This is a genomic window from Streptomyces sp. CHD11 (genome assembly GCF_018638295.1).
Classification (GTDB): Bacteria; Actinomycetota; Actinomycetes; order Streptomycetales; family Streptomycetaceae; genus Streptomyces.
The window spans coordinates 57348-115018 of the sequence record NZ_JABTTS010000020.1; the positions used below are offsets into that span (position 1 = coordinate 57348).

Annotated in this window: 44 protein-coding genes and 2 pseudogenes (1 of these 46 only partly in view); 25 read left to right on the forward strand and 21 right to left on the reverse strand. The window is 72.3% G+C overall.

Features of this window, described 5'->3' with window-relative positions; translation table 11 throughout:
- From HTV45_RS20300 to HTV45_RS20320, 5 genes are all read left to right on the forward strand, one after another.
- Positions 1-418: the 3' end of an alpha/beta fold hydrolase gene (locus tag HTV45_RS20300; protein ID WP_215207232.1), read on the forward strand. 605 nt of this gene lie to the left of the window's left edge; only the last 418 of its 1023 coding nucleotides appear in the window; its start codon lies off the left edge, out of view; it ends in the stop codon at positions 416-418.
- Positions 419-444: 26 nt separating this feature from the next.
- A complete protein-coding gene (locus tag HTV45_RS20305; RefSeq protein ID WP_215207233.1) occupies positions 445-1929 on the forward strand; it encodes an exo-alpha-sialidase in 1485 nt (494 codons plus the stop codon).
- A gap of 87 nt (positions 1930-2016) precedes the next feature.
- Positions 2017-2976 (forward strand): dihydrodipicolinate synthase family protein, encoded by a 960-nt coding sequence (locus HTV45_RS20310; RefSeq protein ID WP_215207234.1) that lies wholly within the window; start codon positions 2017-2019, stop codon positions 2974-2976.
- On the forward strand, positions 2973-3968 hold the full coding sequence (locus HTV45_RS20315) for an ROK family protein (protein WP_215207235.1): 996 nt from the start codon (positions 2973-2975) through the stop codon (positions 3966-3968). The genes HTV45_RS20310 and HTV45_RS20315 overlap by 4 nt, the downstream gene beginning before the upstream one ends.
- On the forward strand, positions 3941-4615 hold the full coding sequence (locus tag HTV45_RS20320; RefSeq protein WP_215207236.1) for an N-acetylmannosamine-6-phosphate 2-epimerase: 675 nt from the start codon (positions 3941-3943) through the stop codon (positions 4613-4615). The genes HTV45_RS20315 and HTV45_RS20320 overlap by 28 nt, the downstream gene beginning before the upstream one ends.
- 240 nt (positions 4616-4855) lie before the next feature.
- Here HTV45_RS20320 and HTV45_RS20325 read toward each other — a convergent pair.
- Positions 4856-5566 (reverse strand): annotated as a pseudogene (locus HTV45_RS20325) (zinc-binding dehydrogenase); the annotation flags it as partial.
- A 271-nt stretch (positions 5567-5837) separates the two neighbouring features.
- On the opposite strand from HTV45_RS20325, the gene HTV45_RS34860 reads away from it, so the two are divergent.
- Complete coding sequence (locus HTV45_RS34860; protein WP_215207237.1) at positions 5838-6521, forward strand: response regulator transcription factor; 684 nt, start codon at positions 5838-5840, stop codon at positions 6519-6521.
- Positions 6522-6611: 90 nt separating this feature from the next.
- Here HTV45_RS34860 and HTV45_RS35055 read toward each other — a convergent pair whose 3' ends face one another.
- The 3 genes from HTV45_RS35055 to HTV45_RS20345 form a co-directional block, all read right to left on the reverse strand.
- Positions 6612-8048 (reverse strand): cell wall metabolism sensor histidine kinase WalK, encoded by a 1437-nt coding sequence (locus HTV45_RS35055; protein ID WP_215207238.1) that lies wholly within the window; start codon positions 8046-8048, stop codon positions 6612-6614.
- On the reverse strand, positions 8045-8770 hold the full coding sequence (locus HTV45_RS20340) for a response regulator transcription factor (protein WP_215207283.1): 726 nt from the start codon (positions 8768-8770) through the stop codon (positions 8045-8047). Before HTV45_RS20340 ends, HTV45_RS35055 begins: the two co-directional genes overlap by 4 nt.
- Before the next feature lie 91 nt (positions 8771-8861).
- On the reverse strand, positions 8862-11120 hold the full coding sequence (locus tag HTV45_RS20345) for an MMPL family transporter (RefSeq protein ID WP_251692452.1): 2259 nt from the start codon (positions 11118-11120) through the stop codon (positions 8862-8864).
- Between the two features lie 913 nt (positions 11121-12033).
- Between HTV45_RS20345 and HTV45_RS20350 the strand changes: the two genes are divergently transcribed.
- From HTV45_RS20350 to HTV45_RS34400, 9 genes are all read left to right on the forward strand, one after another.
- Positions 12034-13191, forward strand: a complete 1158-nt coding sequence (locus HTV45_RS20350) for a tartrate dehydrogenase (RefSeq protein ID WP_215207239.1) — start codon at positions 12034-12036, stop codon at positions 13189-13191.
- 518 nt (positions 13192-13709) lie between these two features.
- The gene (locus HTV45_RS20355; RefSeq protein WP_215207240.1) at positions 13710-14984 is read left to right on the forward strand and encodes an MFS transporter; all 1275 of its coding nucleotides are present in this window, start codon (positions 13710-13712) and stop codon (positions 14982-14984) included.
- Positions 14985-15032: 48 nt separating this feature from the next.
- Positions 15033-16019 (forward strand): NAD(P)-dependent oxidoreductase, encoded by a 987-nt coding sequence (locus HTV45_RS20360; protein ID WP_215207241.1) that lies wholly within the window; start codon positions 15033-15035, stop codon positions 16017-16019.
- 44 nt (positions 16020-16063) lie between these two features.
- A complete protein-coding gene (locus tag HTV45_RS20365; RefSeq protein WP_215207242.1) occupies positions 16064-17446 on the forward strand; it encodes an acyclic terpene utilization AtuA family protein in 1383 nt (460 codons plus the stop codon).
- The gene (locus tag HTV45_RS20370) at positions 17439-17768 is read left to right on the forward strand and encodes a DUF4387 domain-containing protein (RefSeq protein ID WP_215207243.1); all 330 of its coding nucleotides are present in this window, start codon (positions 17439-17441) and stop codon (positions 17766-17768) included. The genes HTV45_RS20365 and HTV45_RS20370 overlap by 8 nt, the downstream gene beginning before the upstream one ends.
- 236 nt (positions 17769-18004) lie before the next feature.
- A complete protein-coding gene (locus HTV45_RS20375; protein WP_215207244.1) occupies positions 18005-19831 on the forward strand; it encodes a gamma-glutamyltransferase family protein in 1827 nt (608 codons plus the stop codon).
- 100 nt (positions 19832-19931) lie between these two features.
- Positions 19932-20780 (forward strand): inositol monophosphatase family protein, encoded by an 849-nt coding sequence (locus HTV45_RS20380; protein ID WP_215207245.1) that lies wholly within the window; start codon positions 19932-19934, stop codon positions 20778-20780.
- Positions 20781-20880: 100 nt separating this feature from the next.
- Positions 20881-22290, forward strand: a complete 1410-nt coding sequence (locus tag HTV45_RS20385) for an NAD(P)/FAD-dependent oxidoreductase (RefSeq protein ID WP_215207246.1) — start codon at positions 20881-20883, stop codon at positions 22288-22290.
- Positions 22291-22320: 30 nt separating this feature from the next.
- Positions 22321-22536, forward strand: coding sequence for a macro domain-containing protein (locus HTV45_RS34400; RefSeq protein WP_215207285.1), 216 nt, complete (start codon positions 22321-22323; stop codon positions 22534-22536).
- Positions 22537-22557: 21 nt separating this feature from the next.
- Here HTV45_RS34400 and HTV45_RS20395 read toward each other — a convergent pair whose 3' ends face one another.
- Both HTV45_RS20395 and HTV45_RS20400 read right to left on the reverse strand, forming a co-directional pair.
- Positions 22558-23628 (reverse strand): SPFH domain-containing protein, encoded by a 1071-nt coding sequence (locus tag HTV45_RS20395; RefSeq protein WP_215207247.1) that lies wholly within the window; start codon positions 23626-23628, stop codon positions 22558-22560.
- Between the two features lie 4 nt (positions 23629-23632).
- A complete protein-coding gene (locus tag HTV45_RS20400) occupies positions 23633-24064 on the reverse strand; it encodes an NfeD family protein (protein WP_215207248.1) in 432 nt (143 codons plus the stop codon).
- A 374-nt stretch (positions 24065-24438) separates the two neighbouring features.
- Between HTV45_RS20400 and HTV45_RS20405 the strand changes: the two genes are divergently transcribed.
- Genes HTV45_RS20405 through HTV45_RS20420 form a run of 4 tightly spaced genes read left to right on the forward strand, consistent with a single transcriptional unit; the run spans position 24439 to position 31307 of the window.
- Positions 24439-28350: a glycoside hydrolase family 2 TIM barrel-domain containing protein gene (locus HTV45_RS20405; RefSeq protein WP_215207249.1), complete on the forward strand. Its 3912-nt coding sequence runs from the start codon at positions 24439-24441 to the stop codon at positions 28348-28350.
- Between the two features lie 48 nt (positions 28351-28398).
- Positions 28399-29265 (forward strand): DUF72 domain-containing protein, encoded by an 867-nt coding sequence (locus HTV45_RS20410; RefSeq protein WP_215207250.1) that lies wholly within the window; start codon positions 28399-28401, stop codon positions 29263-29265.
- Between the two features lie 56 nt (positions 29266-29321).
- A complete protein-coding gene (locus tag HTV45_RS20415; RefSeq protein ID WP_285899664.1) occupies positions 29322-30803 on the forward strand; it encodes an AlkA N-terminal domain-containing protein in 1482 nt (493 codons plus the stop codon).
- A 21-nt stretch (positions 30804-30824) separates the two neighbouring features.
- Positions 30825-31307: a methylated-DNA--[protein]-cysteine S-methyltransferase gene (locus HTV45_RS20420; protein WP_215207251.1), complete on the forward strand. Its 483-nt coding sequence runs from the start codon at positions 30825-30827 to the stop codon at positions 31305-31307.
- A 41-nt stretch (positions 31308-31348) separates the two neighbouring features.
- Here HTV45_RS20420 and HTV45_RS20425 read toward each other — a convergent pair whose 3' ends face one another.
- The 3 genes from HTV45_RS20425 to HTV45_RS20435 all read right to left on the reverse strand — a co-directional run bounded on the left by HTV45_RS20425 (position 31349) and on the right by HTV45_RS20435 (position 33872).
- The gene (locus HTV45_RS20425; RefSeq protein ID WP_215207252.1) at positions 31349-32074 is read right to left on the reverse strand and encodes a Sir2 family NAD-dependent protein deacetylase; all 726 of its coding nucleotides are present in this window, start codon (positions 32072-32074) and stop codon (positions 31349-31351) included.
- Positions 32075-32130: 56 nt separating this feature from the next.
- A complete protein-coding gene (locus HTV45_RS20430) occupies positions 32131-32634 on the reverse strand; it encodes an NUDIX hydrolase (protein ID WP_215207253.1) in 504 nt (167 codons plus the stop codon).
- A gap of 155 nt (positions 32635-32789) precedes the next feature.
- On the reverse strand, positions 32790-33872 hold the full coding sequence (locus HTV45_RS20435) for an ADP-ribosylglycohydrolase family protein (protein ID WP_215207254.1): 1083 nt from the start codon (positions 33870-33872) through the stop codon (positions 32790-32792).
- A 145-nt stretch (positions 33873-34017) separates the two neighbouring features.
- Between HTV45_RS20435 and HTV45_RS20440 the strand changes: the two genes are divergently transcribed.
- Positions 34018-35193 carry a glycerate kinase gene (locus HTV45_RS20440; protein WP_308309718.1) on the forward strand — a complete coding sequence of 392 codons (1176 nt, stop codon included), beginning with the start codon at positions 34018-34020 and terminating at the stop codon, positions 35191-35193.
- 207 nt (positions 35194-35400) lie between these two features.
- Here the strand turns inward: HTV45_RS20440 and pssA are convergent, their stop codons facing one another.
- The 9 genes from pssA to HTV45_RS20485 form a co-directional block, all read right to left on the reverse strand.
- Positions 35401-36219 carry a CDP-diacylglycerol--serine O-phosphatidyltransferase gene (pssA, locus tag HTV45_RS20445; protein WP_215207288.1) on the reverse strand — a complete coding sequence of 273 codons (819 nt, stop codon included), beginning with the start codon at positions 36217-36219 and terminating at the stop codon, positions 35401-35403.
- A gap of 22 nt (positions 36220-36241) precedes the next feature.
- Positions 36242-36898, reverse strand: a complete 657-nt coding sequence (locus HTV45_RS20450) for a phosphatidylserine decarboxylase (protein WP_215207255.1) — start codon at positions 36896-36898, stop codon at positions 36242-36244.
- Positions 36899-37068: 170 nt separating this feature from the next.
- Positions 37069-38274, reverse strand: a complete 1206-nt coding sequence (locus HTV45_RS20455) for an acyl-CoA dehydrogenase family protein (protein ID WP_215207256.1) — start codon at positions 38272-38274, stop codon at positions 37069-37071.
- A gap of 3 nt (positions 38275-38277) precedes the next feature.
- Positions 38278-38790, reverse strand: coding sequence for a MaoC family dehydratase (locus HTV45_RS20460; RefSeq protein WP_215207257.1), 513 nt, complete (start codon positions 38788-38790; stop codon positions 38278-38280).
- A gap of 5 nt (positions 38791-38795) precedes the next feature.
- Positions 38796-39758 (reverse strand): CoA ester lyase, encoded by a 963-nt coding sequence (locus HTV45_RS20465; protein ID WP_215207258.1) that lies wholly within the window; start codon positions 39756-39758, stop codon positions 38796-38798.
- A complete protein-coding gene (locus HTV45_RS20470; protein ID WP_215207259.1) occupies positions 39755-41782 on the reverse strand; it encodes a protein meaA in 2028 nt (675 codons plus the stop codon). Before HTV45_RS20470 ends, HTV45_RS20465 begins: the two co-directional genes overlap by 4 nt.
- Before the next feature lie 10 nt (positions 41783-41792).
- Positions 41793-43136 carry a crotonyl-CoA carboxylase/reductase gene (gene ccrA / locus HTV45_RS20475; protein ID WP_215207260.1) on the reverse strand — a complete coding sequence of 448 codons (1344 nt, stop codon included), beginning with the start codon at positions 43134-43136 and terminating at the stop codon, positions 41793-41795.
- A gap of 425 nt (positions 43137-43561) precedes the next feature.
- Positions 43562-44380 (reverse strand): TetR family transcriptional regulator, encoded by an 819-nt coding sequence (locus HTV45_RS20480; protein ID WP_215207289.1) that lies wholly within the window; start codon positions 44378-44380, stop codon positions 43562-43564.
- A gap of 178 nt (positions 44381-44558) precedes the next feature.
- Complete coding sequence (locus HTV45_RS20485; RefSeq protein WP_215207261.1) at positions 44559-46364, reverse strand: 3-hydroxyacyl-CoA dehydrogenase family protein; 1806 nt, start codon at positions 46362-46364, stop codon at positions 44559-44561.
- Between the two features lie 355 nt (positions 46365-46719).
- Between HTV45_RS20485 and HTV45_RS20490 the strand changes: the two genes are divergently transcribed.
- On the forward strand, positions 46720-47325 hold the full coding sequence (locus tag HTV45_RS20490; RefSeq protein ID WP_215207262.1) for an adenylosuccinate lyase: 606 nt from the start codon (positions 46720-46722) through the stop codon (positions 47323-47325).
- 199 nt (positions 47326-47524) lie between these two features.
- On the opposite strand, the pseudogene HTV45_RS20495 reads toward HTV45_RS20490, so the two are convergent.
- Positions 47525-48052: pseudogene (locus tag HTV45_RS20495) on the reverse strand (N-acetyltransferase family protein).
- A gap of 507 nt (positions 48053-48559) precedes the next feature.
- Here HTV45_RS20495 and HTV45_RS20500 point away from each other — a divergent pair.
- Positions 48560-48916, forward strand: a complete 357-nt coding sequence (locus HTV45_RS20500; protein WP_215207263.1) for a DUF805 domain-containing protein — start codon at positions 48560-48562, stop codon at positions 48914-48916.
- Between the two features lie 89 nt (positions 48917-49005).
- Here the strand turns inward: HTV45_RS20500 and HTV45_RS20505 are convergent, their stop codons facing one another.
- Positions 49006-50589: an alpha/beta hydrolase gene (locus HTV45_RS20505; protein ID WP_215207264.1), complete on the reverse strand. Its 1584-nt coding sequence runs from the start codon at positions 50587-50589 to the stop codon at positions 49006-49008.
- Positions 50590-50736: 147 nt separating this feature from the next.
- Positions 50737-51792 carry an Rv2578c family radical SAM protein gene (locus HTV45_RS20510; protein WP_215207265.1) on the reverse strand — a complete coding sequence of 352 codons (1056 nt, stop codon included), beginning with the start codon at positions 51790-51792 and terminating at the stop codon, positions 50737-50739.
- Positions 51793-51950: 158 nt separating this feature from the next.
- Here HTV45_RS20510 and HTV45_RS20515 point away from each other — a divergent pair, with 158 nt between their 5' ends.
- From HTV45_RS20515 to HTV45_RS20525, 3 genes are all read left to right on the forward strand, one after another.
- Positions 51951-52394 carry an SRPBCC family protein gene (locus HTV45_RS20515; protein ID WP_215207290.1) on the forward strand — a complete coding sequence of 148 codons (444 nt, stop codon included), beginning with the start codon at positions 51951-51953 and terminating at the stop codon, positions 52392-52394.
- Positions 52395-52557: 163 nt separating this feature from the next.
- Positions 52558-54954, forward strand: a complete 2397-nt coding sequence (locus tag HTV45_RS20520; protein ID WP_215207266.1) for an MFS transporter — start codon at positions 52558-52560, stop codon at positions 54952-54954.
- Between the two features lie 144 nt (positions 54955-55098).
- On the forward strand, positions 55099-57552 hold the full coding sequence (locus tag HTV45_RS20525; protein ID WP_215207267.1) for a SpoIIE family protein phosphatase: 2454 nt from the start codon (positions 55099-55101) through the stop codon (positions 57550-57552).
- Positions 57553-57671 lie beyond the last annotated feature (119 nt).

Here is a 57671-nt window from a genome sequence, read left to right on the forward strand (position 1 = left end):
GGCGGGCGTCATGCCCGACACCCCGTTCCTGTGCGACATCCGCCGCGCGGCACTGATCGCCGGCGCCCCGCCCTACACCGAGATCGCGGAGTACCTGAGCCTGTACCGCGACCGCGCCGAGACCGTCTTCACCACCCTGTCCTACATCGACGCCGCCCTGCTGGCCTCCCGTGCCACGGCACCGTCACTGTTCTCCATCGCCATGATGGACGACATCTGCCCGCCCTCCACCTGCTTCGCCGCCTACCACCGCTACGGCGGCGACACGGGCCTGCGGGTCTACGAGTTCAACGGGCACGAGGGCGGCGGCGGCCACCACCGGCGCGAGCAACTCGCCTGGGTCCGAGCCCTGCTCACCTCGTCCCACGCTCTCGACGACCCAGCCGTCTCCACCCTGCACGATCCCCAACTCGCCTGACACCACTCCCGAGAAGAGGCCCGTTCATGCAGCGTAGAGTCACCCTGAGCGCCGCCACAGCGGGCGCCACCCTGGCGCTCCTGGTCGCCGGTACGCCCGCCGCGCACACGGCCGAGCAGCAGGGTGCCGCGGCCCCCGGCACCCTCACCTCGCAGAACATCGCCACCGCCGGCACCGGCTCCCCCTACTACCGCATCCCCGCCCTGACCCGCACCACCGAGGGCACCCTGATCGCCGCGTACGACGCCCGCCCCACCCTCGGCGACCTGCCCGGCAACCTGGGCGTGGTGCTCCGCCGCAGCACCGACGGCGGAGCCACCTGGCAGCCCCGGCAGGTGGTCCGCAAGGAAGCCGCCCCCAAGGGCTACGGCGACCCCAGCCTCCTCGTGGACCGGGAGACCGGCCGCATCTTCGTCTTCTACGCCGCCTCCGTGAACCAGGGCTTCTTCGGCTCCGCCACCGGCAACGACGAGAGTGACCCGGACGTCCTGCAGGCCGACTACAGCTACTCCGACGACGACGGCCTGACCTGGCGGCACGAGCGGATCACCGCCGAGATCAAGAACCCGGCCTGGGCCGGCATGTTCGCGGCCTCCGGCGAGGGCATCCAGCTGCGGCACGGCACCTACAAGGGCCGCCTGATCCAGCAGTACGCCATCCGCGACAACGGAGCCAACTACGCGGTCAGCGCGTACAGCGACGACCACGGCGCCACCTGGCGGATGGGCACCCCGGTCGGCCCCGGCGGCGACGAGAACAAGACCGTCGAACTCTCCGACGGCCGCGTCATGCTCAACAACCGCTCGACTCCCTACCGCACGGTCGCGTACTCCACCGACGGCGGTGTCACCTACACCCCGTTCCAGCAGGACAGGGAACTGCCCGACCCCGCCAACAACGGCTCGGTCATGCGTTTCGCACCGGACCTGCCCGCCACACACCCCCGGGCGAAGTGGCTGATGTTCAGCAACACGGCGACCACCAACAGCCGCAGCAACCTCACCGTCCGGCTCTCCTGCGACAACGGGCAGAACTGGCCGATCCGCAAGGCGGCCGAATCCGGCCCGGCCGCCTACTCCACGCTCACCCCGCTCGGCGACGGCACCCGTGGCAACGACCGGGTGGGCATGCTGTGGGAGCGCGCCAACTACCAGCACATCACCTACTCCTCCTTCGACCTGCAGTGGCTCGGCGGGGTCTGCGCGCCGGTCACCGTCACCCCGCCCGCCTCCCTGCCCGCCGGCAGGACCACCACCGTCACGGTCCGTGTCGTCAGCCAGAACGACGTCACCCTCCCCGGCGGCACGGTCTCCCTCTCCCTGCCGGCCGGCTGGAGCGCGCCGGCCGTCACGGTGCCCGCGCTCAACCCCGGCCAGGGCGCCAACATGAAGATCCCCGTCACCGTCCCGGCGAACGCCACCGCGGGCGCCGTGCCGACGACCGCCACCTACCTCGTGCGCGGGACCCAGCGGTCCTACGGTGACGGAACGCTCACCGTGACCACGTCCTAGCGTCCCGGCGCCGGGCCGCCCGCACGCCACCGGCCGCGGGCGCCCCGCCCTCCCGGTACCACCGATCCGCACAGCCCAGGAGTCACCATGTCCCCGTCCCAGCCCCTCCGCGGCGTCGTGCCGCCCGTCTGCACCCCCCTGGACGCGTCGGGAGAGGTCGACACCGTCTCGCTCACCCGGCACGTGGAGCACCTCGTGAACGGGGGAGTGCACGGGCTGTTCGCCCTGGGGTCCAGCAGCGAGGTCGCCTTCCTCACCGACCGGCAGCGGGAGGTGACGCTGCGGACCGTCGTCGAGGCCGCCGCGGGCCGCGTTCCCGTGATCGCCGGCGTCATCGACATGACCACCCCGCGTGTCCTCGTCCACGCGGAGGCCGCCCGCGAGGCCGGCGCCGACGGCCTGGTCGCGACCGCGCCCTTCTACACCCGGACCCACCCCGTCGAGATCGCCCGCCACTTCCGCACGCTGCGCTCCCGTGTCGACCTGCCCCTGTACGCCTACGACATCCCGGTCTGCGTGCACAGCAAGCTCTCCGTCGCCCTGGTCCGCGAACTGGCCGAGGACGGCACCCTCGCCGGCCTCAAGGACAGCAGCGGCGACGAAGGCGGCCTGCGCCGGCTCATCGTCGGGCTCGGCGGGCGCCTCGGCCGCGCCGACGGCCCCGCCCCCGGCTTCAGCATCCTCACCGGCTCCGAACTCACCGTGGACGCCGCCCTGCTGGCCGGCGCCGACGGCGTCGTGCCCGGTCTGGGCAACGTGGACCCCGCCGGATACGTCCGCCTCTACGACGCCGTGCGCGGCGGCGACCTCGCCGGCGCCGTCGCGGAACAGGAGCGGCTCGTCGAGCTGTTCGGCCTGGTCGACGCCGGACCGGAGAGCGAGATGGGCCGCAACTCCTCCGCGATCGGCGCGTTCAAGCACGCGCTGCGCCTGCTCGGGGTGTTCGCCGAGGGCACCACCGCCGCCCCGCAGATCCAGCTGGACGAGGTCTCGATCGCCCTCGTCGGGGAGCGGCTGCGCGGCGCCGGCCTGCTCCCGGTCCGATGACGGCATCCCGTCCGGACGCCGGAGCACCGGTGATCGGCCTCGACCTGGGCGGCACGAAGATCGCCGCGGCCCTGGTCGCGGGCGACGGTGCCGTCCTGGCCCGGCACTCCCTGCCGACACCGGCGACCAGCGGCGCCGAGGCGGTGCTCGACGCGCTCGCCGGAGCCGTCCGTACGGTGTGGGCACCGGGCACCACGGCGATCGGTGTCGCCGCCGCCGGAGTCATCGACCCGCGGACCGGCACCGTCACCAGCGCCACGGACACGATCCGCGGCTGGGCCGGCACCGCCCTGGCGGCCGGCCTCGCCGCCCGCACAGGGCTGCCGGTCGCCTGCGACAACGACGTACGCGCGGCCGCGGCGACGGAGCTGCCCGACCCGCACGACGGCGGGAACGGGCGCGGGGTCACGATGATCTACGCGGCCGTCGGCACCGGCGTCGGCGGCGCCGTGGCGGTGGACGGACGGATGCTGCAGGGCGCGGCCGGGATCGCCGGACACCTCGGACACCTGCCGAGTCCCGAGGCCGACGGACTGCTCTGCACCTGTGGCGCCACCGGACATCTGGAGGCGATCGCGGCGGGACCCGGCATCACCGCCCACTACACGCGGATGAGCGGAGTCCCCGCGGACCGCCTGGAAAGAGTGGCCGCCCGCGCGGCCGGGGGCGAACCGCACGCCACCGCGGCCGTCGTCCTCGGCGCCGAGGCGGTCGGCCGCGCCCTCGGCGGCCTCGCCAACACCCTCGGAGCCGACCGTGTCGTCATCGGTGGGGGCGTGCCCCGCATCGGCGCGCTGTACACGGATGCCCTGGACGCGGCGTTCGCCGCCGAACTCATGGCGCCGCTGAGAAAGCTGCGTCCGGTACCGCCGCGCGGCGGGCCCGACGCCGCGGTCCTCGGCGCGGCCGCGCTGCCCCGCACCCTGCCCCTGCACCACCCGCCCACCACCACCGGAGCCCCGCGATGCCCCCGTCTCTCGCCGCAGCCCTGAAGGGCCGGCTGATCGTCTCCTGCCAGGCCCCGCCCGGCGACCCGATGCGGCACACCGACACCCTGGTCCGTATGGCGCTGGCGGCCCGGGCCGGTGGCGCGGCGGCGGTCCGCGTCAACGACCCGGAGGTCGTCGCGGCCACCGTGGCGGCCGTCGCCCTGCCGGTCATCGGCCTGTGGAAGGACGGCGACAGCGGCGTCTTCATCACCCCGACCGTGCGCCACGCCCTCGCCCTTGTGGACGCCGGGGCCGCGGTCGTGGCGGCCGACGCCACCGCCCGCCCGCGGCCCGACGGCAGCGCCTTCGCGGAGCTCGTCGAGGCCGTGCACGAGGCGGGAGCCCTGGTGATGGCCGATGTGTCGACTTTCGACGAGGGCCGCGAAGCCGCCGAGCGGGGCGCCGACTTCGTGGGCACGACGCTCTCCGGCTATGTGCCGGGCTCCCCCGTGCAGAGCGCCCCGGACCTCGCCCTCGTCGCCGGCCTCGCCGCCGCGCTCCCCGTGCCGGTGATCGCCGAGGGCCGTATAGCGACCCCCGGGCAGGCCGCCCGGGCTCTCGAGGCGGGTGCGCTGAGCGTCGTCGTGGGCACCGCCATCACGGCCCCGACCGCCCTGACCCGGACGTTCGTGGCCGGACTCGCCCGCTGAAGCCTCCGGCGGAGCGAGCCGGGGCGGGACGGAGCGAGCCGGAGCGAGCTGGCGCGGGACGGAGCGAGCCGGAGCGAGCCGGGGTGGGACGGCGCGTCGGCGCGAGGTGCCCCGCGCCCCGGGTCTCTTCCGCTCGAGCGGCGCCGGCCGGCCATGAGGGTGCGGTCGGACGTGGGGACGCGACGGCCGACGACAGGTGACCGGGGGTCCCTGGCGGGGCGGCGGGCCGGAACACGCTTCTCAGGGGTGCATGACCAGCTTCCCCACGTGGTCCCTTCGGGCCAGTTCCCGCTGCGCGTCGGCGGCCCGGTCCAGGGGGAAGGCCGTGGCCACGACCGGCTGGATCTCCGCCCGGCGGGCCAGGTCCATGAGGAGGCCGAAGTGCGTGGGCGTGTGCATCGAGGAGCCGATCAGCTGCGCGTTGTGCAGGTAGAGGCGGCGTACGTCGAAGGACACGTCGTACCCGCCGAGCGCGCCGGCGACGACCCACCGGCCTCCTTCGCGCAGCAGGGGCAGGACCGCGCTCACCAGGCCGCCCGCCACGACGTCGAGTGCGACGTCGGGTCCCTCGGGGGCGGCGGCACGGATCTGTCCGGCGATGTCCTCCGCGCGGTCGACGACGTGGTGGGCGCCCGCCGCGCGCACCGCGTCGGTCTTGGAACGGCTGGTCACGGCGAGCACCGTCGCGCCGCGCGCACGGGCGATCTGCACCAGCGCCAGACCGACGCCGCCGGACGCTCCGGAGACCAGCACCGTCTCACCCCTTCGCAGCCGTCCCCGCTCGATCATGCCGAGCGCCGTGCCGTAGGCGGTCGGCAGTGCCGCGAGCTGGTCGTCCGTGAGCGGTGAGTCCGTCACGTCGTGCGCCTGCTCCGCCGGAGCCGTCACGTACTCGGCGTAACCGCCGTCGCGTTCGCTGCCCATCAGGCCCACCGGGTTCGCGTCCGGCCCCGCCGCTTCCGGCAAGCCGACGGTGGAGAACGACGGCGGGAACTGACGCGGATCCGCCCCGCGCGGCGGGGCGGGTGAGTCGGCTGCCCCGGTCGGGCGCGGTGGCGCGGCAGCCGGCCGCCCACAGTCAAGGAACGCTCAGGTTCACCGAGGGCCTGCCGTCAAGTGCGGTGTGAAGGATGGGGCGGGTCATCCCGCAAGCCGGCCGGGACCGAGTTCCTGTGCCGGGCGGGCAGTGCCGGAAGGGCTGTCGAGCCGAGAAGAAGGACCCGTGGACAAGGTAATCGTCGCAGGCGGGCCGTGCCTCGTGCGGGCGGCCCTCACCAAGGTGATCGATGCGAGCGGCACCATGAGGGTGGTGGGAACCGCCGCACACGGAAGGGATCTCGAAGACCTGCTCGGCAGGGGCGCCGAGGCGGAGGTCGTGCTGCTCGACCACTCCCTGCACGCTGCCGGAGGGCCGGACGACTTCACCGCTCTGATCGCCCGGATCTGTGCCGTGGCCCGGACCGTGGTCTTCGGCGCGCCCAGCGCTCAGAGGGTCGATGCCCAGGTGCGGGCCGGGGCCACGGGCGTGCTCGGCGCCGATGTCAGCGCGGCGCAGCTCGTCGCCGCCCTGGAGACCGTGTGCCGGGGCGGCCTTGTCGTCGCCCTGGGGACGGCCCCGGCCGTCAACACGGCCCAGGCGCGGGTCACGCCCGGACTCACCGGACAACTCTCCCTACGGGAACGCGAGATCCTCACCATGCTGTCGAGCGGTCAGGACAGTGACGCCATCGCCCGCGACCTGGGGCTCAGTCCTCTCACCGTGAAGACCCACATCACGCGGATGCTCGGCAAGCTGGGCATCCGCCGGCGCGGGCATCTGATCGCCTTCGCCTACGAGAGCGGGCTCGTGGTGCCCGGTATGACGCCCACCAGTTTCATCGCGAACCGGCTGCAAGCGGCCTCGTGACGCCCGGCCCGGCGCCGCCCGGGGCCACGAACGGCACTGCCGTCCGACCAACGGTCGGACGGCAGTGCCGTTCGTGGCCCTCGTCCGGTGTCAGGTACCGGGGCGTGAGTCCTCAGGGAGACGTCCGAGCGGGAGCCGGATGGTGACGGTGGTTCCGACACCCACCTCCGAGTCCACGGTCACCTGTCCGTCATGGGCGTGCACGATGGCCTCCACGATGGCCAGGCCGAGTCCGGAACCGCCGTAGGCGCGGCTGCGGCTGGCCTCGGCACGCCAGAACCGTTCGAAGACGCGGGGCAGGTCCTCGGGGGAGATGCCGGGACCGTTGTCGATGACGCTCAGCTCCACGGCGTCGCTGCCGAGGGCGACCTTGACACGGACGGAGGTGCGGGCCGGGGTGTGCTGGACGGCGTTGCCCACGAGATTGCGCAGGACCTGCTGCAGACGATCGCCGTCTCCGATGACGGGCGCCGGCGGGGCGGGCTCCATGACGATGCCACGCTGCGGGTAGATGATCTGGGCGTCCTCGACGACGCTGGCGGCCAGGGCGGTGACGTCCACGTCGTCCTGCTCGACGGGCCGGCCGGCGTCCAGCCGGGCGAGCAGCGCGAGGTCCTCCACGAGCAGGCGCATCCGTCCCACCTCGTTCTCGATGTGCTCGAGCGCGGTCTCCAGGTCCGCGCCGGTCAGTCCGCCCTGGCGGTGCAGGTCGAGCCACCCGGAGATGGTGGACAGCGGGGTGCGCAGTTCGTGGGAGGTGTCGGCGGCCAGCGAGCGCACGGTCGCCTCCGCGCGGGCCTGGGCGTCGAACGCCCGGTTGACCGCCTTGGCCAGCAGGTCGGCTTCGCTGCCGTTGCGATGCGTGGGCAGCCGCTCGGTCAGGGAGCCCGCGGCGATGGCGTCGGCGCTGCGGGCCATACGGGCGAGCGGGCGCATGCCGAGGCGCAGGACGACGACGGACAGGGCCAGCAGCACCAGCAACGCGCCGCCGATCAGGGCCAGGTGCCGTCCGACGAGGGCGTCGGTGGTGGCGTCGTCGACGGAGGTGTCGATGGCGAGGACGACGGCCGCCGGTGCCACGGTGCCCTCGGCCGGCCCGCGGTCGATGACCAGTCCGGGACTGGGGATGCGTACGGCGCTGAGGTCGCCGCCCTCCAGGGTGACGACGCTTCCAGCCGGTGCCGTTGCGCTGAGAGCGGCGAGTTCCTCCTCGGCCCGGGCCGCGGAACCGGTGCTGAGCAGCACCTTGTTGTTCTCGTCGACGGCCACCGTGCCCAGGGGTGAGCCGAGGAGGGCGCCGAGGTGGTCGGCGTCGGCGGTCTGCGGTCCCCGGCCGATGACCTGCGCCAGCCGCCCGGCGTTGGCCTCGAGGGTGTGCTGGTCGCGCTTGTCCAGGAAGTTCTCCACCAGGAAGGCGCTGATGACGGCGCTGGCGACCAGGCCGACGACCAGCAGGAGGGCCAGCCCGGCGAGCAGGCGCAGACGGAGGCTGGAGAAGGCCCAGGGAAGACGGCTGCGGAGTCTCACGCGTCGCCCTGCTCTCGGAGGGTGTAGCCGACGCCGCGGACGGTGCGCAGCAGTGGCGCCCGGCCGTGGTCGATCTTGCGCCGGAGATTGGAGATGAACCGTTCGACGACGACGGAGTCCCCGCCGAAGTCGTACTGCCACACGGCTTCGAGGATCTGGGCGCGGGAGAGGACCTGTCCCTGGTGTCTGAGCAGGTAGTGCAGCAGACGGTATTCGGTGGGGGACAGTTCGACGAGCCGGCCGTCCCTGCGGACCTCGTGGCGCAGGTCGTCGAGGGTGAGGTCGGCGCAGCGCAGGCGGGTGTCCTCGGCGGTGGGTCCTCCGCTGCCACCGCGGGCACGGCGCAGCAGCGCGTGCAGGCGGGCGCCGACCTCGACGACGCTGAAGGGTTTGGTGACGTAGTCGTCGCCGCCCAGGCGCAGGCCCCGTACCCGGTCCTCCACGGCGTCGCGGGCGGTGAGGAAGAGCACGGGGACGTCGATGGCGCGGGAGCGCAACAGCTGGAGGATCTCGAAACCGTCGGCACCGGGAAGCATCACGTCCAGGACGATGATGTCCGGCGGGCGGCGGGCGACCTGCTCGAGGGCTTCGGTCAGGTCACCCGCCACATCGACGTCGAACGCGGCGAACCGGAGTGCCGAGATCAGCAGACGCCTGATGCCGGGATCGTCGTCGATGACGAGGACGCGGTCGGCGGTACCCGGCGGGTTGACGGCGTTCATGGGGTCTCCAGGTGACGGCAGCGGCCGTCCGACGTCCGCCGTCGCGGCGGACTCGGTGGGTGTCCCGGTGTCGGCTCTGCTGATCATCGTGTCACAGGCCCACGGGAGTGGATTCCCTGACGGCGGCGTGGGCGGCCACCGGCTCGGGAGCGTGGAAGTTCCCGCCCTCGACGTCGACTTGCGGCAGCACACGGTCCAGCCGGCGCGGCAGCCACCAGGCCCGGTCCCCCAGAAGTGCCAGGACCGCCGGCACGAGGGTCATACGGACCAGGAAGGCGTCCACCATGACTCCGAAGGCCAGGGCGAAGGCGATCGGCATGATATCGGCGTCGTGGGAGAACAGGAAACTGACGAACACCGAGACCATGATGAGCGCCGCGGACGTGACCACGCGGGCGGCGTTGCGGGATCCGTTGAGGATGGCCGCGCGGGCGTCGCGGTTGCGGTGGTAGTCCTCCCGCATGGCGGAGACCAGGAACACCTCGTAGTCCATGGCCAGTCCGAAGAGTACGGACATCACGACGATGGGCACGAAGCTGGCCACCGGGCCCTCGCTGGGAACACCGAGCGGGCCGGCCAGCCACCCCCACTGGAACACCGCCACGGTGGCCCCGAAGGCCGCACCCACGGACAGCAGGAACCCGATGGTGGCCTTGACCGGGATGGCGATCGAACGGAACGCGATCATCAGCAGGAGCAGGGACAGCCCGACCACGACGATCACGAAGGGCACGAGCGCGCCGCTGAGCTTGTCGGAGACGTCGATGCTGACGGCGGTCATGCCGGTGACGGCGACATAGCTGCCGCTGGACTCCGCCAGCGGCAGCATCTGGGTGCGCAGCCGGGAGACGAGGGCGCTGGTCTCCTCGGACCGCGGGCCGGTTTCGGGGATGATCTGGATCCGTGCCGCTGTTTTGTTCTCGGCCACGTCGATGCCGCTGACGTCCGCGATGCCCCGGACGTCGCGCAGCTCCTCCTCGACGGCGTCGGCCGTGGAGACGACGGTGGCCGGGTCGTCGCTCTCGACGAGCACGACGAGCGGCCCGTTGGCGCCGGGACCGAAGGCGTCACTGATCACGTCGTAGGCCTGGCGGCTGGAGTTGGTCGTGGCGCTGGAGCCCTCGTCGGTGAGTGCCAGCTTCAGCTGCAGGGCGGGAAGGGCCAGGGCGACGAGCGCGACGGTGCCCAGGATCAGATTGCGTACGGGGTGGCGCAGCACGCCCTGGGTCCAGCGCACGCCCATGGTGTCCGCCGGGCCGTCGTGCGCCGACTGCGGCCGGGCGCGCTTGCGGCCGGGGAGGCGCGGGAGCCGGCGCCGCCGGGCGGTGGTGGACCGGGGTGCCCTGGGCGTGAGCCGGTGGCCGGCCATCCCCATCAGCGCGGGCAGCAGGGTCACCGCGGTGATGACGGCGACCGCGACCGCTCCGGCGGACGCCAGACCCATGGAGGTCAGCATCGGTACACCGGCGACGGCGAGACCGGAGAGCGCGATGAGGACGGTGGCTCCGGCGAAGATCACGGCGCTGCCCGCGGTGGCGGTGGCCCTGGCGATGGACTCCCGCACCGGCATACCGGTGGCGAGCTGGGCGCGGTGCCGGGAGACGATGAACAGGGCGTAGTCGATACCGACGGCGAGGCCCAGCATGATCGCCAGGGTGGGCGCGTTGTCGGAGACCCCGAACGCCGTGGCCAGACCGATCATCGCGGCCATCGTGCCGACGATCCCCAGCACGGCGGTGATCAGCGGCAGGCCCGCGGCCAGCAGCGACCCGAAGGTGATCACCAGAATGATCAGGGCCACTCCCAGACCGACCAGCTCACCGGGTCCCACGGGCGGATGCGAGGACTCGTAGGGCTCACCGCCGTAGACGGTCCTCAGGCCCGCCTGCTGGGCCGGGTCCCCCGCGGCCTTCACCGCGTCCAGCGTGCCGGCGGGCACGTCGTCCGCCTCCTTGGTGGTGAAGGTGACCTGTGCCACCGCGGTGCGTCCGTCCTCGGAGACGGTGCCGCTCTCGGCCGGGTCGGCGACCTCGCTCACCCCGGGGACCTGGCCCGTGGCCCGCAGCGTGGCCTCCATCGGCTCGCGCAGCCCCGGCTCGGTCACCTTGCGGCCGTCCGGCGCCTGGAACACGATCTGCGCCGACTGGGCGTCCGGCTCGGGGAAGTGCCGTTCCATCTTGGTCAGGGCCGTCTGTGCCGGTGAGCCGGGTATGGAACTGCTGTCCGTGAAGGAACCGGCGAAGGAGAGCCCGAGACCGACCACCGCACCGAGGGCGAGCAGCCATCCGATCAACATCCGTTGCCAGCGGCGGGCACCCAGCGCACCCAGCCGATACAAGAGCGTAGCCATCAGTGATTCCCTCACTCGTAGAAGACGACACGTCACATCCTTCGCAGCGGACTTGACGGCCGCCGCACGGGAAACCTGAGGGTTTCCTGACGGTTGGGTTCCGACGCCGTCAGGTTCGTGCGGCTGCCGGGTTGCCGGGCCGGCGTAGTCGGCGCTCCGCGGGCCTTTGGGCCAGGTCGCGCGCCCGGGGGCAGGTCGCGGTGGCGGACGTGCGCAGGATGGGTCGACAGCGCGCCGACCCGGCGCGAGAGGCGCCCGTCCTGCTCCCGGCGGGCATCGGGAGGCCCGGATGCCGTCGGTCGGTGTCGGCCCGGCGCGGCAGGACCCGGACGAGCCCGCCGCGATCCGGACGCGGTCCGACGTGCCACCCCAAGCGCGTGATCACCTCACGCCTCCGGCCACCACGTCACCGATGTTGCCGACCGGTTGCCGTTCCCCCGTGGATGCCGGTGACGGCCCCCGTCCCGAAGCGCGGGAGCGCGACATCGCTCTCGTCCTCCCGCGGCGCGACGCGGTGGCGGTGGACCGGATCCCCGTCGGTGGCCGGGGCGGCGTGCGCGGATGAAGGAGGGACGCTGCCGCGCAGGGCACGCGCCGTTTCCCGGCCGGACGCCTTGCGGGAATGCGGAACCGGGCGGCACCCCGGCCGCGGACGGCGACGCCGGACTCGCGTCGGCGGGGCCGCGGTGGGAGGAGATCCGCAGGTCGTCCACGACCGGACGGCCCCTGGGTCAGGAGCGCCCCGGACGCCGGGGCTTTCCGCGGGGGAAAACGTGCCTTGCGCGTTACGGCCTTGTGAACGCCCGTCACCGCTGGCCAAGGTGGGGGCCAGCCGCGCCGTGGCCGGACCGCCTCGACACCGAGCGCTCGTCACCGGACCCGCGCATCGATCACCTGGACCGGGAGTCAATTCGTGCCGCAGAGCTATCGCATCGCAGTGGTCCCCGGCGACGGGATCGGCCGAGAGGTCGTCCCGGAGGGCCTGAGGTGCCTGCGGGCCGCCGCCGAGGTGTACGGGTTCGCACTCGACGTCACCGAGTTCGACTTCGCCAGCGCCGACTACTGGCTGAAGCACGGCACGATGCTGCCCGGGAACTGGCGGGACGTCCTCGGTCCCTTCGACGCCATCTTCTTCGGCGCGGTCGGATGGCCCGAAGTGGTACCGGACCATGTGTCGCTGTGGGGCAGCCTGCTCCAGCTGCGGCGGGGCTTCGACCAGTACGTCAACCTGCGTCCCGTCCGGCTGCTGCGCGGCGTACGCAGTCCGCTGCGCGACCACCGGCCGGGCGACATCGACTTCTACGTCGTACGGGAGAACACCGAGGGCGAGTACTCCAGCATCGGGGGCCGGATCTTCGAGGGCACCGATCGCGAGACCGTGGTCCAGGAGACGGTCATGACACGGACCGGCGTCGACCGCGTCCTGCGCTATGCCTTCGACCTCGCCTCGTCCCGCCCGGACAAACACCTCACCTGGGCGACGAAGAGCAACGGCATCTCGATCTCCATGCCCTACTGGGACGAGCGGGCGACCGAGATGGCCGCCCGGTACCCCGACGTGAGGGCCGACAAGGACCACATCGACATCCTGACCGCCAAGTTCGTCCTCCAGCCCGACCGGTACGACGTGGTCGTCGCCAGCAACCTGTTCGGCGACATCCTCTCCGACCTCGGCCCGGCCTGCACCGGAACCATCGGCATCGCCCCCAGCGCCAACATCAACCCCGACCGCGTCTTCCCCAGCCTCTTCGAACCGGTCCACGGGTCGGCACCGGACATCGCCGGTCTCGGTGTCGCCAACCCCGTCGGGCAGATCTGGAGCGGCGCCATGATGCTCACCCACCTCGGCGAGAACGACGCCGCCGCGCACATGGTGGCCGCGATCGAGAGCGTGCTGGACGAGCAGCCCGGTGTGCTCACCCCCGACCTCGGGGGCACGGGCACCACGGCGGGGCTGGGGCAGGCCGTCGCGGCCCGGATCACCGCCGGGCCGCTCGCCGGTCACGACGGACGGGCGGCGGCCGGCGGCCCGGCCGCCCGCACGGCCGGGGAAGGGGCCACGGCGTCATGAGGACCAGGCCGGTCCTCGACGGCTTCCCCGGGGCGCCCGTACCCGAGGAGGTGGGGTGATCCGCGGGGCCCGGCCGGTCCGCTCCCCGGGACACGGGCCGCCCGCAGCCACCGCCCGGAACCGCCACGGGCTCACGCCGGGAACAGGTCCGACAGGGCCGGTGATCCTCGGGGAGCGCGCATCGTCCCGCTTCTTACGGCCGGACCGACGGACCGGGGCTCCGACGACCTGACCCCGTGACCGGGACCGACCGGGCCGGACCGACCGGGCCGGACCGACCGGGCCGGACCGACCGGGCCGGACCGACCGGGCCGGGACCGCCCTCCCCGGCCCGCCCTCCCCGAACCCGCCCTCCCCGGCCCGCCGCCCCCCAGGGCGTCTCCCTCCTCCGAGGCGGGAGACGAACCGACACCGCTCACCCAGCACTCGGGGAGGGCGGTTCCTCACCCCCACGCCGGCATTCCTCACCCATCCAGACAGCTGCCCAGCAATGGTGGCGGCGCGAAGGGACGACCTTCATGACGACGGTGTCAGCAGGGCAGCGCACACGTACCCGGCGCATCACGTTCCTGGTCGCTCTCGCGGTCTTCGCGCAGGAGTCGACCTGGAACTTCTACGAATCCCAGGTACCGCCGCTCCTGCGGGAGCACCTCAGCAGCGCGGCCGTCGTGGGCCTGCTGATGGGCATGGACAACCTGCTGGGCATCTTCATCCAGCCGTGGATCGGCAACCGGTCCGACCGGACCAGGACCTCCTGGGGCCGCCGGATGCCCTACCTGGTGATCGGGATGCCGGTCGCCGCCGCGCTGTTCATCCTCATCCCGCACAGCGCCTCGTCCTTGCCGCTGCTGATCGTGGTGCTCTTCGCGTACGCGCTCGTCGCCAACACCTTCAAACCGATCGCCGAGGCGCTCGTACCGGACTTCATCGCACCCGAGCGACGGAGCCGGGCCAACGCCGCGGTCAAGATCGCCTCCAGCATCACGACCATCGTCGCCGCCCTGATCAGCATCTTCCTGGTCGACAACCATCTGAGCCTCGCGTTCGCCATCCCCGCGATCATCATGCTGATCTCGATCGGGGTACTCTCGGCCACCGTGCGCGACAACCGGTCCCCGGCCTACCAGGCGGCGGTGGCCGAGACCGAGGCGATGCACGGCGAGGAGCGCGCCGATCCGCGCGTCCGGGACACCTTCGTCGAGATCCTCAAGGACACCGACCGCAGCCGGCTCCTGCTGCTCCTGGCGATCTTCCTCTTCGGCAGCGCGTGGGCCGCGTCCCGTTCGCTGATCACGCCGTTCGGGATGGAAGCCCTGGACATGTCGAAGGGGGCCGCCGGCGGTCTCACCCTGCCCGGCGGGATCGCCTTCATCCTGGCCGCCTACCCGGCAGCCATGCTCGCCGAGCGTTACGGACGGCTCCGGGTCATGGGCGTGGGCATGTCGGTCTTCGCCGGCGCCATGGTGCTGGGAACCCTCCTGCGGACTCCGGCGGGCGTCACCGTGGCCCTGTGCCTCGGCGCGATCGGCGCGACCTGCTTCCTGGTCAACGCGGTGGTCGTGCTGTGGAACCTCGCACCCTCGGCGCGGGTCTTCGGGACCTACGCCGGTATGTACACCGTCGGCTGGGCCGGCGGCGGCTTCCTCGGCCCGGCGGCGGTCGGTGGCATGGTCGACATCACCGGCTGGCCCCTGATGCTCGTCGACATCGCCTTCGTCGCCACGCTGTCCATCGTCGTCGTGGCCAGGATCGGTGTGCTCCGGCGGCGCACCGCCCTGGCCCTCGCCAAGTAACCAGCCACCCCCGCTGCCCGGCACCGGACGCAGCAGAGACGAGGTACCGTGCCCCGCGTTCTGATCACCACGGACTACCTGCGGCCCGGCGACGAGGTCGACGACCGCCTTCGGGCGCACGGCCACACGACGGTGCACGCCCCGTCGGCCGGCCGGCGCACTCCCGAGCAGCTCGTCGCCGCCCTCGACGGAATCGACGCGGCGCTCGTCGCCCATGAACCCCTGACCGCCGAGGTCCTGTCCCGGGCCCCCCGCCTGCGCGCCGTCGTGCGCACCGGCGTCGGCTACGACTCGATCGACATCGCCGCCGCGGGCAGGCTCGGCGTCACGGTGAGCAACCTGCCGGGAATCAACGCGAACGCGGTGGCCGAGTACACCCTGGCTCTGCTGCTGGCGACGGCGCGGCGACTGGTGCGGAGCGCGGTGGGCGTCGCGGCCGGCCGATGGCCGAGGGAGGACGGCCATGAACTGCGCGGGGCGACGCTCGGCCTGATCGGCTACGGGGCGGCGGCGCGCGCCGTGGTGCCGCTGGCGAGGGCCTTCGGCATGGAGGTGCTGTGCACGACCGGTGTGCCGCCGAGCGAGCGGACCGACCCGGCGGTGCGGTTCGTCGCGCTCCCCGAACTGCTGGCGGCATCCGACTACGTATCGGTGCACACCGCGCTGACGGACCGCACCCGCGGTCTCCTGGACGCCTCCGCCTTCCGGCGGATGAAGCCGACGGCGGTGCTGGTCAACACAGCGCGGGGCGCCGTCGTCGACGAGCGGGCCCTCGCCGACGCCGTGCGGGGCGGCGAGATCGCCGCGGCAGCCCTCGACGTGGTCCGCGAGGAGCCGCTCCCGGCCGACAGCCCGCTGCGGGACGTCGAGGGAATCGTCGTCTTCTCCCACCTCGCGGGCCAGACCGCCCAGGCTCGTGCCGCCGCCGGCCTGGAGGGAGCGGCCGAGGTGGTGGCCGCCCTCGCCGGCCGCCCCCGGTTCGCCGTCAACGCCCACCTGCTGCCCGCCGGCCACACCGCCCGGACCGACGGGTGACACCCGCCCGCCATCTGCCCGGCACACCGACAAGGAAGAGGAACATGGACAACGAACGGGTCGACCAGGTCAAGGTCCTGGCACCGACCGGCATGCTCGGAGCCGGTTTTCCCGAAGCCACCATCGAACGGGGGCTGGCGCTCGGCGCCGACGTCATCTCCGTCGACGGCGGCAGCACCGACTCCGGTCCCCACTATCTCGGCGCGTCGCAGCCCAAGACCACCCGTGCCGCGGTCGCCCGTGATCTCCGCATCCTGCTCAAGGCCGCGGCGGACGCCGGTATCCCGCTGATCGTGGGCTCCTGCGGCACCAGCGGAACCGACTCCGGTGTCGACTGGGTCGCCGGCATCGTCGCCGACATCCAGGCGGCCGAGGGACTGCGGCTGCGGGTGGCGCGCGTCTACAGCGAACAGGACACCGGCACGCTCCTGGAGCGCCTGGCCGAGGGCCGCGTCCACGCCCTGCCTCCGCTCGGCCCGCTGGAGCCGGAGACGCTGCGGAGCTGTACGCACATCGTGGGCGTGATGGGGCACGAGCCGATCGTCGCCGCGCTCGAGGGTGGTGCGCAGGTCGTGCTCGCCGGACGCGCCACCGACACCGCCATCGCCGCCGCCTACCCGCTGATGAAGGGGATGCCGGCCGGGCCGACCTGGCACGCGTCCAAGATCATCGAGTGTGGCGGGCAGTGCACCAGCAACCCGCGCTCCGGTGGCGTGCTGGCCACCATCGACGCCGACGGCTTCACCATCGAGCCGCTCGATCCGGCCGCCGCCTGCACACCCGTCCTGGTCGCCGCCCACATGCTCTACGAGACGGTCAACCCGTTCGAGATGCGCGAGCCCGACGGCACCCTGGACGTCCGGGACGCCGTCTACACCGCCCAGGACGACCGCGTCGTACGGGTCGAGGGTTCGCGCTTCCACGTCGCCGGCCAGCACACCATCAAGCTCGAAGGCGCCCGGATCACCGGCTACGAGACGATGTCGTTCAGCGCCGTCCGGGATCCGCACATCCTCGCGAACATCGACGACTGGGCCGCTCTCATGCGCACGATGATCAGGCAGCGGGTGGAGCAGACCATCGGTCTGAGCGAGGACAAGTACGCCTTCGACCTGCGTCTCTACGGCCACAACGCGATCCTCGGGGATCTCGATCCGGCAGCGGTTCCGCCTCGCGAGGTGGGCGTCATGCTCCTCGTCAACGCACCGGACCAGAGCACCGCCACCGCCGTCGCCAAGATCGCCAACCCGCTGATGCTCCACCTGCCGACGGCCGACATGGACTACCTGCCCAGCCTGGCGTTCGCCACCTCACCGGCCGAGGTCGAGCGCGGCGCGGCATACGAGTTCGTGCTCCACCACGTCGTCGACACCGGCACCCCCACCGACATGTTCCGCACCGAGACCGAGGAGACCCCTCATGGCTGAGACCGCCCCCACCACCCTGGGCGACCTGGCGTACGAGGTCCGCTCCAAGAACGCCGGACCCTTCTGGGTCACCATGGAGCTGTTCATGCGCGACCCGGACGGCTACCGCGTCGCCGCCGACGAGACGTTCCTCAACGAGGGCACGGTCGCCCGGCTCTACGGAGTCGACGAGGCCGACGTGCAGATGTTCCGCATCCCGTCGCTGAACGTCGTCAAGATCTCCTTCCCGCGCCCCGTCAGCCAGGCGTCACTGCATGACCGCGACGTCCACTGCGGTCAGCACCACGTGCCGCTGGCGGTGCTGCCCGTGCCCGCTGCCTGACACCGCCCGCCGGCCGGGACGGCCTCCACGGCCCGGACGACCGTCACGGCCGGGCCGGCGTCACCGCCGGCCCGGCCGTGATACCGGAGGCGGGGGAGATGGGGCGCGGAGCGATCGGTAGCCTGCCGGGGGAGCGGACGGAGAAGCGCTCCGGCCCGGACTCCCGGGTTCTCCCCAGACCGGTCCCGAGCGCCGACCGATCCGGCCGATCGCGGAAGAACGAGGTCAGAGGCTCCATGTTCACCACCCGTCCCACCCTTCAGGGCACCTTCGGCATGGTGTCCTCCACCCACTGGCTGGCCTCGCAGTCGGCGATGGCCGTGCTGGAGGACGGCGGCAACGCCTACGACGCGGCCGTGGCCGGAGCCTTCGTGCTGCACGTCGTCGAACCGCACCTCAACGGACCGGCCGGCGAGGTGCCGATCCTGCTCGCACCCGCCGGCGGGGAGGTACGGGTGCTGTGCGGGCAGGGCGTCGCCCCGGCCGGGGCGACCGTCGCCCACTACCACGGGCTCGGCCTGGACCTCGTCCCCGGGACCGGACCCCTCGCCGCGGCGGTGCCCGGCGCCTTCGACGCCTGGATGCTTCTGCTGCGCGACCACGGCACCAAGCCGCTCGCCGACGTCCTGAAGTACGCCATCGGATACGCCGGGGACGGGCACCCTCCGGTGGAGCGGATCGGCGAGACCGTGGAGACCGTGCGCGAGCTGTTCGAGACGGAGTGGACATCCTCGGCCGAGGTGTACCTGCCCGGCGGACGCGCCCCGCGCCCCGGTGGACTGCTGCGCAATCCCGCGCTCGCCGCCACCTGGAAGCGGCTGCTCGCCGAGGTCGCCGGCGCCGGGGACCGGGAGGCGCAGATCGACGCCGCGCGGGAGGTGTGGCGCGGCGGATTCATAGCGGAGGCCCTGGTCCGGCAGGCCGGGCGGCCGACCCTGGACACCAGCGGCGAACGGCACAGCGGCACCCTGACAGCCGCCGACCTCGCCGGCTGGTCCGCGGCCTACGAGGAGCCGGTGCGCCACGACTACGACGGCTGGACCGTGTGCAAGGCCGGCCCCTGGAGCCAGGGCCCGGTGCTGCTCCAGCAGCTCGCCCTGCTCCCGCCGGAACTGCCCGACCACGGCTCCGCCGACTACCTGCACCTGCTGATCGAGGGCTGCAAGCTGGCCATGGCCGACCGGGAGGCCTGGTACGGCGACGCGGCCGGGGTTCCGCTCGACGACCTGCTGTCGGCCGAGTACAACGCCGAGCGGCGGACCAGGGTCGGCCCCCGCGCCTCGCACGAGCTGCGGCCCGGCAGCCCCGGCGGACGCACCCCCCGGCTGGCCGCCCGCGCGGGCGTGGTGGCCACGGACGATCCCGGCTCCGGCTCCATGGGGGTGGGCGAACCCACCGTCGCCAAGCGCCCCACGTCCCCCGTGCCCGGCGAACCGGATGTCTCCGCGGACGGCGCCACCCGCGGCGACACCTGCCATCTGGACATCGTGGACCGCTGGGGCAACATGATCGCGGCCACACCCAGCGGAGGCTGGCTCCAGTCGAACCCCGTCGTGCCCGAACTGGGCTTCCCGCTCGGCACCCGCCTCCAGATGACCTGGCTGGAGGAAGGGCTCGCGGGCACCCTCACCCCCGGCCGGCGTCCCCGGACCACGCTGTCGCCGTCCCTCGCGCTGCGCGGGGGCGTGCCCGTCATGGCGTTCGGTACGCCAGGCGGGGACCAGCAGGACCAGTGGCAGCTGCACTTCTTCCTGGCGGTCGTGCTGCGCGCGAAGGTGCGCGGCGGACTCGACCTCCAGGGCGCCATCGACGCCCCGAACTGGCACCACGACAGCTTCCCCGGCTCCTTCTACCCGCGCGGCATGCGCCCCGGCAGCGTCACCGTCGAGTCCCGCACCGACCCGGCGGTGGTGGAGGCACTGCGCCGCCGCGGCCACCGGGTGACCGTCGGCGACGCCTGGTCGGAGGGCCGGCTCTGCGCCGTCGCCCGGGACCCGGACACCGGAGTTCTCTCCGCGGCCGCGAACCCGCGCGGCCAGCAGGGGTACGCGGTGGGCCGCTGAGCCCACGGAGCGGCGGTCCGGCACCCCATTTTCCTGCCGATTCCACCTGAGGTACACCGGGAGGGACGGAAATGTCAGTGGCGCGTGCTCTCATGGAGGAATGATCGAGAACCACAACGAAACCATCGACGAGTTTCTCACCCGGCGCGCCTTCGACGTGGAGGAGGCCGTCCGCAAGGCCGCCGCACAGGAGATCATGCCGCGCTGGCGCCGCCTCGCCGAGCACGAGGTGGACCGCAAGACCGGCCCGCACGACCTGGTGACGGACGCCGACCGCAAGGCCGAGCTGTATCTCACCGAGGCGCTCGCCGCCCTGCTGCCCGGCTCCGTCGTGGTCGGCGAGGAGGCGGTGCACGCCGACCCCAGGTCCTACGAGGCGATACGGGAGGAGGCGCCGGTCTGGATCGTCGACCCCGTCGACGGGACCCGCCAGTTCGTGCGCGGCGACACCGGTTTCTGTACCCTGGTCGCCCTCGCCCTGCGCGGAGTGGTGTACGCCTCCTGGACCTACGCCCCCGTGGACGACCGGCTGGCCACGGCCGTCCGGGGACACGGCGCGCACCTCGACGGAGAGCGGCTGCGCGCCGGCTCCCCGGAGCCCGGCCGGGATCTGCGGGTGGCCACCTCCCACCCGGACTTCACGACGGACGAACAGAAGCTCGCCCTGCTCAGCCTGCGGACGGACGGCGTGGCGCCGCGTCCCTGCGGCTCCGCCGGCCTGGAGTACCTGGCCGTCGCCCAGGGCGCGTCCGACGCCACCGCCTTCTCCTGGGAAGCCGCCTGGGACCACGCGGCCGGACAGCTCCTCGTGGAGGAGGCCGGAGGCACCCACCTCACCCGCGCGGGCAAGCCCTTCGACATCCGGGGCGGCAACACCCTGCCCTTCACGGCGGCCCGGGACACGGCCACCGCGCACCGGGTGGTGGAACTCCTGTCGAACCCGGCCTGATCCGCCCCCGGACCGAAGGCCCCGGAAGTCCGGCGGCGCCCCGGCATATCCTGATCCCCCAGTGGACGCCCGCCGACAAAGGAGTCCGAAGGTGCCGTCGATGCTCGATGCGGTCGTGGTGGGGGCGGGGCCGAACGGGCTGACCGCTGCCGTGGAGCTGGCCAGGCGGGGCTTCTCGGTGGCCCTGTTCGAGGCGAAGGACACGGTGGGCGGCGGCGCCCGCACCGAAGAGCTCACCCTCCCCGGCTTCCGTCACGACCCGTGCTCCGCCGCACACCCCCTCGCCATCAACTCACCGGCGTTCCGAGCCCTCCCGCTGGAGCGCTACGGCCTGGAGTGGCTGCACCCGGAGCTACCCATGGCGCACCCCTTCCCCGGCGGCACGGCCGCCGTGCTGTCCCGCTCCGTCGGCGAGACGGCCGCCTCCTTCGGACCGCGCGACGCCGGCACCTACCGCCGCCTCGTCAGACCGTTCCTTGCCAAGTGGGACGTGCTCGCCCGCGACTTCATGTCCCTGCCGCTGACCGCGCTGCCCCGCGACCCGGTGACCCTCGCCCGCTTCGGACTGGCCGGTCTGCCCCCGTCGACCTGGCTCACCCGCCGTTTCCGCGACGAGCGGGCCCGTACCCTGTTCGCCGGCCTCGTCGCCCACGTCATGGCCCCCCTGGGCGGATTCGCCACCGGCGCCGTCGGCCTGGTCTTCGCCCTCGCCGCGCACGCCCGCGGCTGGCCCGTCGCCCGTGGCGGCTCCCAGGCGATCTCCGACGCCCTCGCCGGCTACCTCGAGGACCTCGGCGGCACCATCCACACCGACTACGAGGTCAAACGCCTCGACGACCTGCCGCCCGCCCGCGCGTACGTCTTCGACACCTCGCCCACCGCCCTGGCCCGCATCGCGGGCTTCGGCAGCCACTACGCGAACTACCGCTACGGCCCAGGCGTCTTCAAGATCGACTACGCGCTGGACGGCCCCGTGCCGTGGACCGCCCCCGAGGCCCGCAGGGCGGGCACCGTGCAGATCGGCGCGGACAGCGGCGAGATCGCCGCCGCCCTGCGCGCCGCCTCGCGCGAGGGCCGGGCCCCCGACACCCCCTTCCTCATCACCGTCCAGCCAGGCGTCGCCGACCCCACCCGCGCCCCGGCGGGCCGGCACGTCTTCTGGGCCTACGGCCATGTGCCCAACGGCTGGACCGGCGACCTCACCGACGCCGTCGAGCGCCAGCTGGAGCGCTACGCCCCCGGCTTCCGCGACCGCGTCCTGGCGCGCGCCACGGCCGGCCCGCCCGAACTCGCCGCCCGCAACGCCAACTACGTCGGCGGCGACATTGCCTCCGGCGCCGTCTCCGGACTCCAGCTCCTGCTGCGCCCCAAGCTCTCCCTGTTCCCGTACGCGACCCCGCACCCGGCCGTCTTCATCTGCTCGTCGGCCACCCCGCCCGGCCCCGGCGTGCACGGCATGTCCGGACACAACGCGGCGAAGGCCGTCTGGAGAAGGCTGCGCCAGACATGAGACCTCACCCTCACCCTCGTACGGGGCGACATCACCCGCCGGCGCGCCGACGCGGTCGTGCACGCCGCCAACTCCTCCCTGCCGGGCGGCGGGGGCGTCGACGACGCGATCCACCGCCGGGGCGGCCCGGAGATCCTGGCCGAGTGCCGCGCCCCGCGCGCAAGCACCCCGACGGCGGTCGGGGAGGTCGTCCTCGTCCTCTTCGACGACCGGGCCCACGCAGCGTTCGCCGCGGCGGCCGGCTGACCCCGTCCGGGGGCCGGCTCCTCAGGTGAGGCGGTCCTCGGCGCCTTCCGCGAGCTCCTGGCGCCGCCGTTTCGCGGCAGCGGCGCTGCCGCTGTCGGCCTCGGCGGCGTCCGCGAGCGCCTCCGCCGCGGCGCGGGCCGCCTGCGCCGTGTCGTCGGCGGCCCGGGTGGTGCTGTCGTCGGCCGACGGCTTCTCCCGGGTGGCCGGCGACCGGGGCAGCGCCTCCGTGAAGGCCTGGGAGACGCCCTGGAGCGCGGAGGTGATCTCGCTGGGGATCACCCAGAAGTTGTTGCCGCCGCCCTGCGCGAGCTGGGGGAGGGCCTGGAGGTACTGGTAGGCGAGGAGCCCCGGGTCGGGGTCGTTGCGGTGTACGGCCTGGAACACCTCGTCGATCGCCCGGGACTGGCCCTCGGCCTCCAGGATCGCGGCGGTCCGGTTGCCCTCCGCGCGCAGGACGGCTGCCTGCTTGTCGCCCTCCGCGGTGAGGATCTGCGACTGGCGCTGCCCCTCTGCCCCCAGGATCGCGGCCCGCTTGTCCCGCTCGGCGCGCATCTGCTTCTGCATCGCCTCCTTGATGGACTGCGGGGGATCGATGGCCTTGATCTCGACCCGGTTGACCCGCAGCCCCCACTTGCCGGTGGCCTCGTCCAGTACGCCGCGGAGCTGGCTGTTGATGGTGTCCCGTGAGGTGAGGGTCTTCTCCAGGTCCATGGACCCCACGACGTTGCGCAGGGTGGTGACGGTGAGCTGTTCGACGGCCTGGAGGAAGCTGGCGATCTCGTAGAAGGCCGCACGCGGGTCGGTGACCTGGAAGTACAGGACGGTGTCGATCTCGACGACCAGGTTGTCCTCGGTGATGACCGGCTGCGGTTTGAAGGAGACCACTTGTTCCCGCAGGTCGATCAGCGGGTGCACCCGGTCGATATAGGGGATGACGAGGCTGAGTCCGGGGGTGAGGGTGCGGTGGTAGCGGCCGAGCCGTTCCACGTTGCGGGCGCGAGCCTGCGGCACGATGCGGACCGCTCGTACGACGGTGAAGATCGCGAACACCGCGATGATCAGGCCGGCGAGGAGAGGGGCGGTGAGATCCATGGCTTCAGTCCCTGGGGTAGACGAGCGCGGTGGCGCCGCTGATCTCTATGACGTCGACGGTTCTTCCCGTTTCGATGACCAGGGTTTCGTCGTAACTGCGAGCGGTCCACTCCTCGCCGTCGATCCGTACCCGGCCGCCCGTGCCCGTCACGTCCGACAGGACGTAGGCGGGCTTGCCTATCAAGGCGTCCGTACCGAAGCGCGCCGACTGGGGCTGGGACATGTGGCGCAGGGCGAGGGGGCGCACGAACAGCAGCGTGCCGGTGGCGACCAGGGCGTACACCAGGAGCTGGAGCCCCAGCGGCAGTCCCGCCGCGGCGGCGCCGGAGGTGACCAGCGCGGCCGCGCTCAGCATGCCCAGGGCGGCAGTGAGGGTGAAGATCTCCGCCACCGCCAGGACGGCCGCGATGATCAGCCAGATCAGCCATGGATCCATGACGCGCCTCTTCTCACCGGTGCGGGTTTCGAGGGCTCGACCTTGTCCCCACTGTACGCATGAGCAGAGCGGGTTCCGAGATGTGTGCGCGAGGAAGGCGCTCCGACACCCGGAGAACCATCAGGACCACACAAAGTCCGACGGCGTCATTGCTTCGGTTGTGTTCGAGTTCTAGGGTGTGGCTGGCTCCGTAGTTGCTCCGTCACCACTGGTCGCGATCCGTCCCCGCCGCATCGTCCCGCACCGTCCGTCCCGTCCGTCCCGTCCGTTTCGTTCGGCGACGCGGTGACGCGGTGTCCCGGTGACGCTGCGAGGGGGATCCGACATGCCCTCAGTCCGCGCAGCGCTCTGACGAACCGAGGAAGGCCACGGTCATGCCGAACCCCCACGTGTCTCCCGCCGACCGGCCCGCCCGCTCCGGCCGGCCGGTCGTCAGCCGCCGCCGTCTCCTGGAATCCGGCGCCGCGGTCCTCGGCGCCCTCGCCCTGTCCGCCGCGCCCGGCACCGCCGCCCACGCGGCCGGACGGCGGGCGGCGGCCGACGGGCCCCCCGAGTGGGACGACTTCGGCGTCTTCACCGTCGGCACCGAGCCCCCGCACACCACCCTCATGCCGTACGCGGACGTGCGCCAGGCCCTCGCCGGCGACCGCACCCGCTCGCCCTACCGGCAAAGCCTCGACGGCACCTGGAAGTTCGCCTACGCCGACCGCCCCGAGGACCGGGACGCAGACTTCCACCGCACCGACACCGACGACCGCGACTGGGACACCATCCCGGTGCCGTCCGTCTGGCAGCTGCACGGCCACGACTTCCCCATCTACCTGAACATCACCTACCCCTACTGGGGCCCCAACGGCCGCGGCGAGGAGCCGCAGCCGCCCGCCGCCCCCACCCGCTACAACCCGGTGGGCCAGTACCGGCGCACCTTCACCGTCCCGCGCGACTGGAAGGGCCGCCGCACCTTCCTGCACTTCGAGGGCGTCAAGTCCGCCCACTACGTGTGGATCAACGGCCACCTCGTCGGCTACGACGAGGACTCCTGCACGCCCTCCGAGTACGACATCACCGCCCACCTGCGGCCCGGCACCAACCAGATCGCCGTCGAGGTGTACCGCTACGCCGACGGTGACTGGCTGGAGGACCAGGACATGATCCGGCTGAGCGGCATCTTCCGCTCGGTCCATCTGTACTCCACCCCGTCCGTGCACCTGCGCGACTTCAAGCTGGACACCCCGCTGAACGACACCTACACGGCCGCCGAGCTGGCGGTCACCGCGAGCGTGCGGGCGTACGGCGACGGCGGGAGCGGCCGGTACACCGTCGAGACCCAGCTCTACGACGCGCGCGGCCACGCCGTCTGGTCCCGTCCGCTGGAGCAGAGCGCCGACCTCGACGCCGCCGGCGCCGGCGAGGACGTCACCGTACGGGCCGCGAAGGCCGTGACGAAGCCCCGGCTGTGGTCGGCCGAGCAGCCGGACCTGTACACGGCCGTCCTCCGGCTCCGCGATCCGGCCGGCCGGGTGGTCGAGACCCTCTCCCACCGCGTCGGCTTCCGCGAGTTCGTGATCAGGGACGGGCTGATGCGGATCAACGGCGAACCGGTGTCCCTGCGCGGCACCAACCGCCACGAGCTGCACCCGGCCCGCGGCACCGCGCTCACCCGCGAGGACATGGTCGAGGACATCGGCATCATCAAGCGCGCCAACATCAACTCCGTGCGCACCTCGCACTATCCCAACGACCCGCTGTGGTACGAACTCGCCGACGAGTACGGCCTCTACCTCGTCGACGAGACCAATCTCGAGACCCACGGCATCCGTTCCGACTACCCCGGCAGCCACCCGCAGTGGACGGCGGCCTGCGTCGCCCGCGCCCGGAACATGGTCCACCGCGACAAGAACCACCCCTCGGTGGTCATCTGGTCGCTCGGCAACGAGGCGGGCGGCGGCAGCACCTTCACCGCCATGCACGACTGGATCCGCTCCTACGACGACACCCGAGTCATCCAGTACGAGGGCGACGACCGTCCCGGCATCAGCGACATCCGCTCGAGGATGTACGAGAGCCCCGCGCGTGTCGCGGAACGCGCCCGGGACACCGCCGACACCCGGCCGTACGTCATGATCGAGTACTCCCACGCGATGGGGAACTCCAACGGCAACCTCAAGAAGTACTGGGACCTCGTCCGCCGTCACGACGTACTCCAGGGCGGCTGGATCTGGGACTTCGCCGACCAGTCCCTGTACACGCCCGTGCCCGCCCGCACCCTGCTCACCGAGTCCGGCCCGGCCCGCCTGCGCGGCGAGATCCTCGCCACCCGCGGCGGTCTCGACCGCGACAGGGGCCTGTCCGGCATCACGGTCTTCGCACGCGACGACAGCCTCGACCTCACCGGCTCCCTGACCCTCGAGGCCTGGATCACCCCGGACGTGCTCGGCTACCACCAGCCGATCATCACCAAGGGCGACACCCAGTACGCGCTGAAACAGACCGACCGCAGGCTGGAGTTCTTCATCCACTCCGAAGGCCAGTGGATCACCGCCGACTGGACACTGCCGGACGACTGGACCGGCCGCGAGCACCACATCGCCGGTGTCTTCGACGCCGGCGCCGGCACCCTGACCCTGTACGCCGACGGCGCGGCCAGGGCCACCCGCACCACCGACCGGCGCCCCAGCAGCACCACCGCGCCCCTCGCGCTCGCCTCCGACGCCGACAACCAGACCAGGGAGTTCAGCGGCACCATCCGCCGCGCCCGCGTGTACGCCCGCGCCCTGAGCGCCGCCCAGCTGGCCTCCGACGGGCGCGGCCCCGGCGACGACGGTGTGCGGTTCTGGTTCGACGCCGCCACCGTCCGGGCCGAGCGCAAGCGGCCCGGCACCGGCACGTTCCTCGCGTACGGCGGCGACTGGGGCGACAACCCCAACGACGGCGCGTTCGCCGCCGACGGCATCGTCACCGCCGACCGCCGGCACACCGGCAAGGCGGCCGAGGTCAAGCGCGTCTACCAGGCGATCGACGCGGTTTCGGGCGCCGACCCCGGTGATGTCACCCTCACCAACGAGTACCTCTTCACCAACCTCCGTGAGTTCGAAGGCCGCTGGGAACTCGTCGCCGACGGCCGCGTCGTACGGCGCGGACGGCTGACCCGGGACCAGCTGGACGTGCCGCCGCGGACCGCCCGGGACATCAGCCTCCCCGTACGCCTGCCCGAGGACCCGGAGCCGGGGACCGAGTACTTCCTCCAGCTCTCCTTCACCACCAGGCAGTCCACGCGGTGGGCGAAGGCAGGCTTCGAAGTGGCCCGGCGGCAGCTCCCGCTCGACGCCGGCAGCCCGGCCGTCACGCCCGTACCCCTGAGGACCGTTCCGGCCCTGCGGTACGAGGACCGGGAGAAGGACATCAGGATCACCGGCAGGGACTTCTCGGTCACCCTCGACCGGGACAGCGGCACCCTCACCTCCTACGAGGCGAAGGGCACCCGCCTGATCACCTCCGGCCCCGTGCCCAACTTCTGGCGGGCGCCCACCGACAACGACCGCGGCAACGGCCAGCACCTGCGCAACCGGACCTGGCGCGACGCCGGCGCCCGGCGCACGGTCACGGACGTCACCGTGCGGGACCTCGCCGGCCGGGCCGTCGAGATCAAGGTCACCGGCACGCTGCCCACCACGGTGGAATCCGGCTGGTCCACCACGTACACCGTCTTCGGCAACGGCGAGATCAAGGTGGACAACACCCTCCGCCCGGGCGCCGCGGACCTCCCCTACCTCCCCGAGGTGGGCACGCTGCTGTTCCTGCCCCGCCGCCTCGACCGCCTGCACTACTACGGCCGCGGCCCCGAGGAGAACCACTGGGACCGCAACACCGGTACCGACGTGGGCCGTTACACCTCAACCGTCGCCGACCAGTGGACGCCGTACGTCCGCCCCCAGGAGAACGGCAACAAGACCGACGTCCGCTGGGCCGCCCTGACCGACGCCGGCGGTCGCGGGCTGCTGGTGTCGGGCGAAGCCCTTCTGGAGATCAACGCCTCACACTTCACCCCGGAGGACCTGTCGGCCGGTGTCCGCCACGACTACCAGCTGACCCCGCGGGACGCCGTCGTCCTGCGGGTCAACCACCGTCAGATGGGCGTCGGCGGCGACGACAGCTGGGGTGCCCACACCCACGACGAGTTCAAGCTCTTCGCCGACCGGGACTACGCCTACACCTACCGGCTGCGCCCGCTGACCGACGTGAGGGAGGCGACGGCGGCCACCCGCCGGCCCACGGCCACCGGGTAGGGGACACTCGGGGACACATCCGCGGCCGCCCGGGGTAACCGGGTGCCCATGGCTGACATTCTGGTCGGGGCCTGTTCATGGACGGACCGTCAACTCGTGACGAGCGGCTGGTATCCGCGCGGACGGCGGGACGCCGAGGGCAGGCTGCGGCACTACGCCTCCAGGCTCCCCGTCGTCGAAGTGGACTCCGGCTACTACGCATTGCCCCGCCGCCGCAACAGCGAGCTGTGGGTGGAGCGCACCCCCGAGGGGTTCCGCTTCGACGTCAAGGCGTTCTCCCTGCTGACCGGGCACCCCACCCGCCCGGAGGCGCTCCCCGCCGACCTGCGGAACCGGGCGGTGGACGGCCCGCTGCTCGACGAGGTGTGGGGGCGGTTCGCGGACGCGGTGGGGCCGCTGCGCGAGGCCGGGCGGCTGGGCACCGTACTGTTCCAGTTCCCGCCCTGGCTCGCGCCCGGATCCGCCGCCGAGCGGACCCTCGGGGAGTGCGCGCGGCGCACGGCCGGCTGGCCGCTCGCCGTCGAGTTCCGGCATCCGGGGTGGTGGCGGGCCGACCGGGCCGACGACACCCGCGCCCTGCTGTCCGCACTGGGCGCGACGGCCGTCGGCGTGGACATGGCGCAGGGGCTCACCGCCTCCCAGCCGCCCCTCGCACCCGTCACCCGACCCGCCCTCGCCGTCGTCCGCTTCCACGGCCGCAGCCGGGCCTGGGGGAGGGGCAGCAAGGAGGACCGCTTCCGCCACGACTACGACGTGACCGAACTGGCCGCCTGGGTGCCCCGCCTGCGGCGCGCGGCGGAACGCACCGACGCACTGCACGTACTGTTCAACAACTGCTGCGCGGACGCCGCCGTACGCGCCGCGGAGACCATGCGGGAGCTGCTGGGGCGAACCGGACAGCCCCAGCACACGTGACGTCGATGTCGGATTCCCGCCAGACCCGGGCGCCGCCCGTGCCCGATCCTTGAGACATGCACCAGGGGATGCACACCGACACCGAGCGCTGCCTGCGCGCCGTCCGGTCGAAGGACGCCCGCTTCGACGGCTGGTTCTTCACCGCGGTCCTCACCACCGGGATCTACTGCCGGCCCAGTTGCCCGGCGGTCCCGCCCAAGGCCGGGAACGTGGTCTTCCACCCGAGCGCCGCGGCCTGCCAGCAGGCCGGCTTCCGCGCCTGCAAGCGCTGCCGCCCCGACACCAGCCCCGGCTCACCCGAGTGGAACCACCGGGCCGACCTGGTGGCCCGTGCCATGCGCCTGATCGCCGACGGCACCGTGGACCGCGAGGGCGTCCCCGGACTCGCCGCCCGGCTCGGCTACAGCACCCGGCAGGTCGAACGCCAGCTGCTCGCCGAACTGGGCGCGGGCCCCCTCGCGCTCGCCCGCGCCCAGCGCGCCCGGACCGCGCGGCTGCTCATCGAGACCACCGGCCTGCCGATGGCGGAGGTCGCCTTCGCGGCCGGGTTCTCCTCCGTCCGCACCTTCAACGACACCGTGCGCGAGGTCTACGCGCTCACCCCGGGCGAACTGCGCACCCGGGCCCCGCAGAACACCCTCCGCACCACCCCGGGCGTGCTCTCCCTCCGCCTGCCGTTCCGCGCCCCGCTCAACCCCGACAACCTCTTCGGCCACCTCGCAGCCACCGCCGTACCCGGCGTGGAGGAATGGCGGGACGGCGCCTACCGGCGCACCCTGCGCCTCCCCCACGGGCACGGCATCGCGGCGCTGACCCCCTGCCCGGACCACATCACCTGCCGCCTCACCCTCAGCGACCCCCGCGACCTCACCGTCGCCATCAGCCGCTGCCGCCGCCTGCTCGACCTGGACGCCGACCCGGTCGCCGTCGACGGCCGGCTGCGCACGGACCCGGTGCTCGCGCCTCTGGTCGACAAGGCACCCGGCCGCCGCGTCCCCCGCACCGTCGACGAGGCGGAGTTCGCCGTGCGGGCCGTCCTCGGCCAGCAGGTCTCCACGGCCGCGGCCCGTACCCACGCCGCCCGCCTGGTCACCGCGCACGGCACCCCGGTGGAGGACCCCGAGGGCGGCCTCACCCACCTCTTCCCGTCCCCCGCGGACCTGGCCGCGCTCGACCCCGACACCCTCGCCATGCCCCGCGCCCGCCGCACCACCTTCACCACCCTGGTGCGCCGGCTGGCCGACGGCGACCTCCGCCTGGGCGCGGAGAGCGACTGGTCCGAGACCCGCGCGCGGCTCCTCGCCCTGCCGGGCCTCGGCCCCTGGACCGTGGACGTCATCGCCATGCGCGCCCTGGGCGACCCCGACGCCTTCCTCCCCACCGACCTCGGCATCCGCCGCGCCGCCCGGGAACTGGGCCTGCCGTCCACTCCGGCCGCCCTCACCGCACGAGCGGCCCCCTGGCGTCCCTGGCGGGCGTACGCGGTGCAGTACCTGTGGGCGACGGACAGCCACCCGATCAACTTCCTGCCGGTCTGAGCAGCCAAGGACACACAGCCGATGAAGCACCACACCGTGATCGACAGCCCCTACGGCCCGCTGACCCTCGTCGCCGACGACGGTGTCCTGTGCGGCCTCTACATGACCGACCAGCGCCACCGCCCGCCGGAGGAGACCTTCGGCAGCCCCGACGACACCCCCTTCGCCGAGGCGGAGGAACAACTGGCGGCGTACTTCGCGGGCGGGCTGAAGGAGTTCACCGTCCCCCTGCGCCCGCACGGCACCCCGTTCCAGCGCCGCGTCTGGGAGCAGCTGACCCGCATCCCCTACGGCGAGACCCGCACCTACGGCCGGCTCGCGGACACCCTCGGCAATCCCAAGGCGTCCCGCGCGGTCGGACTCGCCAACGGCCGCAACCCGATCGGCATCATCATCCCCTGCCACCGCGTCATCGGCGCGAGCGGCGGCCTCACCGGCTACGGCGGCGGCCTCGAGCGCAAACAGCGCCTGCTGGACTTCGAACGGGGCGCTTCCCTGTTCTAGGCGTACCAGGCGTACCAGGCGTACCAGGCGTACCAGGCGTTCTAGGCGGCGATCCGGCGCAGCAGCCGGGGAAGGGCGGTGCCGATCGGTTCGCGGATCACCTCGTCGGCACGCCCGTCGTAGGGGGTGGGCTCCGCGTTGACGACGATCAGGCGGGCGCCGTGGTCGGCGGCCGCACCGGCGAGCCCGGCGGCGGGGTGCACCTGGAGACTGGTGCCGACGGCGACGAAGACGGTGCAGGCCTTGCTGATCGCCGCGGCCTCGCCGAGCACCACGGGGTCGAGCGCCTCGCCGAACATCACGGTCGCCGGCTTGAGGATGCCGCCGCAGTCCGGACACGGCGGATCGTCCTCACCGGCGTCGACCCGGACGAGGGCGTCCTCCATCGGACTCCTGGCACCGCACCCGGTGCACACCACGCTCCGTACCGAACCGTGGAGTTCGAGCACCTTGCGGTCCGGCAGGCCGGCGAGCCGGTGCAGCCCGTCCACGTTCTGCGTGATCACCCGCACCGGCACGCCCGAACGCTCCAGCTCGGTCACGGCGCGGTGCGCGGCGTTGGGTTCGGGGGCGAGCGCGAGGTTCTCCCGCCGCATCCGCCACGACCGGCGGCGGATCTCCGGGTCGCCCATGTAGTACTCGTACGTCACGAGCTTCTCGGCGTCGGGATCGCGGCGCCACAGTCCGTTCGGCCCGCGGTAGTCCGGGATGCCGGAGTCGGTGCTGACACCGGCACCGGTGAGAAGGGCGACGAGGGGCTTGCTCATGGGGCGAGGGTAGGGCGGGTGGGCCCGCGCGGCGAACGAATAGAGGCCGGCCTGGGTCAGTGCACCCGGTACCCGTCTTCCAGCTCCACCGTGCCGGAGCCCTCGGCCAGGGCGTCCAGGGCGGCCAGCAGCCGGCGTCCCAGGGAGTCCCGGAGGTACTCGGTCACGTCCTCGCGCGGCACGAGCCGCCAGGACAGCAGTTCCGACTCCTGCAGCCGGATCGCCGCGAGCTCGTCCGCACCGAGGACGCCACCGTCGTACAGGTACGCCACCAGCGGCGGCCGGCCCGGCCCTTTCACCCAGTCCACCGTGAGCAGCCGTCCCAGCGGCCGGTCGAGACCGATCTCCTCGGCCGTCTCCCGCCGCGCCGCCTCGCGCGGGCTCTCCCCCTGGTCCGACTCGATCGTCCCGCCGGGCAGCGCCCACCCTTCCCGGTAGTTCGGCTCGACGAGCAGCACCCGTCCCTCCCGGTCCCGGAAGAGGGCGGCGGCACCGGCGAGGACACGGGGGAGGGAGGCGATGTAGGCGGCGAAGTCCTGGGCGGGCTGGGTGGTGGTCATGCGGGAAGGGTAACCGCGCCGCCGGCCCCTGGCGGCGCGGTCGGGTGACCGGACCCCAGGGCGCACGGCAGCACACGCCGTCCCATGATCGACACACCACAGGCGCACACGCCGGAGCACATGGTCCGGCGTGCTCCCGGCAAGGAGGAGCGGTATCAGACGTCCGTCCGCGCCAGTCGCAGCGTCCTTTCCGCCAGTTCGCTGATCCGGATCCCGTCGAAGCCGAGGACGGCGCTGCGCACCGTGTCCTGGAGGGGGTCCTTCCACTGGGCCGGGACGGCCGGGGCGCCGCACAGCACACCGGCCACCGAACCCGCCGTCGCCCCGTTCGAGTCCGTGTCCAGGCCGCCGCGCACCGTCAGCGCGATGGTGCGGGTGAAGTCGCCGTCGCCGTACAGCAGGCCGGCGGTGAGCACGGCCGCGTTCGGCACCGTGTGGATCCAGCCGAGACCCGCCGTCTCCTCCGTGAGCGTGACCAGGGTGTCCTCCCAGGAGAGCCCCGCCTCGTGCAGGGAGGCCACCCGGCGTACGGTCCGGGCGAGCCGGCTGCTCGCCGGGATCACCGTCAGCGCCTCGTCCACCGCCTGCCGCACCGTGGACGCGGTGAACGCCGCCGAGATCAGCGCCGCCGCCCACATCGCCCCGTACACGCCGTTGCCGGTGTGGGACAGCACCGCGTCCCTGCGGGCCGGCGAGGCGGCGCGGCGCGGGGCGCCGGGTGAGGTCCAGCCGTGGATGTCGGCGCGGATCAGGGCGCCGATCCACTCCTGGTACGGGTTGTCGTAGGTGGCCGTGAGCGGGGGCTTCAGACCGTTCGCGAGATTGCGGTACGCCGCCCGCTCGGCGGTGAAGGTCTGCAGGTACGGCAGTCGCAGCAACCACAGGTCACCGACCTGCTCGGTGGTGAAGGCGAAGCCGTGGGTCTCCAGCAGGTCCAGGCCGAGGATCGCGTAGTCGACGTCGTCGTCGCGGCAGCTGCCGTGGATGCGGCCGCGCACGCAGTACCGCCACTCCGGGCGCAGGTCGAGCGCCTCGCTCTCGGTGGGCGGCGCGGGGAGGTAGTCGGTGAGGGGGAGGGCGTCCGTCCGGCGGAGATAGCGGTCGATGCGTTCCCGGGTCCACACCTCGCCCTGCTCGACCGGCTTGCCGAGCATGTTGCCCGCGATCCGGCCCAGCCAGCCTCCGAGGATGCGGTCGGCGAGTCCTGGTTCCGTGTCCACAGCGGTCGTCGCGGTCATGGAACCGGTCTACCCGATCGCGGGCCGGTCCGCGCCGTTCCACGGGCTGGGCGGGGCGTGGCGGGGCCGGGGCCCGCCGGTTAGGGTCACAGCGGCGCGACTGGCCCCGGCACACGCGGGGGCCCGGAGAGCGAGGGGAACGCACGTGACGGACTCTGCGGGTGGCGGCACCCGTACGACGCGGTCGGCACCGGGACGGCGGGTGCTGGTCGCCGCGGACAAGTTCAAGGGGTCGCTGACGGCCGTCGAGGTCGCCGGGCGGGTGATGGCCGGGCTGCGCCGGGTCGTACCGGACCTGGAGGTCGAGGCGCTTCCGGTGGCCGACGGCGGCGACGGCACCGTGGCCGCGGCGGTGGCGGCCGGGTTCGAACGCCGGGAGGCACGGGTCACCGGGCCCCTCGGGGACCCGGTGACCGCGGCGTTCGCGCTGCGTGAGGGCACCGCCGTCGTGGAGATGGCCGAGGCCAGCGGGTTGCAGCGGCTTCCGGAAGGGGTTCTCGCACCGCTCACGGCGTCGACGTACGGCTCCGGGGAGCTGCTGCGGGCCGCGCTGGACGCGGGGGCGCGGAGCGTGGTGTTCGGGGTGGGCGGCAGCGCCACCACCGACGGCGGGGCGGGGATGCTGTCGGCGCTGGGCGCGCGGCTGCTGACGGCCGGGGGCGACCCGGTGGCGCCGGGGGGCGGTGGGCTCGCCGGGCTGGCGTCCGCCGACCTGTCCGGTCTGGACCCGCGGCTGTCGTCGGTCGAGTTCGTGCTCGCCAGCGACGTCGACAACCCGCTGACCGGCCCGAAGGGCGCACCGGCGGTGTACGGGCCGCAGAAGGGCGCCTCGCCGGAGGACGTGGAGACGCTGGACGCGGCGCTCGCGCACTTCGCGAAGGTGCTGGAGGACGCGGTCGGGGCGAGGGCCGCCGAGTACGCGGTGTCGCCGGGGGCGGGCGCGGCGGGCGGTGTCGGCTTCGGCGTGCTGCTGCTGGGGGCCGGGTTCCGGCCGGGCATCGAGGTCATGCTGGACGTGCTGGGCTTCGCGCCCGCGCTGGAGCGGGCGGATCTGGTGATCACCGGTGAGGGGTCGCTGGACGGGCAGACGCTGCACGGGAAGGCGCCCGCGGGGGTCGCCGCGGCGGCGCGGGCGGCGGACAAGGACGTCGTCGCCGTGTGCGGGCGGCTGGCGCTGCCGCCGGAGGTGCTGGGGCGGGCGGGGATCCGGCGGGCGTACGCGCTGACGGATCTGGAGCCGGACGTGGCGAAGTGCATCGCCGGTGCGGGGCCGATCCTGGAGCGGACGGCGGAACGGATCGCGCGGGACTTCCTGACCTGACGCGGGCGTTTCCCGCCCCTCCCCGTCCCGCTGCCCCTTCCCGTCCCCCCCCGGACCCCCTTTCGGCCCTGGACGGGCCTCGTCCTCAGACGCCGGACGGGCTGGTGGGCGGAGCCTCCGGCAGGGGCCCGAGACCGCCCCGGGTGCGGAACGACAGCGGGCCCCGGACCCGACCCGGGTCCGGGGCCCGCAAAGGCAGCGGCAGCGCTACGGAAGCTGCGCCGCCCTCGCCTCCCGGCGATTGTCGCGGAAGTTGTTCACCCGGCGGGCCGTGGCGAACAGCGGGATCACCGCGCCCATCACCAGCTGCAGCGCACAGCCCGTCTGCAGCAGCAGCTGACCGCTCGGCGCGTCGAACGCCCACGCCGCCAGCAGCCCCATCGACAGCACGATCCACGACAGCATGGCGACCGCGAGACGGCCCCGCGGCTTCGGGTACTCCACCCGGCTCACCATCAGCCACGCCGTACCGATGATCGCCAGCAGCGTCGCCACGAAGGGCAGCTCCAGCAGCACGATCGACACGACCGTCAGCGCGCCGAACGGGGACGGCATGCCCTGGAAGGTGCCGTCCTTCACCGTGACGCAGGAGAACCGCGCCAGCCGCAGCACCACCGCCAGCAGCACCACGATCGCCCCGACCGCGGCCACTCTCTGGTGCGCGTCGTCCGCGACCATGCCGTAGACCAGGACGAAGTACGCCGGCGCCAGGCCGAAGCTGATCAGGTCCGAGAGGTTGTCCAGCTCGGCGCCCATCGGCGAGGAGCGCAGCTTGCGCGCCACCAGGCCGTCGAAGAGGTCGAAGACCGCCGCGCACAGCATCAGGATGACGGCGGTGGCCGCGCTGTGGCGGGCCATGCCGGTCTCCTGGCTGCCCGTGAGATGCGGGATCAGGATGCCGGTGGTGGTGAAGTACACCGCCATGAAGCCACAGGTGGCGTTGCCCAGGGTGAGGGTGTCCGCTATCGACAGGCGGAGTGAGAGGGGCATCTCCTCGTCGTCGTCCGCCTCGTCGGCCTCCGGCAACCAGCCGGCTTGTGTCTCCGGATCAACCACGGTCAATGCGAGTCACCCCAGCCACGGTCTTCTGACCCACTTCGACGTCTACCTCCACGCCCTCGGGCAGGTAGATGTCGACGCGTGAGCCGAAGCGGATCAGACCGATGCGCTCGCCCTGCTCGACCTTGGTGCCCTGCGGCACGTACGGGACGATGCGGCGGGCCACCGCGCCGGCGATCTGGATCATCTCGATGTCACCGAGCTCGGTGTCGAAGTGCCACACCACGCGCTCGTTGTTCTCGCTCTCCTTGTTGAAGGCGGGAACGAAGCCACCGGGGATGTGCTCGACCGACGTCACGGTGCCGGCCAGCGGGGCGCGGTTCACGTGCACGTTGAGCGGGCTCATGAAGATCGCGACGCGGGTGCGCCCGTCCTTCCAGGGCATGATGCTCTGCACCACACCGTCGGCGGGCGAGATGACCCTGCCCTGGGTGATCTCGCGCTCGGGGTCGCGGAAGAACCACAGCATCCCCGCCGCCAGGGCGGTGGCGGGGACGGCGACGGCCTTGGCGGCACCCGAGCGGCGGGCGCGGAGCAGACTGACGGCTGCGGTGGCGACGGTCGGCAGAAGCCACGGCGATGCTCCGCGCGCGAGGCGTACGCCGGCGAGGCTGTCGCGAGGTGCAGAGGTTTGGCTGTGGGGCATGGATGACCTTCGTAGCGGATGATGCCGCGCAACTGCGGGGGACGGCGGCTTTCCGGCGATCGTAGCGGCTCCGGACGGCAACTGGGTAAGCCAGGCAACCAAGTCGACAGCTGAACAGCGCATACGGGGTGTGATCCTCTTCTCCAAGAAAACACCCCGTACCCGGACATCTAGCCCTGGAATCGATACTCTTCGAGCAGTCGACGACCGATGATCATTTTCTGGATCTCGGCGGTGCCTTCACCGATCAGCAGCATCGGCGCCTCACGGTAGAGGCGCTCGATCTCGTACTCCTTGGAGAAGCCGTAGCCGCCGTGGATCCGGAAGGCGTCCTCCACGACCTCCTTGCAGTACTCGGAGGCGAGATACTTCGCCATCCCCGCTTCAAGGTCGTTTCGTTCTCCGGAGTCCTTTTTGCGTGCCGCGTTCACCATCATCGCATGCGCGGCCTCCACCTTGGTAGCCATCTCCGCCAGCTTGAACTGGATGGCCTGGTGCTGGGCGATCGGCTTGCCGAAAGTGTGACGCTGCTGGGCGTACCGGACGCCGAGCTCGAAGGCACGCTGAGCGACGCCGCAGCCACGGGCGGCCACATTGACCCGGCCGACCTCGACACCGTCCATCATTTGGTAAAAACCCCGGCCGGTGACCCCGCCGAGCACCCGTTCGGCGGGAATCCGCAGGCCGTCCATGATGAGCTCGGTGGTGTCGACACCCTTGTAGCCCATCTTGTCGATCTTGCCGGGGATGGTCAGCCCCGGGCGCACCTCTCCGAAGCCGGGCTCCTTCTCCACGAGGAAGGTCGTCATCGACTTGTGCGGCGCCGTCCCCTCGGGGTGACCCTCGTCACTGCGCACCAGGACGGCCACGAGGGACGAGGTCCCGCCGTTCGTCAGCCACATCTTCTGGCCGGTCAGGACGTACTCCTCGCCGTCCTTCACCGCCTTCGAGGTGATGGCCGACACGTCGGAGCCGAGCGCGGGCTCGGACATCGAGAAGGCGCCGCGGATGTCCCCGGCCGCCATCCGGGGGAGGAAGTGGTCCTTCTGCTCCTGCGTGCCGTGCTGCTTGAGCATGTACGCCACGATGAAGTGGGTGTTGATGATGCCGGAGACCGACATCCAGCCGCGGGCGATCTCCTCCACGCACAGCGCGTAGGTGAGGAGGGACTCGCCCAGACCCCCGTACTCCTCGGGGATCATCAGGCCGAACAGGCCGAGTTCCTTCAGGCCGTCGACGATTGCCTGCGGGTACTCGTCGCGGTGCTCCAGCTCGGTGGCGACCGGGATGATCTCCTTGTCCACGAAGTCGCGGACGGTGGAGAGGATCTCCTGCTGGACGTCGGTCAGACCGGCGGTCTGGGCGAGACGGGCCATGGCCTACTTCTCCTGCTCCCTGAGTTCCGGGCGGCCGGGCTGTTCTCCGCCGCGCTCCTTGATGTACGTCTCGGTCGGCACCATCACCTTGCGGCGGAACACGCAGACCAGCGTGCCGTCCTGCTTGTAGCCCCTGGTCTCGACGTACACGATCCCGCGGTCGTTCTTCGACTTCGACGGCCACTTGTCGAGCACCGTCGTCTGGCCGTAGACGGTGTCGCCGTGGAAGGTCGGCGCCACGTGCTTGAGCGACTCGATCTCCAGGTTGGCGATCGCCTTCCCCGAGATGTCGGGCACGGACATGCCGAGAAGGAGCGAGTAGATGTAGTTCCCGACCACCACGTTCTTGCCGAAGTCCGTCGTCTTCTCGGCGTAGTTGGTGTCCATGTGGAGCGGGTGGTGGTTCATCGTGAGGAGACAGAACAGGTGGTCGTCGTACTCGGTGACCGTCTTTCCCGGCCAGTGCTTGTACGTCGCGCCGACCTCGAACTCCTCGTAGGTGCGTCCGAACTGCATGGCGCTCAGCCCTCCGGGATCTCGAACTTCGACGTGCGCCGCATGCCGGCCGCACGTCCCTTGCCGGAGATGACCAGCGCCATCTTGCGGCTGGCCTCGTCGATCATCTCGTCGCCGAGCATCGCCGAACCCTTCTTGCCGCCGGCCTCGGACGTGCAGTACTCGTAAGCGTCCAGGATCAGCTCGGCGTGGTCGTAGTCCTCCTGCGACGGCGAGAAGATCTCGTTGGACGCCTCGACCTGGCCCGGGTGCAGCACCCACTTGCCGTCGAAGCCGAGCGCGGCGGCGCGCTGGGCGACCGCGCGGTAGCCGTCCACGTTGCGGATCTGCAGGTAGGGGCCGTCGATCGCCTGGAGGTTGTTGGCGCGGGCGGCCATCAGGATCTTCATCAGGATGTAGTGGTAGGCGTCCGCCGGGTAGCCGGGCGGCTGCTCGCCCACGACCAGGGACTTCATGTTGATGGACGCCATGAAGTCGGCCGGGCCGAAGATGATGGTCTCGACGCGCGGGGAGGCCTGCGCGATCTCGTTGACGTTGTTCAGGCCCCGGGCGTTCTCGATCTGCGCCTCGATGCCGATCTTGCCGACCTCGAAGCCCATCGTCTTCTCGATCTGGGTCAGCAGGAGGTCGAGCGCGACGATCTGCTGGGCGTCCTGGACCTTCGGCAGCATGATGCAGTCGAGGTTCGGGCCGGCTCCCTCCACGACCGTCACCACGTCCCGGTACGTCCACTCGGTGGTCCAGTCGTTGACGCGCACGACGCGGGTCTTGCCGGTCCAGTCGCCCTCGTTGAGGAACTTGACGATGGTGTGCCGGGCCTCGGGCTTGGCGAGCGGCGCGCAGGCGTCCTCCAGGTCGAGGAAGACCTGGTCCGCCGGAAGGCCCTGGGCCTTCTCCAGGAAGCGCGGGTTGCTTCCCGGGACCGCCAGACAGGAACGGCGGGGGCGAAGGCGGTTGACTGACGTCATGCGGGGACCTCCAGGGGGTCGAGCTTGTTCGCGTTGCGGATCTCGTCGACGATGCGGCCGATGATCCCGGTGATGTCGAAGTCCTTCGGGGTGAAGACCGCGGCGACTCCGGCGGCCCGCAGCTGTTCGGCGTCACCGCTGGGGATGATGCCACCGGCGATCACCGGAATGTCTGTGGCACCGGCCACACGGAGCCGTTCGAGCACGTCCGGCACCAGCTGCGCGTGCGAGCCGGACAGGATGGACAGGCCCACCGCGTGCACGTCCTCCGCGAGGGCGGCGTCCACGATCTGCTCCGGGGTGAGCCGGATGCCCTGGTAGACCACCTCGAACCCGGCGTCGCGGGCCCGCACGGCGATCTGCTCGGCGCCGTTGGAGTGGCCGTCGAGACCGGGCTTGCCGACCAGGAAGCGCAGCTTGCCGACGCCCAGGTCCTCGGCGGTCAGGTCCACCCTGCGGCGGACCTCCGACAGGGTCGAGCCGGCCTCGGCGGTGACCGCCACCGGGGCGGAGGAGACGCCGGTCGGCGCCCGGAACTCCCCGAACACCTCGCGCAGCGCCCCGGCCCACTCGCCGGTCGTGACGCCGGCGCGGGCGCACTCCAGGGTTGCCTCCATCAGGTTGGCGGTGCCCTTCGCGGCCTCCTTCAGCCTCTCCAGCGCCTTGCAGGGGCGCGGGTGGTTGAAGGGCGGCTGGTAGCGGGTGTCGCGCCAGCTCTGCAGCGAGGCGATGACCCGGGCCTCCACCGCGGGGTCGACCGTCTGGATCGCGGTGTCCAGATCGGCGGTCAGCGGGTTCGGCTCGGTGCCCTCGAAGGCGTTCACACCGATGATCTTCTCCTCCCCGGACTCGATCCGGGCGCGGCGCGCGGCGTGCGAGGAGACGAGCTGGGACTTGAGGTAGCCCGACTCGACGGCGGCCATCGCGCCGCCCATCTCCTCGATCCGCTCCATCTCGGCGAACGAGTCCGCGACGAGCTCCTCCACCTTCGCCTCGACCACCTTCGAGCCCTCGAAGATGTCGTCGTACTCCAGCAGGTCGCTCTCGTAGGCGAGGACCTGCTGGATACGCAGCGACCACTGCTGGTCCCAGGGGCGGGGCAGGCCCAGGGCCTCGTTCCAGGCCGGCAGCTGGACGGCACGCGCGCGGGCGTCCTTGGAGAGGGTGACGGCCAGCATCTCCAGGACGATCCGCTGGACGTTGTTCTCCGGCTGGGCCTCCGTCAGGCCGAGGGAGTTGACCTGGACGCCGTAGCGGAAGCGGCGGTGCTTGGGGTCCTCGATGCCGTACCGCTCGCGGGTGACCTGCTCCCAGATGCGGCCGAAGGCGCGCATCTTGCACATCTCCTCGACGAAGCGGACGCCCGCGTTGACGAAGAAGGAGATGCGGCCGACCACGTCGCCCATGCGTTCCTGCGGCACCTGGCCGCTGTCGCGCACGGCGTCGAGCACCGCGACGGCGGTGGACATCGCGTACGCGATCTCCTGCACCGGCGTGGCCCCGGCCTCCTGCAGGTGGTAGCTGCAGATGTTGATCGGGTTCCACTTCGGGAGGTGGGAGACCGTGTACGCGATCATGTCCGTGGTGAGGCGGAGCGACGGACCCGGCGGGAAGACGTGCGTCCCCCGGGACAGGTACTCCTTCACGATGTCGTTCTGGGTGGTCCCCTGGAGCCGGGTGAGGTCCGCGCCCTGCTCCTCGGCGACGACCTGGTAGAGCGCCAGCAGCCACATGGCGGTGGCGTTGATCGTCATCGAGGTGTTCATCTGCTCCAGGGGGATGTCGTGGAACAGCCGGCGCATGTCACCGAGATGGGCCACCGGCACACCGACCCGGCCGACCTCGCCGCGGGCGAGGATGTGGTCGGAGTCGTAGCCGGTCTGGGTCGGCAGGTCGAACGCGACCGACAGGCCCGTCTGTCCCTTGGCGAGGTTGCGCCGGTACAGCTCGTTGGACGCCTCGGCCGTGGAGTGACCGGCGTACGTGCGCATGAGCCACGGACGGTCCTTCTGGCGCTCTGTCATCTTCCGGCCCTCAGATGTTGCGGAAGCGGTTGATGGCGTCGATGTGCTTGGCGCGCTTCTCGTGGTCGCGCACCCCCAGGCCCTCCCCGGGCGCCAGGCACAGCACGCCGACCTTGCCCTGGTGCAGGTTGCGGTGCACGTCGTAGGCGGCCTGGCCGGTGTCCTCGAGGGAGTACACCTTCGACAGGGTCGGGTGGATCCTGCCCTTCGCGACCAGCCGGTTGGCCTCCCAGGCCTCGCGGTAGTTGGCGAAGTGCGAGCCGATGATGCTCTTCAGCGACATCCACAGGTACCGGTTGTCGTACTCGTGGTTGTAGCCCGAGGTGGAGGCGCAGGTGACGATGGTGCCGCCCTTCCTCGTCACGTAGACGCTCGCTCCGAAGGTCTCCCGGCCCGGGTGCTCGAAGACGATGTCCACGTCCTCGCCGCCGGTGAGTTCGCGGATGCGCTTGCCGAAGCGCTTCCACTCCTTCGGGTCCTGGGTGTGCTCGTCCTTCCAGAACCTGTAGCCCTCGGCGTTGCGGTCGATGATCGCCTCGGCGCCCATCTTCCGGCAGATCTCCGCCTTCTGGTCGCTGGAGACGACACAGATGGGGTTGGCGCCGCCGGCCAGCGCGAACTGGGTGGCGTAGCTGCCCAGTCCGCCGCTCGCGCCCCAGATGAGGACGTTGTCGCCCTGCTTCATGCCGGCGCCGTTGCGGGACACCAGCTGCCGGTACGCGGTGGAGTTGACCAGACCGGGGGCGGCGGCCTCCTCCCAGCTCAGGTGGTCCGGCTTGGGCATCAGCTGGTTGGACTTCACCAGCGCGACCTCCGCCAGACCGCCGAAGTTGGTCTCGAAGCCCCAGATGCGCTGCTCGGGGTCGAGCATGGTGTCGTTGTGGCCGTCGCTGGACTCCAGCTCGACGGAGAGGCAGTGGGCGACGACCTCGTCCCCGGGCCGCCAGGCGTTGACGCCGGGGCCGGTGCGCAGCACCACGCCGGCGAGGTCGGAGCCGATGATGTGGTACGGCAGGTCGTGGCGCTTGGTGAGTTCGCTGAGCCTGCCGTAGCGCTCCAGGAACCCGAAGGTGGACAGCGGCTCGAAGATCGAGGTCCAGACCGAGTTGTAGTTGACCGAGGAGGCCATGACGGCCACCAGGGCCTCGCCCGGGCCGAGCTCGGGCAGCGGCACGTCGTCGAGGTGGATCGACTTGCGCGGGTCCTTGTCGCGGGTCTCGAGGCCCGCGAACATCTCCGTCTCGTCCTTGTGCACGGTGATCGCGCGGTACGACTCGGGGAGCGGCAGGGCGGCGAAGTCCTCCGACGTGGAGTCGGGCGACTGGATCGCGGCCAGGATGTGCTTGACGGTCACGGTGTTGCCTCCGGCGATGAGCGCCCTGAGGGAAGGGCGCTGAGGGTTACGTCGGTGTGCTGCTGAGGGTCGAGGGGTGCCGTCGGTTCGGCGGTGGTGCTTCGGCAGCGCTTGGTGTGCGCGGGAGGTTGCCTGTGACGCAGGCGTCCGGACGTGCGGGCGGTGGGCCCGCCGGGACTCGCCCGGACTCCTTCAACGTATGGCACGCCGTGTCAGCTCGCAAGGCACTGAGTGTCAGAACCTGGGCTCAGGTGAAATCTTTACCCATCAGATGAGCGATGATCGATCGAACGGCCTCGGGAACGCGGGTGAAAAAGGGGCTCTGACATGGCAAAACGGCCACCCCGTGGGGTGGCCGTCATCACAGTGGCGAGACCTTCTTCCGCGCTCCCCGCGTGCTTTCCCGGCGGGCCCGGAGACCGTGTTCAGCGCTCCTTGAGCGCCTGCTCGATGGTCCGCATCACCTCGTGCAGCGGGGCGTCGACGTGGGCGACCGTCACCAGGACCTCGCCGTGCGCCGACGCCGACGCCGAGGCGGCGGGCGGCTTCGGCGGCGCGGTGCGCCGGCCCGCCATGATCCCGCTGCCGAACGTCTTGCGGACGATCGCGAAGGCGTGGTCCAGCTGCGCCTCCACCTCGCCCTGGCCGCCCGCCCTGAGCCAGCGCCGCAGCACATGGTTGTGCGCGGTCACCACGGCGGACGCGGCGACCTCCGCCAGCAGGGGATCGTCGTTGGCGTCGTCGTCGTGCGCGTGCTCGTCGAAGTGACCGAGCAGATAGCGGGTGAAGAGCCGCTCGTAGCGGGCCACCGACGCGATCTCGGCCTCGCGCAGGGTGGGCACCTCGCGCGTCAGCTTGTAGCGGGCGACCGAGATCTCCGGCCGCGCCGCGTACATCTTCATGACCTCTTTGATCCCGCGGCACACCGTGTCCAGCGGGTGCTCGTGCGCGGGGGCGGCGTTGAGCACCGCCTCGGCGCGCACCAGGGTGTCGTCGTGGTCGGGGAAGATCGCCTCTTCCTTGGAGCGGAAATGCCGGAAGAAGGTGCGGCGGGCGACCCCGGCGGCTGCCGCGATCTCGTCGACGGTGGTGGCCTCGTACCCCTTCGTCGCGAACAGCTCCATCGCGGCGGCCGCCAGTTCCCGGCGCATTTTCAGCCGCTGGGCGGCGGCACGGGAGCCCGCGGTGCTCTCCGGCGGCTCGGTCGTGGCTGACGTACGTGCGGACTTGGCGGGCTGGGACATGCCCTGAACGTACTGCATGGACGCTGTTCGATGCGCGTGAGAGGGGGCTTCCCAGCCCTCCGCGGGGAGGGGCGGGACGCCGCGGGCGGACGGCGCGAACCGGTCGGGGTCGAGCAGCCCGCCCCACTCCGCGTCGTCCGGCTCCGCCCGGCCCTCGAACCGGTCTCCGGGGCCCGCCTCAGCGCTTGGCATACTCGCGGAAGCCGCGGCCGGTCTTCCGGCCGAGGCAGCCCGCGGCCACCAGGTGCTCCAGCAGCGGCGCCGGGGCCAGCCCCGGGTCGCGGAACTCGCGGTGCAGGACCTTCTCGATGGCCAGCGAGACGTCCAGCCCGACGACGTCCAGCAGCTCGAAGGGGCCCATCGGGTAGCCGCCGCCCAGCTTCATCGCGGCGTCGATGTCGTCGAGCGAGGCGTAGTGCTCCTGCACCATCTTGACCGCGTTGTTCAGGTACGGGAAGAGCAGCGCGTTCACGATGAACCCGGCCCGGTCACCGCAGTCCACGGCGTGCTTGCGGATCGTGCCGCAGACCTCCCGCACGGTGGCGTGGACGTCGTCGGCCGTCAGCACCGTACGCACCACCTCGACCAGCTTCATGGCCGGCGCGGGGTTGAAGAAGTGCATGCCGATCACGTCCTCGGGACGCGAGGTGGCACGGGCGCAGGCGACCACCGGGAGGGAGGAGGTGGTGGTGGCGAGCACCGCGCCCGGCTTGCACACCTTGTCCAGCGTCGCGAACAGCTGCCGCTTGACCTCGAGATCCTCGGCCACCGCCTCCACCGCGAGATCCACGTCGGCGAAGTCGTCGTAGGTGCCCGTCGGACGCACCCGCTCCAGGGTCTGGGCGGCCGCCTCCGCGGTCATCCGGCCCCTGTCGACCGAGCGCGCCAGGTTCTTCCCGATCCGGGCCCTGGCGCTCCGGGCCTTCTCCTCGCTGCGGGCGGCCAGGACCACCTCGTAGCCCGCCTTGGCGAACACCTCGGCGATCCCGGAGGCCATGGTGCCGGAGCCCGCGACGCCCACCGAGCGCACCGTGCGGCCCCCGGCCGCGGAGCCGTCCCCGCCCGGGGTGAGGGAGTCGGTCACGACCGTGCCGCTGCCCGGCGCCTCGTACGTGTAGAAACCGCGCCCCGCCTTGCGGCCGGTCAGGCCCGCCTCGCTGAGCTGCTTGAGCACCGGGGCAGGGGCGTGCAGCCGGTCGCGGGACTCGGTGTACATGGCCTCCAGGACCGTCCGCGCGGTGTCGATGCCGATCAGGTCGAGCAGCGCCAGCGGGCCCATCGGCAGACCGCAGCCCAGCCGCATGGCGGCGTCGATGTCCTCACGGGAGGCGTAGCGGGCCTCGTACATCGCGGCCGCCTGGTTGAGGTAGCCGAACAGCAGGCCGTCGGCGACGAATCCGGGCCGGTCGCCGACCGCCACCGGCTCCTTGCCCAGAACCAGGGCGAGATCGGTGACGGCGGAGACGGCCGAGGGGGCGGTCAGCACCGAGGAGACGATCTCCACCAGCTTCATCGCGGGCGCCGGGTTGAAGAAGTGCATGCCCAGTACCCGTTCCGGGTGGGCCGAGTCGGCGGCGAGCCGGGTGACGGACAGGGCGTTGGTGCCGGTCGCCAGAATGGTCTCCGGCCGCACGATGCCGTCGAGTTCACGGAAGATCTGGTGCTTGATCTCGTACGACTCCGGGGCCACCTCGATCACCAGATCGGCGTCGGCCGCGGCCGTGAGAGCGGTGGCGGTGGTGACGCGGGCGAGCAGGTCCGCGCGCTGCCCTTCGGTGAGCCGGCCGCGCTCCACGGCGCGGGCGGTCGAGGCCTCCAGGGCGGCGACGCACTGCGCCGCCTGGGCCTCGCCGACATCGATGCCGACGACGTCACGGCCGGCCGCGGCGAGCACCTCGGCGATGCCGGTGCCCATGGTGCCGAGACCGATCACGGCGACGGTCCGGACGGGGGACAGGGAAGTGTCGGACTGGGGAGTGGCCATCGCGGGACTCCAGGAATGAGGGTGACGGCGGGAGGACACGTCCGGGTGCGCCGGAGAGCGCACCGGGTACGTGCGGGATGCGGGTGTGGACCGGGCTGCGAGCGCACACGCCCGGTGCCGCCGAACGAGCGGCGGTGAATCCGACCGGCCCTGTCCCGGGGCCGAGCCGTACTGCGGTACACGGGGTACCGAACCGACTGCGACTCACGACGGCCGCGTCACCAGACCGCCATGAGGAGGGTAGCGAGTGGGTAACTCGCTCGTCTGAGCCTAACTCGCGGGTAACGAGCGCGCCAGCCCCCGGGTTTGTGATGTACGTCCCGGGCACCGCGCCGGGCCTCTAACCTCTGGGGGCATGGACGAAGAGTTGCGATCGCTCACGGAGCGCTTACGGAAGGAGTCGGGCGGGTCGGCGGCATACGGCCGCCTCCTGGCCATCGACGACCCCGACACCCTGGCCACGGTCCTCACCGCCCCCGGACAGCCGCTGTGGGCACGGGAACTGGCCGCGTTCCGGCTGGGGCTGGCCGGGGACCGGCGGGCCTTCGAGGTGCTCGTCCTGCTCCTCAACCACCGTGACCCGCCGCGCTGCGCCGCCGCCGCCCACGCCCTCGCCCGCCTCGGCGACCCGCGCACGGCCCGCGCCGCCGCCGCCCTCGCCACCAACGAACTCCGCGTCGCCTACGCCCTGCACCCCGTCCGCCTGCTGGCCGAACTGCGCGCCCCCGAAGCCGTACCGGCCCTGATCACCACCCTGCGGCGCAGGCTGCGCCCCCACGACCCCTACCGCCGGATCGCCCTCGCCTGCGTGGAGGGACTGGGCGAACTCGGTGACCCGCGCGCCGTACCCGTACTGACCGAGTCCCTCGCCCACCCTCCGCTGGCCGTGGCGGCGGCGGGCGCCCTGGCCAGGATCCCCCGGCAGGGGGCCCGCCGGGGCCGGATCCCCGGACAGCGCTAGCTCCGGCTGCCGGCCGGTGCGACCTGCCCCCGCGCCGCGCCCGGGGGCCGATCGGCCGGGCGCGCCGACGGGACCGCCCGCCACTGTCCGTGCCGGGCCGGCAGGGAGGGAGCGCGGGTCCCGGCGAGGCGCAGTCCGTCGTGGCCGGCCGGCGGGGCATCCGGGGGCCGGAGTTCCGGGCGGCGCCCGGGCGCCACCGTCAGCCGGTGAGCTGCTTCACGTACCGCGCCTCGGGCACCGCGACCCCGTCCACCTCGAAGGGCTCCTCGGCGCCGTCCGCGGCGAACCCCGCGCGCTCGTAGAAGCGGCGGGCGCGGGTGTTGTCCCTGAGCACCCACAGGTACATGCGCCGGTGACCGGCGGTGGCGCAGCGGTGGACCGCCTAGGTCAGCAGGGTCCGTCCCACGCCCCGGCCGATGCGCTCGGGAGCCAGATAGAGGGCGTACAACTCGGCATCCCCGGTGCGCGCCTCGCCGTCCCGGTACGGACCGAACGCGGCCCATCCCGCGAGTTCGCCGCCCTCCGCCTCGGCGACCAGGTTGACCACGCTGCCGTCGCCCGAGGCCAGGCGCGCGCGACGCCGCTCGGCGTCCGCCCCGATGTCGAGACCGTCGAGGTGGGACTGCGGGACAAGACCCCGGTACGCGTGCCGCCACCCGCGGATCCGCATCGCGGCCACGCCCTCGCAGTCACCGGCGGTCATGTGCCGCAGCAGCAGCCCGCTCATGCGCACGGTACGTGTCCCGGCGCGGGCCGCGCGGACGGCCGGCAGGCGCGCCAAGTCCGCCACCGGGAAGGGGATTCGCCCGACGGTCGCGAAGGTCGCCCCGGCGTCGCCCCCGCCGACGGCGTCGGCCTTCTCGTCCGGGGCGGGCCGGCCGGGGACGGCGGCGAGGCGGCCCGTGTCCGACACGCACGGGGGTGCCGCGCGGCGGGAGCCATGCCGGCGGGGACGCGGGGCAGGTGACGCATGCGCTCATCATGGACCACGGGTACGACTGCCCGTCCCCGACGCGGCGTCAGGCGCTCGGGGCCACCTGCTCGTCGGGCTCCGGCCGACCGCCGGACACATGCCGCTCATGTCCCGTGACCGCCCCGGGTTTTGGCGCGAATCCAACTGTGGATAACGGATCAGCACAGGCCAGGTAACTTGTTGACCCGTCTCGGTCAACCCCGTAGATTCCGCGCTGGCTTGATTCGTTCGATCAAGTTTTCGCACATCCCTGGGGGACCCATGAACTACTACCTGGACGTCATCAAGAAGTACGCCGTGTTCACCGGGCGGGCACGCCGCCAGGAATACTGGATGTTCGCCCTGTTCAACGTGGGCATCGTGCTCGTACTGTCGATCATCGACATGGTCGCCCTGGGCGCCAACGTCCTCGTCCCGCTCTACAGCCTCGCGGTCCTTCTCCCGAACCTGGGCGTCACCGTCCGCCGTCTCCACGACACGGGCCGCTCGGGCTGGTGGTGTCTCATCGCCCTCGTCCCGGTGGTCGGCGTGATCGTGCTCATCGTCTTCCTGGCGACCGAGGGCAACCAGGCCGGTGACAAGTACGGCCCCAACCCGAAGTACGTCCCGACGGCCTGAGGCCCACGGCCGGCGGCCCGTCACATGGCCCCCAGCGGTGCCCGTCGGCCGAGCGCCGACGGGCACCGCAACGGTTCACGGCCCTGGCTCTACCCCCGGAAGCCGAGCAGGCCGTGCAGGGTGGAGCCGCGGGCCGTGCTCGGTGCCGCCTTCGACGTCAGCGGTTTCGGATCGGGCAGCGCCGCGCACACCGCGTCGGCCTCACCACCACCCTCGCGCGGCACGGTCCCGTCCGCGAGATAGGCCGCCAGATGGCGGTCCAGGCAGGCGTTCCCGCTCAGCGTGATGCCGTGGTTGCCGCTGCCGGACTCGACCACCAGTCCGGAGCCCGCCAGCAGCCGGTGGACGGTGACACCGCCCTGGTACGGCGTCGCCGCGTCGTCCGTCGCCTGGAACAGCAGCGCCGGCGGCAGCTCGCTGTTGGCGTTCACGCGCTCCGGGCGCAGGGACTCCGTCGGCCAGAACGCGCACGGCGCGTTGTACCAGGCGTTGTTCCAGGCCATGAACGGGGCTCGCTCGTACATCTCCCAGTTGTCCTTGCGCCACTGCGCCCAGTCACGCGGCCACGAGGCGTCCCGGCACTCGACGGCCGTGTAGACGCTGTAGCCGTTGTCGCCGGAGGCGTCGTTCGAGCCGAAGTTCTCGTACGCCTCGATCAGCGGCCCGGCGTCCCCGTCGTTCACGTACGACGCGAACGCCTCGGCGAGATAGGGCCAGTAGCCGTTGTAGTAGCCGCCGGGGATGTAGGTGTCCTCCAGCTCGGCGGCGCCCACCCGGCCGCCGGCCGGGTCCTTCTTCAGCTCCGCGCGCATGGCGTACCACTTGGCCTCGATCTTCTCCGCGTCGGTGCCGAGACGGTACGCCGGGTCGTACTTGGCCACCCAGTCCATGAAGGCCCGGTGGCGGCTGTTGAAGGCGTGGTTCTGGTTCAGGTTGGCGTCGTACCAGACCTCGGTGGGGTCGACCACCGAGTCCAGGACCAGCCGCCGTACCCGCTGGGGGAACAGCTTGGCGTAGACGGTGCCCAGGTAGGTGCCGTAGGAGTAGCCGAAGTAGTTGATCCGCTTCGCGCCGAGGGCCTGCCGGATCACGTCCATGTCGCGCACCGTGGCGCCGGTGTTGATGTGCGGCAGCACATCGCCGTACTTCCTGCCGCAGGCCTCGGCGAAGGACTTCGCCCGCTCCAGACCCGCCCGCTCCACCTCGGGCGATGTGGGCACCGAGTCCGGGCGGACCGGGCCGAAGTGGTCCGGCGCGCAGTTCAGCGCGGGCTCGCTCGCGCCGACCCCGCGCGGGTCGAAGCCGATGACGTCGTACTGGGCGGCCACCTTCGCCGGCAGCGACGACGCCACGAACCCGGCGAGCGTCAGACCGCTGCCGCCGGGGCCGCCCGGGTTCACCAGCAGGGGGCCCTGGTACTTCTCCGCGGTGTGCGGGACGCGGGACAGCGCGAGCGTGATCGTCCGCCCGGTGGGGTCGGAGTGGTCGAGCGGCACGTCGACGGAGGCGCACTGCAGCGTCGGGTAGTCGTCGGTGCCGCACTTCTTCCACGCCGGCTTCGCGGCGTGGAAGGGTTCCGCGGCGCGCGGCGTGCCGGCTTCGGCGGGGACGGCCGTGAAACATCCGGCCAGGACGACGGCGGCACCGCACAGCACGGCTGCGCGTTCTCTCATAAGGGTCCTCCCAGGACGGAGGTGCTGCGGGCCGCGACGCTCACGGCCCACGCGGCATCGTCCCGATGTGGGACCCCCGGTGAACGTGTTCCTTCGTTTGTTGACCCAATCGGGCCGCCGGATGCGCCCGGATGCCTCCGGATGCGCTCAGAGAAGCGTCAGCTGGGTCGGCCCGTCGGCCGGGTGCCCGGTGGCTCCGGCCGGCCCGGTGGCCTCCGCCTGCCGGAGCCGCCGGGGCATGCCCGTGCGGGTCGGGCCGATGCCGTACTCCTCGGCCAGCTCGTGCACCTGACGGGTGATCCGGCGCTGGTACCACTTCGGCGCGTAGGCCCCCTCCGCGTACAGCTGCTCGTAGCGGGCGACCAGATGCGGATGGTGCCGTGCCAGCCAGGACGTGAACCATTCGCGGGCGCCTGGCCGCAGGTGCAGCACCAGCGGGGTGACGGAGGTGGCTCCGGCGCCCGCGACGGCCCGCACGGTCGCCCGCAGCTGGTCCGGGCGGTCGCTCAGGAAGGGGATGACCGGTGCCATCAGCACCCCGCAGTCGATGCCCTGCCCGGTGAGCGCGCGGACCACGTCCAGCCGCCGTTCGGGGGCCGGGGTGCCCGGCTCGACCGTGCGCCACAGCGTCGCGTCGGTGAAGCCCACCGAGACGGAGACGCCGACGTCGGTCACCTCGGCGGCCTGCCGCAGCAGCGGGAGGTCCCGCAGGATCAGTGTGCCCTTGGTGAGGATCGAGAACGGGTTCGCGTGGTCGCGCAGGGCGCCGAGGATGCCCGGCATCAGCCGGTAGCGGCCCTCCGCGCGCTGGTAGCAGTCGACGTTCGTCCCCATCGCTATGTGCTCGCCCTGCCAGCTCCGGGACGCCAGCCGGCGGCGCAGCAGTTCGGGCGCGTTCACCTTGACCACGATCTGGCTGTCGAAGCCGAGCCCGGTGTCGAGGTCGAGATAGCTGTGGGTCTTGCGGGCGAAGCAGTACACGCACGCGTGGGTGCATCCCCGGTAGGGGTTCACCGTCCATTCGAAGGGCATGCGGGACGCCCCCGGCACCCGGTTGACGATCGAGCGGGCCCAGATCTCGTGGAAGGTGATGCCACGGAACTCCGGGGTGTCGAAGGTGCGGGTGACCACCGCCTCCGCGCCGAACAGCGCGGCGTCGGCCCGGCTGTGTGCGGAGTCCGGTGAGAGGTTCTCCCAGCGCATGACGCCTCCTCGGTAGTCCTGGCCCCACAATAGAACAAGTGTTCCCGTGATCGTGCGAGCGACATCTTCGGTCACATCCGGAACCCCCGATTTGGTGGCCGGGTACGGGGGTGGTTGGCTTGGCCCGACCCTGACACCCCATGCCCTGGAGGAAAGCGATGGCGCAGGTCGAGGCCACTACGGAGCGGATCGTCGCGGCGGACGCGGAAACGGTGTTCGATGCCCTCGCCGACTACAGCGGGACCCGCGCGAAGCTGCTGCCCGAGCAGTACAGCGAGTACGAGGTCAGGGAGGGCGGCGACGGTGAGGGCACCCTCGTGCACTGGAAGCTCCAGGCCACCAGCAAGCGGGTGCGCGACTGCCTCCTGGAGGTCACCGAGCCGACCGACGGTGAACTGGTCGAGAAGGACCGCAACTCCTCGATGGTCACCACCTGGCGGGTCACCCCGGCCGGCGAGGGCCGCTCCCGGGTCGTCGTGACCACCGTCTGGGACGGTGCCGGCGGCATCGGCGGCTTCTTCGAGCGGACCTTCGCGCCCAAGGGCCTCGCCAGGATCTACGACGCACTGCTGGTCAAACTGGCCGCCGAGGTCGAGAAGTAGCCGTCATTGGGCTCTCAAGAACCTAGAACCGGTGGGGAGTTGGCTTCTCACCGGTTCGGGTGATCTGTCGACGGACCGGCTCTGTCCCGTAACTCGTCGCGCTTGCTCGTAGTTGTCGCTTTTACGCGGGAATTGTCCGGCGGTGCGACGAGGGGAGCGGCACGTGGGCGGGATCACTGTGACGCAGGACGAGCCGGTCACTGCGCCACCGCCCGGGGGCCCGCCGCCCCCGGCGCCGGCCGCGGAGCCGGGCCTGAGCCCGCGCCGGGTCCGGCTGGTCTTCCTCGCCCTGATGCTCGCGCTGCTGCTCGCCGCGCTGGAGCAGATGATCGTCGCCACCGCGCTCCCGGAGATCGTCGGTGAACTGCACGGCCTGGACAGCATGTCCTGGGCGATCACCGCCTACCTGCTCACCTCCACCGTCGGACTGCCGGTCTACGGAAAGCTCGGCGACCTGCTCGGCCGCAAGGGCGTCTTCCAGTTCGCGATCCTGGTCTTCGTGATCGGCTCCGCGCTGGCCGGCCGTGCGACGACCATGGACCAGCTGATCGCCTACCGCGCGGTGCAGGGTGTCGGCGCGGGCGGGCTGCTGACCGGCGTCCAGGCGATCATGGCGGACATCGTGCCCGCCCGGCAGCGCGGCCGCTTCATGGGACTGATCGGCGCCGCCTTCGGTCTCGCCTCCGTCGCCGGACCGCTGCTCGGCGGCTACTTCACCGACCACCTCTCCTGGCGCTGGTGCTTCTACATCAACGTCCCGTTCGGCCTCGTCACCATGGTCGTCGTCGCCCTGGCGCTCAAGCTGCCGGGGCCGGCCGCGCGGGGCCGCTTCGACGTCCTCGGCACGCTGCTGCTGGCCGTCGCCTCCACCTGCCTGGTGCTGCTGGCCACCTGGGGAGGCACCGACTACGCCTGGGACTCCCGCACCGTGCTGGCTCTCGGCGCGGGCGCCGCCGCGGCCACCGTGCTCTTCCTCGTCGTCGAGCGCTTCGCCGCCGAACCCCTCATCCCGCTCCGGCTGTTCCGGGACTCCGTCTTCAACGTCACCGGACTGGTCGGCCTGGTGACCGGCGTCGCCCTGTTCGGTGCCGCCGGCTACCTGCCGACGTACCTGCAGATGGTCGACGGGGTCACCGCCACCGAGTCGGGGCTGCTGATGCTGCCCATGATGGGCGGCATCGTCGGCGCCTCGGTCGTCTCCGGCCACCTCATCAGCCGCACCGGCCGCTACCGGTGGCACCCCGTGGTGGGCGCGGCCCTCTCCGCCGTCGGCATGTGGCTGCTCTCCCGGCTGGAGACCGGCACCCCCCGGCTGCACTACAGCGTCTGGACGGCCGTCCTCGGTACCGGGATCGGCATGGTGATGCCGGTCCTGATCCTCGCCGTGCAGAACTCCGTGCGCCCCGCCGACCTCGGCACCGCCACCAGTGCCCACAACTACTTCCGGCAGATCGGCGGCAGCGTCGGCGCCGCCGTCTTCGGGACCCTCTTCGCCGGCCGGCTCACCGACGCCCTTACCACGAGGCTCCCGGCGGACGCGGCCACGCCGGACGCCGGATCCCTCACCCCCGAGCTGGTGCACGCGCTGCCGCCCGGGCTGCGCGACGCCTACGTGCGCGCCTACGCCGACGCCATGCCGCCCATCTTCCTCCACCTGGTGCCGGTGCTCGTTCTCGGCCTGCTCATCGCCTGTTTCCTCAAGGAGAGACCACTGGTGTCCCACCACGCCCCCACCGCCGACCCGGTCCGGGAAGCACCGCAGTCCACCGCGCGCGTGCCCCACGCCCGTTCGTCCCACACCGGCGGCATCCCCGTCTGCGGGACCGTCCAGCATCCCGACGGGACCGCCGTGCCCCGCGCGGCGCTCACCCTCATCGACATCTCCGGACAGCAGACCGGACGCGGCGCCAGCGGCGAGGACGGGCGGTACGCGCTTGCCACGCCGGGTCCGGGATCGTACGTCCTGATCGCCGCCGCCGGCGGCCACCAGCCGCAGGCGGTCTCCGTGACCGTGGGCGAGCGGCCCGTCGAGCTCGACGTCGTCCTCGGCGGCGCGGGCCGTCTGGCCGGCAGTGTCGTCACCGCCGACGGCTCACCCGTGCGGGACGCCGCCGTCACCCTCACCAACGTCCACGGGGAGGTCGTCGCCAGTACCCGCAGCGGCCGCGAGGGCGGCTATGTGATCAGCGAACTGGTGGCCGGCGAGTACACCCTCGCCGCGAGCGCCCCCGCCTTCCGCCCGGCCGCCCTCCCCGTCACCGTCCAGGCCGCCCGGGAGACCCGCCAGGACGTGGAACTGGCCGGTGGCGCCGTGCTGCGCGGCACGGTGCGGGCCGGCGGCGGGCGGCCGGTCGAGGAGGCGCGGGTGACGCTCCTGGACGCGGCGGGCAACGTCGTCGACACGCTCACCACCGGACCCGACGGCACCTTCCGGTTCGTCGACCTGGCCTCCGGCGAGTACACCGTCATCGCCGCCGGCTACCCGCCGGTCGCGACCGTGCTCCAGGTGGCCGGCGGAGGCCGCACGGAACGCGACCTCCAGCTGGGCCACGAGGACTGAAACGGTCCTTCACACGGGGAAACGCACGCCGGTGCGAGCACCGGCGGGCAATTCCCGTATTGCCGCACATCGCCGGCGACCGTGGTCGTACGGTGGTCGCGGCGGTACAGATCTTGCGCAGCCGGGGGAGAGAGGGCCTGGGCCATGGACCGTGGCACCGAGCGGAACGCACCTCCCGATCGCCGCGCCCGGGACGGCACGGCGACCGGACAGGGCGGAGCCGGCCGGATCCCGCTGGCCGTGGTCGTCGTCGACCGGGGCGGGCTCGTCTCGCACTGGAGCGCGGGCGCGCGGCACCTGTTCACCCTGTCCAAGGAGGAAGCGCTCGGCCGCCCCGCCGTCGACCTGCTGCCCGTGACCGGGGCCCTGTCCGAGGACGAGGAGGACACCCCCTACGGGGCCTACGCCGTTCACGACGGACTGGGACCCGGCCTCGACGCCTCCCTCGGCGGGGGCCTGGCCTACCCGGCGGCGGGCCGGGCCCGGCTGGCCGCCGCCGGGACCGGCCGGGTCGACGTGCTGTGGTGGGCGTATCCGCTGGTGGGACCGGGCCGGGAGCGGCTGCTGGTGCTGGCCGCCGACGCGGCCCGGCTGAGCAGCGGCGAGGCGGGGATGCGTGAACGCATCGCGCCCGGCTTCGCCCTGCACACCGACTTCCCCGGCTCCGCGGACCTCGCCCGCCGGCTCCCCGAGATCCTTCCCAGCATGAGCGTCGGCGACAGTGCCCGGATCACCTCTCAGGTCCTCGAACTGGGCTACCCCATCCTCGAGTTCAGTCAGAACGACCGGGTTCCGGTGACTCCCGACTGGGGAGTGCCCCGGCGCGCCGGACGCCGGGAGCGCCGCGAGCGGGCCGCCCGCGCGCTGGCGGCCGGCGAACCGGTGCCCGCGGAACTGCGGGACGGGAGCGAGGACCTGGAGTACGCCGCCGTCCGGGAACGCCTGGAGTTCCTCAACGAGGTCAGCTCGCGGATCGGCACCTCCCTCGACCTCTCCCGCACCATCACCGAGGTCAGCAAGGCCGTCGTGCCCCGCTTCACCGATGTCGCCGGCACCTATCTGCGGGAACAGGTCGTCGCGGGGGAGGAGTTCGACGAGGGAGTGCCGGACACCACCACCCTGTGGCACCGGGTCGCACTGGAGCACACCGACGAACCCGGCCGCTGGGACGACGTGGTGCCCGTCGGCGAGGCCATGCCCTTTCCGGCGCACACCCCCTTCTTCCAGTGCATGACCACCGGCGAACCCGTCCTCGTGCCGCACATCGACGAGAAGACGGGCCACGCCATCGCCTCGCAGTTCGACAAGCGCGACATCCGGCCGCTGATCACCGGCCGTTCCATGCTGGTCGTCCCGCTCAAGGCACGTCAGGTCGTCCTGGGCTTCATGATCCTGCTGCGCCATCCGGAGCGCCGGCTCTTCGACGACATGGACCGGGTCACCGGCGCCGAACTCGCCGCCCGCGCGGGCCTCGTGCTCGACAACGCCCGCATGTACACCCACCAGGAGAACGTCGCCGAGACGCTCCAGGACAGCATGCTGCCGCACATCCCGCCCCGCCTGGCGGGCTGTGACATCGCCACCCGCTATCTGCCGGGCACCCTCCTCGGCCGGATCGGCGGCGACTGGTTCGACGCGGTCGAGCTCCCGGGCGCCCGCACCGCCCTCGTCGTCGGAGACGTCATGGGCCACGGACTGAACTCGGCCGCCATGATGGGGCAGTTGCGCACGGCCGTCCAGACCATGGCCGCGCTGGACCTGCCGCCCGCGCAACTCCTGCGCAACCTCGACGACCTGGCCCAGCGGCTCGGCGACAGTTACCTCGCGACCTGCCTCTACGCCGTCTACGACCCCATCGCGGGCGAACTGCACCTCGCCAACGCGGGACACATCCCGCCCGTGCTGGTGCGCGCCGCGGACGGGCGCAGCGAACTGCTCGACCTGCCCACGGGTGCGCCGATCGGTGTCGGCGGGGTGCCCTTCGCGGCGGTGCGGGTACGGGTGGAGCCCGGCGACCGGCTGGTGATGTGCACCGACGGACTGGTCGAGGTACGCGGTGAGGACATCGGTGTCGGGCTGGCCACGCTGTGTGAGTCGGCCGCCCACCCGGCCGCGTCCATGGACGACGCCTGCGACACCATCATCAGGGCGCTCAACGCGGGCGGTGGGCGCAAGGACGACGTGGCGCTGCTGATGGCCCGCCTGGGCGGCATCGAACCCGGAGACGTCGCCGAGTGGCAGCTCGCCGTCGAGCCGTCCGCGCCCGGCCGGGCCCGTGCGGTGGTCCGTGAGCAGTTGCACGACTGGGGCCTGCCGAAACTCCTGGACAGCGCCGAGCTGTTGGTGAGCGAGCTCGTCACCAACGCCGTACTGCACTCCCGTGCCCGTCCCGTCGCCCTGCGGCTGGTGCGCGGTGACACGCTGCTGTGCGAGGTGGAGGACGACGACCACGAGCTGCCGACGCTGATCGACGCACGCCCGCTGGACGAGGCCGGGCGCGGACTGCGGGTGGTGTCCACCCTCGCCCGCGCGTGGGGGACGAGCCGGACGGCGGCCGGCAAGAGTGTGTGGTTCGAGCTGACCCTGCCGCGCCGCTGACCGGTGCGGCCGCCGACTCCGGTGGTACGAGGGCGCGTTCCGCGGCGAACGAGCTGTGAAGGAACGCGCCCGCGTGCTTGTCCACGCGCCCGGGGCGCGATACACCGTACTGGCCCGTC

What these genes read in the sequence shown, in the direction of transcription:
- HTV45_RS20305 (WP_215207233.1), top strand. Translation starts at nt 445, where the DNA reads ATGCAGCGTAGAGTCACCCTGAGCGCCGCCACAGCGGGCGCCACCCTG.
- HTV45_RS20310 (WP_215207234.1), top strand. Translation starts at nt 2,017, where the DNA reads ATGTCCCCGTCCCAGCCCCTCCGCGGCGTCGTGCCGCCCGTCTGCACC.
- HTV45_RS20315 (WP_215207235.1), top strand. Translation starts at nt 2,973, where the DNA reads ATGACGGCATCCCGTCCGGACGCCGGAGCACCGGTGATCGGCCTCGAC.
- HTV45_RS20320 (WP_215207236.1), top strand. Translation starts at nt 3,941, where the DNA reads ATGCCCCCGTCTCTCGCCGCAGCCCTGAAGGGCCGGCTGATCGTCTCC.
- HTV45_RS20340 (WP_215207283.1), bottom strand. Translation starts at nt 8,770, where the DNA reads ATGAACGCCGTCAACCCGCCGGGTACCGCCGACCGCGTCCTCGTCATC.
- HTV45_RS20345 (WP_251692452.1), bottom strand. Translation starts at nt 11,120, where the DNA reads ATGGCTACGCTCTTGTATCGGCTGGGTGCGCTGGGTGCCCGCCGCTGG.
- HTV45_RS20355 (WP_215207240.1), top strand. Translation starts at nt 13,710, where the DNA reads ATGACGACGGTGTCAGCAGGGCAGCGCACACGTACCCGGCGCATCACG.
- HTV45_RS20365 (WP_215207242.1), top strand. Translation starts at nt 16,064, where the DNA reads ATGGACAACGAACGGGTCGACCAGGTCAAGGTCCTGGCACCGACCGGC.
- HTV45_RS20370 (WP_215207243.1), top strand. Translation starts at nt 17,439, where the DNA reads ATGGCTGAGACCGCCCCCACCACCCTGGGCGACCTGGCGTACGAGGTC.
- HTV45_RS20375 (WP_215207244.1), top strand. Translation starts at nt 18,005, where the DNA reads ATGTTCACCACCCGTCCCACCCTTCAGGGCACCTTCGGCATGGTGTCC.
- HTV45_RS20380 (WP_215207245.1), top strand. Translation starts at nt 19,932, where the DNA reads ATGATCGAGAACCACAACGAAACCATCGACGAGTTTCTCACCCGGCGC.
- HTV45_RS20385 (WP_215207246.1), top strand. Translation starts at nt 20,881, where the DNA reads ATGCTCGATGCGGTCGTGGTGGGGGCGGGGCCGAACGGGCTGACCGCT.
- HTV45_RS20395 (WP_215207247.1), bottom strand. Translation starts at nt 23,628, where the DNA reads ATGGATCTCACCGCCCCTCTCCTCGCCGGCCTGATCATCGCGGTGTTC.
- HTV45_RS20400 (WP_215207248.1), bottom strand. Translation starts at nt 24,064, where the DNA reads ATGGATCCATGGCTGATCTGGCTGATCATCGCGGCCGTCCTGGCGGTG.
- HTV45_RS20405 (WP_215207249.1), top strand. Translation starts at nt 24,439, where the DNA reads ATGCCGAACCCCCACGTGTCTCCCGCCGACCGGCCCGCCCGCTCCGGC.
- HTV45_RS20410 (WP_215207250.1), top strand. Translation starts at nt 28,399, where the DNA reads ATGGCTGACATTCTGGTCGGGGCCTGTTCATGGACGGACCGTCAACTC.
- HTV45_RS20415 (WP_285899664.1), top strand. Translation starts at nt 29,322, where the DNA reads ATGCACCAGGGGATGCACACCGACACCGAGCGCTGCCTGCGCGCCGTC.
- HTV45_RS20420 (WP_215207251.1), top strand. Translation starts at nt 30,825, where the DNA reads ATGAAGCACCACACCGTGATCGACAGCCCCTACGGCCCGCTGACCCTC.
- HTV45_RS20425 (WP_215207252.1), bottom strand. Translation starts at nt 32,074, where the DNA reads ATGAGCAAGCCCCTCGTCGCCCTTCTCACCGGTGCCGGTGTCAGCACC.
- HTV45_RS20430 (WP_215207253.1), bottom strand. Translation starts at nt 32,634, where the DNA reads ATGACCACCACCCAGCCCGCCCAGGACTTCGCCGCCTACATCGCCTCC.
- HTV45_RS20435 (WP_215207254.1), bottom strand. Translation starts at nt 33,872, where the DNA reads ATGACCGCGACGACCGCTGTGGACACGGAACCAGGACTCGCCGACCGC.
- HTV45_RS20450 (WP_215207255.1), bottom strand. Translation starts at nt 36,898, where the DNA reads ATGCCCCACAGCCAAACCTCTGCACCTCGCGACAGCCTCGCCGGCGTA.
- HTV45_RS20455 (WP_215207256.1), bottom strand. Translation starts at nt 38,274, where the DNA reads ATGGCCCGTCTCGCCCAGACCGCCGGTCTGACCGACGTCCAGCAGGAG.
- HTV45_RS20460 (WP_215207257.1), bottom strand. Translation starts at nt 38,790, where the DNA reads ATGCAGTTCGGACGCACCTACGAGGAGTTCGAGGTCGGCGCGACGTAC.
- HTV45_RS20465 (WP_215207258.1), bottom strand. Translation starts at nt 39,758, where the DNA reads ATGACGTCAGTCAACCGCCTTCGCCCCCGCCGTTCCTGTCTGGCGGTC.
- HTV45_RS20470 (WP_215207259.1), bottom strand. Translation starts at nt 41,782, where the DNA reads ATGACAGAGCGCCAGAAGGACCGTCCGTGGCTCATGCGCACGTACGCC.
- HTV45_RS20480 (WP_215207289.1), bottom strand. Translation starts at nt 44,380, where the DNA reads ATGTCCCAGCCCGCCAAGTCCGCACGTACGTCAGCCACGACCGAGCCG.
- HTV45_RS20485 (WP_215207261.1), bottom strand. Translation starts at nt 46,364, where the DNA reads ATGGCCACTCCCCAGTCCGACACTTCCCTGTCCCCCGTCCGGACCGTC.
- HTV45_RS20490 (WP_215207262.1), top strand. Translation starts at nt 46,720, where the DNA reads ATGGACGAAGAGTTGCGATCGCTCACGGAGCGCTTACGGAAGGAGTCG.
- HTV45_RS20500 (WP_215207263.1), top strand. Translation starts at nt 48,560, where the DNA reads ATGAACTACTACCTGGACGTCATCAAGAAGTACGCCGTGTTCACCGGG.
- HTV45_RS20505 (WP_215207264.1), bottom strand. Translation starts at nt 50,589, where the DNA reads ATGAGAGAACGCGCAGCCGTGCTGTGCGGTGCCGCCGTCGTCCTGGCC.
- HTV45_RS20510 (WP_215207265.1), bottom strand. Translation starts at nt 51,792, where the DNA reads ATGCGCTGGGAGAACCTCTCACCGGACTCCGCACACAGCCGGGCCGAC.
- HTV45_RS20515 (WP_215207290.1), top strand. Translation starts at nt 51,951, where the DNA reads ATGGCGCAGGTCGAGGCCACTACGGAGCGGATCGTCGCGGCGGACGCG.
- HTV45_RS20525 (WP_215207267.1), top strand. Translation starts at nt 55,099, where the DNA reads ATGGACCGTGGCACCGAGCGGAACGCACCTCCCGATCGCCGCGCCCGG.